Annotated in this window: 57 protein-coding genes, 2 tRNA genes and 1 other annotated feature (1 of these 60 cut by a window edge); of the genes, 18 read left to right on the plus strand and 41 right to left on the minus strand. The window is 62.6% G+C overall.

The window, feature by feature from the left end; translation table 11 throughout:
• Positions 1-778: the 3' portion of an isocitrate dehydrogenase gene (locus OKC30_RS00255; RefSeq protein WP_010673380.1), read on the plus strand. 230 nt of this gene lie to the left of the window's left edge; only the last 778 of its 1008 coding nucleotides appear in the window; its start codon lies off the left edge, out of view; the stop codon is at positions 776-778.
• 119 nt (positions 779-897) lie between these two features.
• Positions 898-1341, plus strand: coding sequence for a hypothetical protein (locus OKC30_RS00260; protein ID WP_010673379.1), 444 nt, complete (start codon positions 898-900; stop codon positions 1339-1341).
• Between the two features lie 66 nt (positions 1342-1407).
• Here the strand turns inward: OKC30_RS00260 and rlmM are convergent, their stop codons facing one another.
• The 6 genes from rlmM to dinB form a co-directional block, all read right to left on the minus strand.
• Positions 1408-2502 (minus strand): 23S rRNA (cytidine(2498)-2'-O)-methyltransferase RlmM, encoded by a 1095-nt coding sequence (gene rlmM, locus OKC30_RS00265; protein ID WP_203764446.1) that lies wholly within the window; start codon positions 2500-2502, stop codon positions 1408-1410.
• Entirely contained in the window at positions 2495-2881 is a 387-nt protein-coding gene (locus OKC30_RS00270) for a DUF423 domain-containing protein (protein ID WP_010673377.1), read from the minus strand. The genes rlmM and OKC30_RS00270 overlap by 8 nt, the downstream gene beginning before the upstream one ends.
• A gap of 43 nt (positions 2882-2924) precedes the next feature.
• On the minus strand, positions 2925-3560 hold the full coding sequence (locus OKC30_RS00275) for an alpha/beta fold hydrolase (RefSeq protein WP_069785574.1): 636 nt from the start codon (positions 3558-3560) through the stop codon (positions 2925-2927).
• Positions 3561-3572: 12 nt separating this feature from the next.
• A complete protein-coding gene (locus OKC30_RS00280) occupies positions 3573-4493 on the minus strand; it encodes a transcriptional regulator GcvA (protein WP_029313926.1) in 921 nt (306 codons plus the stop codon).
• A gap of 286 nt (positions 4494-4779) precedes the next feature.
• Positions 4780-6915 (minus strand): methyl-accepting chemotaxis protein, encoded by a 2136-nt coding sequence (locus OKC30_RS00285; RefSeq protein ID WP_223933251.1) that lies wholly within the window; start codon positions 6913-6915, stop codon positions 4780-4782.
• Positions 6916-6982: 67 nt separating this feature from the next.
• Entirely contained in the window at positions 6983-8035 is a 1053-nt protein-coding gene (dinB, locus tag OKC30_RS00290; protein WP_119197399.1) for a DNA polymerase IV, read from the minus strand.
• A 218-nt stretch (positions 8036-8253) separates the two neighbouring features.
• Here dinB and OKC30_RS00295 point away from each other — a divergent pair, with 218 nt between their 5' ends.
• Complete coding sequence (locus OKC30_RS00295; RefSeq protein ID WP_039040708.1) at positions 8254-8466, plus strand: hypothetical protein; 213 nt, start codon at positions 8254-8256, stop codon at positions 8464-8466.
• Between the two features lie 81 nt (positions 8467-8547).
• Here OKC30_RS00295 and nqrM read toward each other — a convergent pair whose 3' ends face one another.
• From nqrM to OKC30_RS00340, 9 genes are all read right to left on the minus strand, one after another.
• On the minus strand, positions 8548-8772 hold the full coding sequence (gene nqrM, locus OKC30_RS00300) for a (Na+)-NQR maturation NqrM (protein ID WP_010673371.1): 225 nt from the start codon (positions 8770-8772) through the stop codon (positions 8548-8550).
• Positions 8773-8783: 11 nt separating this feature from the next.
• Positions 8784-9821, minus strand: coding sequence for an FAD:protein FMN transferase (locus OKC30_RS00305; RefSeq protein WP_109112121.1), 1038 nt, complete (start codon positions 9819-9821; stop codon positions 8784-8786).
• A 3-nt stretch (positions 9822-9824) separates the two neighbouring features.
• Entirely contained in the window at positions 9825-11048 is a 1224-nt protein-coding gene (gene nqrF, locus OKC30_RS00310; RefSeq protein ID WP_010673369.1) for an NADH:ubiquinone reductase (Na(+)-transporting) subunit F, read from the minus strand.
• 17 nt (positions 11049-11065) lie between these two features.
• Positions 11066-11662 (minus strand): NADH:ubiquinone reductase (Na(+)-transporting) subunit E, encoded by a 597-nt coding sequence (nqrE, locus tag OKC30_RS00315; RefSeq protein ID WP_005303538.1) that lies wholly within the window; start codon positions 11660-11662, stop codon positions 11066-11068.
• A 3-nt stretch (positions 11663-11665) separates the two neighbouring features.
• On the minus strand, positions 11666-12298 hold the full coding sequence (locus OKC30_RS00320) for an NADH:ubiquinone reductase (Na(+)-transporting) subunit D (protein WP_005303545.1): 633 nt from the start codon (positions 12296-12298) through the stop codon (positions 11666-11668).
• On the minus strand, positions 12291-13079 hold the full coding sequence (locus OKC30_RS00325; RefSeq protein ID WP_223933253.1) for a Na(+)-translocating NADH-quinone reductase subunit C: 789 nt from the start codon (positions 13077-13079) through the stop codon (positions 12291-12293). Before OKC30_RS00325 ends, OKC30_RS00320 begins: the two co-directional genes overlap by 8 nt.
• Positions 13069-14298, minus strand: coding sequence for an NADH:ubiquinone reductase (Na(+)-transporting) subunit B (locus OKC30_RS00330; protein ID WP_010673367.1), 1230 nt, complete (start codon positions 14296-14298; stop codon positions 13069-13071). The genes OKC30_RS00325 and OKC30_RS00330 overlap by 11 nt, the downstream gene beginning before the upstream one ends.
• A gap of 3 nt (positions 14299-14301) precedes the next feature.
• On the minus strand, positions 14302-15645 hold the full coding sequence (locus OKC30_RS00335; protein WP_041211275.1) for a Na(+)-translocating NADH-quinone reductase subunit A: 1344 nt from the start codon (positions 15643-15645) through the stop codon (positions 14302-14304).
• A 419-nt stretch (positions 15646-16064) separates the two neighbouring features.
• Complete coding sequence (locus OKC30_RS00340) at positions 16065-16373, minus strand: BolA family protein (protein WP_010673364.1); 309 nt, start codon at positions 16371-16373, stop codon at positions 16065-16067.
• A gap of 207 nt (positions 16374-16580) precedes the next feature.
• On the opposite strand from OKC30_RS00340, the gene OKC30_RS00345 reads away from it, so the two are divergent.
• From OKC30_RS00345 to OKC30_RS00370, 6 genes are all read left to right on the plus strand, one after another.
• Positions 16581-17714, plus strand: a complete 1134-nt coding sequence (locus tag OKC30_RS00345; protein ID WP_111896964.1) for a methyltransferase — start codon at positions 16581-16583, stop codon at positions 17712-17714.
• Positions 17715-17738: 24 nt separating this feature from the next.
• The gene (locus OKC30_RS00350; RefSeq protein ID WP_010673362.1) at positions 17739-18311 is read left to right on the plus strand and encodes a YajG family lipoprotein; all 573 of its coding nucleotides are present in this window, start codon (positions 17739-17741) and stop codon (positions 18309-18311) included.
• A gap of 14 nt (positions 18312-18325) precedes the next feature.
• On the plus strand, positions 18326-18877 hold the full coding sequence (locus OKC30_RS00355) for a peptidylprolyl isomerase (RefSeq protein WP_010673361.1): 552 nt from the start codon (positions 18326-18328) through the stop codon (positions 18875-18877).
• 114 nt (positions 18878-18991) lie between these two features.
• Positions 18992-19321 carry a hypothetical protein gene (locus OKC30_RS00360; protein ID WP_042864276.1) on the plus strand — a complete coding sequence of 110 codons (330 nt, stop codon included), beginning with the start codon at positions 18992-18994 and terminating at the stop codon, positions 19319-19321.
• An 85-nt stretch (positions 19322-19406) separates the two neighbouring features.
• Positions 19407-20810: an AmpG family muropeptide MFS transporter gene (locus OKC30_RS00365; protein WP_048208191.1), complete on the plus strand. Its 1404-nt coding sequence runs from the start codon at positions 19407-19409 to the stop codon at positions 20808-20810.
• Between the two features lie 156 nt (positions 20811-20966).
• A complete protein-coding gene (locus OKC30_RS00370; RefSeq protein ID WP_111896963.1) occupies positions 20967-21809 on the plus strand; it encodes a nucleoside-specific channel-forming Tsx family protein in 843 nt (280 codons plus the stop codon).
• Between the two features lie 104 nt (positions 21810-21913).
• On the opposite strand, the gene OKC30_RS00375 is transcribed toward OKC30_RS00370, so the two are convergent.
• Entirely contained in the window at positions 21914-22396 is a 483-nt protein-coding gene (locus tag OKC30_RS00375; protein ID WP_010673357.1) for a YajQ family cyclic di-GMP-binding protein, read from the minus strand.
• A 358-nt stretch (positions 22397-22754) separates the two neighbouring features.
• On the opposite strand from OKC30_RS00375, the gene OKC30_RS00380 reads away from it, so the two are divergent.
• From OKC30_RS00380 to OKC30_RS00390, 3 genes are all read left to right on the plus strand, one after another.
• Positions 22755-23702, plus strand: coding sequence for a ketopantoate reductase family protein (locus OKC30_RS00380; RefSeq protein ID WP_111896962.1), 948 nt, complete (start codon positions 22755-22757; stop codon positions 23700-23702).
• 27 nt (positions 23703-23729) lie between these two features.
• The gene (locus tag OKC30_RS00385; protein ID WP_111896961.1) at positions 23730-24305 is read left to right on the plus strand and encodes a DJ-1 family glyoxalase III; all 576 of its coding nucleotides are present in this window, start codon (positions 23730-23732) and stop codon (positions 24303-24305) included.
• A gap of 319 nt (positions 24306-24624) precedes the next feature.
• Complete coding sequence (locus OKC30_RS00390; protein ID WP_111896960.1) at positions 24625-26115, plus strand: SulP family inorganic anion transporter; 1491 nt, start codon at positions 24625-24627, stop codon at positions 26113-26115.
• A 146-nt stretch (positions 26116-26261) separates the two neighbouring features.
• Here OKC30_RS00390 and OKC30_RS00395 read toward each other — a convergent pair whose 3' ends face one another.
• Positions 26262-27341, minus strand: coding sequence for an ATP-binding protein (locus tag OKC30_RS00395; RefSeq protein WP_111896696.1), 1080 nt, complete (start codon positions 27339-27341; stop codon positions 26262-26264).
• Complete coding sequence (locus OKC30_RS00400) at positions 27338-28066, minus strand: response regulator (RefSeq protein ID WP_042864283.1); 729 nt, start codon at positions 28064-28066, stop codon at positions 27338-27340. Before OKC30_RS00400 ends, OKC30_RS00395 begins: the two co-directional genes overlap by 4 nt.
• A 155-nt stretch (positions 28067-28221) precedes the next feature.
• Between OKC30_RS00400 and OKC30_RS00405 the strand changes: the two genes are divergently transcribed.
• The gene (locus OKC30_RS00405) at positions 28222-29379 is read left to right on the plus strand and encodes an efflux RND transporter periplasmic adaptor subunit (RefSeq protein WP_270661297.1); all 1158 of its coding nucleotides are present in this window, start codon (positions 28222-28224) and stop codon (positions 29377-29379) included.
• A 14-nt stretch (positions 29380-29393) separates the two neighbouring features.
• Positions 29394-32522, plus strand: coding sequence for a multidrug efflux RND transporter permease subunit (locus tag OKC30_RS00410; RefSeq protein WP_270661295.1), 3129 nt, complete (start codon positions 29394-29396; stop codon positions 32520-32522).
• A 424-nt stretch (positions 32523-32946) separates the two neighbouring features.
• On the opposite strand, the gene OKC30_RS00415 is transcribed toward OKC30_RS00410, so the two are convergent.
• A tRNA-Ser gene (locus tag OKC30_RS00415) sits at positions 32947-33034 on the minus strand.
• 198 nt (positions 33035-33232) lie between these two features.
• On the opposite strand from OKC30_RS00415, the gene OKC30_RS00420 reads away from it, so the two are divergent.
• Positions 33233-33982, plus strand: coding sequence for a DsbA family protein (locus OKC30_RS00420; RefSeq protein ID WP_039041345.1), 750 nt, complete (start codon positions 33233-33235; stop codon positions 33980-33982).
• A gap of 130 nt (positions 33983-34112) precedes the next feature.
• Here the strand turns inward: OKC30_RS00420 and galE are convergent, their stop codons facing one another.
• The 20 genes from galE to OKC30_RS00520 all read right to left on the minus strand — a co-directional run bounded on the left by galE (position 34113) and on the right by OKC30_RS00520 (position 51495).
• Positions 34113-35138 (minus strand): UDP-glucose 4-epimerase GalE, encoded by a 1026-nt coding sequence (galE, locus tag OKC30_RS00425; protein ID WP_052816338.1) that lies wholly within the window; start codon positions 35136-35138, stop codon positions 34113-34115.
• Between the two features lie 85 nt (positions 35139-35223).
• Positions 35224-36243, minus strand: coding sequence for a hybrid-cluster NAD(P)-dependent oxidoreductase (locus OKC30_RS00430; RefSeq protein WP_182957401.1), 1020 nt, complete (start codon positions 36241-36243; stop codon positions 35224-35226).
• 100 nt (positions 36244-36343) lie between these two features.
• Positions 36344-37993 carry a hydroxylamine reductase gene (hcp, locus tag OKC30_RS00435; RefSeq protein ID WP_049637030.1) on the minus strand — a complete coding sequence of 550 codons (1650 nt, stop codon included), beginning with the start codon at positions 37991-37993 and terminating at the stop codon, positions 36344-36346.
• 236 nt (positions 37994-38229) lie between these two features.
• Complete coding sequence (locus tag OKC30_RS00440) at positions 38230-38697, minus strand: Dps family protein (RefSeq protein ID WP_010673329.1); 468 nt, start codon at positions 38695-38697, stop codon at positions 38230-38232.
• Between the two features lie 131 nt (positions 38698-38828).
• Positions 38829-39371 carry a DUF3833 domain-containing protein gene (locus OKC30_RS00445; protein WP_080944204.1) on the minus strand — a complete coding sequence of 181 codons (543 nt, stop codon included), beginning with the start codon at positions 39369-39371 and terminating at the stop codon, positions 38829-38831.
• Positions 39372-39382: 11 nt separating this feature from the next.
• Positions 39383-39925 carry a chalcone isomerase family protein gene (locus OKC30_RS00450; RefSeq protein WP_270661282.1) on the minus strand — a complete coding sequence of 181 codons (543 nt, stop codon included), beginning with the start codon at positions 39923-39925 and terminating at the stop codon, positions 39383-39385.
• On the minus strand, positions 39882-40100 hold the full coding sequence (locus OKC30_RS00455; protein ID WP_042074816.1) for a TIGR02450 family Trp-rich protein: 219 nt from the start codon (positions 40098-40100) through the stop codon (positions 39882-39884). The genes OKC30_RS00450 and OKC30_RS00455 overlap by 44 nt, the downstream gene beginning before the upstream one ends.
• The gene (locus OKC30_RS00460; protein WP_202211571.1) at positions 40097-40576 is read right to left on the minus strand and encodes a DUF2878 domain-containing protein; all 480 of its coding nucleotides are present in this window, start codon (positions 40574-40576) and stop codon (positions 40097-40099) included. The genes OKC30_RS00455 and OKC30_RS00460 overlap by 4 nt, the downstream gene beginning before the upstream one ends.
• Before the next feature lie 2 nt (positions 40577-40578).
• The gene (locus OKC30_RS00465; RefSeq protein ID WP_270809509.1) at positions 40579-41835 is read right to left on the minus strand and encodes an SAM-dependent methyltransferase; all 1257 of its coding nucleotides are present in this window, start codon (positions 41833-41835) and stop codon (positions 40579-40581) included.
• Complete coding sequence (locus tag OKC30_RS00470) at positions 41835-42572, minus strand: DUF1365 domain-containing protein (RefSeq protein ID WP_270661275.1); 738 nt, start codon at positions 42570-42572, stop codon at positions 41835-41837. Before OKC30_RS00470 ends, OKC30_RS00465 begins: the two co-directional genes overlap by 1 nt.
• On the minus strand, positions 42569-43828 hold the full coding sequence (locus tag OKC30_RS00475) for an NAD(P)/FAD-dependent oxidoreductase (RefSeq protein ID WP_270661272.1): 1260 nt from the start codon (positions 43826-43828) through the stop codon (positions 42569-42571). Before OKC30_RS00475 ends, OKC30_RS00470 begins: the two co-directional genes overlap by 4 nt.
• Positions 43825-44559, minus strand: a complete 735-nt coding sequence (locus OKC30_RS00480; protein ID WP_270661270.1) for an SDR family NAD(P)-dependent oxidoreductase — start codon at positions 44557-44559, stop codon at positions 43825-43827. Before OKC30_RS00480 ends, OKC30_RS00475 begins: the two co-directional genes overlap by 4 nt.
• On the minus strand, positions 44556-44984 hold the full coding sequence (locus tag OKC30_RS00485) for a nuclear transport factor 2 family protein (protein WP_042074822.1): 429 nt from the start codon (positions 44982-44984) through the stop codon (positions 44556-44558). Before OKC30_RS00485 ends, OKC30_RS00480 begins: the two co-directional genes overlap by 4 nt.
• Before the next feature lies 1 nt (position 44985).
• Complete coding sequence (gene phrB, locus OKC30_RS00490; protein ID WP_270809510.1) at positions 44986-46407, minus strand: deoxyribodipyrimidine photo-lyase; 1422 nt, start codon at positions 46405-46407, stop codon at positions 44986-44988.
• Entirely contained in the window at positions 46404-47285 is an 882-nt protein-coding gene (locus OKC30_RS00495; RefSeq protein WP_270661267.1) for a MerR family transcriptional regulator, read from the minus strand. Before OKC30_RS00495 ends, phrB begins: the two co-directional genes overlap by 4 nt.
• Positions 47286-47348: 63 nt before the next feature.
• A complete protein-coding gene (locus OKC30_RS00500) occupies positions 47349-48293 on the minus strand; it encodes a YbgA family protein (RefSeq protein WP_200164032.1) in 945 nt (314 codons plus the stop codon).
• A 173-nt stretch (positions 48294-48466) separates the two neighbouring features.
• Complete coding sequence (locus OKC30_RS00505; RefSeq protein ID WP_039041374.1) at positions 48467-49096, minus strand: outer membrane beta-barrel protein; 630 nt, start codon at positions 49094-49096, stop codon at positions 48467-48469.
• A gap of 178 nt (positions 49097-49274) precedes the next feature.
• The gene (locus OKC30_RS00510) at positions 49275-49829 is read right to left on the minus strand and encodes a DUF3157 family protein (RefSeq protein WP_049637018.1); all 555 of its coding nucleotides are present in this window, start codon (positions 49827-49829) and stop codon (positions 49275-49277) included.
• A gap of 88 nt (positions 49830-49917) precedes the next feature.
• A complete protein-coding gene (locus tag OKC30_RS00515; protein WP_143237946.1) occupies positions 49918-50748 on the minus strand; it encodes a hypothetical protein in 831 nt (276 codons plus the stop codon).
• A 147-nt stretch (positions 50749-50895) separates the two neighbouring features.
• Entirely contained in the window at positions 50896-51495 is a 600-nt protein-coding gene (locus OKC30_RS00520) for an HAD family hydrolase (RefSeq protein ID WP_143238388.1), read from the minus strand.
• Positions 51496-51686: 191 nt separating this feature from the next.
• Positions 51687-51820, plus strand: a sequence feature (Phe leader region).
• 38 nt (positions 51821-51858) lie between these two features.
• Here OKC30_RS00520 and pheA point away from each other — a divergent pair.
• Positions 51859-53031 carry a prephenate dehydratase gene (gene pheA, locus OKC30_RS00525; RefSeq protein ID WP_270661247.1) on the plus strand — a complete coding sequence of 391 codons (1173 nt, stop codon included), beginning with the start codon at positions 51859-51861 and terminating at the stop codon, positions 53029-53031.
• Between the two features lie 502 nt (positions 53032-53533).
• Here the strand turns inward: pheA and OKC30_RS00530 are convergent.
• Together OKC30_RS00530 and OKC30_RS00535 are read right to left on the minus strand one after the other, a co-directional pair.
• Positions 53534-53959: an LPP20 family lipoprotein gene (locus tag OKC30_RS00530; RefSeq protein WP_010673311.1), complete on the minus strand. Its 426-nt coding sequence runs from the start codon at positions 53957-53959 to the stop codon at positions 53534-53536.
• An 88-nt stretch (positions 53960-54047) separates the two neighbouring features.
• On the minus strand, positions 54048-54668 hold the full coding sequence (locus tag OKC30_RS00535) for a FlgO family outer membrane protein (RefSeq protein ID WP_270661226.1): 621 nt from the start codon (positions 54666-54668) through the stop codon (positions 54048-54050).
• 265 nt (positions 54669-54933) lie between these two features.
• Here OKC30_RS00535 and OKC30_RS00540 point away from each other — a divergent pair, with 265 nt between their 5' ends.
• Both OKC30_RS00540 and OKC30_RS00545 read left to right on the plus strand, forming a co-directional pair.
• A complete protein-coding gene (locus tag OKC30_RS00540) occupies positions 54934-56085 on the plus strand; it encodes a flagellar assembly protein FlgT (RefSeq protein WP_270809511.1) in 1152 nt (383 codons plus the stop codon).
• A gap of 50 nt (positions 56086-56135) precedes the next feature.
• Positions 56136-56212, plus strand: a tRNA-Arg gene (locus OKC30_RS00545).
• The last annotated feature ends 57 nt before the right edge of the window (positions 56213-56269 follow it).

Consider the following 56269-nt stretch of genomic DNA (forward strand, 5'->3'; position numbering starts at 1 on the left):
CGGCTTCACCTCCATCAACGTCTCTCTGCGCAAGAAGTTCAATCTCTACGCCAACGTGCGCCCCGTCCTCTCCTTCAAGGGCACCAAGAGCCGTTACGACAACATCGACATCATCACGGTGCGCGAAAACACCGAAGGCATGTACTCCGGTGCCGGCCAGAAGCGCAGCGATGACAACCAGAGCGCCGAGGCGATGAGCATCATCACCCGGGAAGGGGCCGAGCGCATCGTCACCTTCGCCTTCGAGCTGGCGCGCCAGGAAGGACGCAAGAAGGTCACCATCATCCACAAGGCCAACATCCTCAAGTCCACCTCCGGCCTGTTCCTGGAAGTGGCCCGTCAGGTCGCGGCCCGCTACCCGGACATCCAGAACGAGGAGATGATCGTCGACGCCGCCTGCATGAACCTGGTGATGTACCCGGAGCGCTTCGATGTGATGGTCACCACCAACCTGTTCGGCGACATTCTCTCGGATCTCTGTGCCGGTCTGGTGGGGGGGCTGGGCATGGCGCCAGGCGCCAACATCGGTGAAGGGGCCGCCATCTTCGAAGCGGTACACGGCTCTGCGCCGGACATCGCCGGCAAGAACATCGCCAACCCCACCTCGGTGATCCTCGCCTCCATCCAGATGCTGGAATATCTCGGCATGCAGGACAAGGCGGAGCGCATTCGCGAGGCCGTGCGGGCGACCATCGAGTCCGGTGATCGGGTGACCCGTGACCTGGGGGGCACTGCGTCCACCAGCGAATTCACCCAGGCCATCATCGACCGTCTATAAATAGAGTCCAACCATATGATTTTAAAAGGGAGCTCGGCTCCCTTTGTTTTATGCCAACGCCTCCCTACCTCCCTCGCCAGATGAATACTATGTTGATATGAGGGATAAGGAGATCCACCATGCGTGCTACTTTCATCTTGCTGATCGTCAGCAGCAGTGCCACGGCATTAGACAGGCCAGTCGACAATGCCTGGTTGACGCCGCCTCCCCAGCACGAGGCGCCAGCCAAGCAGACCTGGCAATCCACCCTGGATACCAACGATCTGCTCAAACAGCCCAAGCCGCTCTCTCTGGGGGTGGATATCACCACCGACAGCAACGGTAATCGGCAGATCACCCCCTATCAGAAACTGAACCTCACGGCAGAGAAGAGCGTCAGCCTCTCCTTCGAAAAGCAAAAGCCCAGGATCAAGTTCAACGCTGGCGGCATCAACACCTCGGTCAAGCTTCGCGGAGATGGCGTCAAGATGCAGTTCAACCCCAGTGACAAGACCATTCCCCTGCAAATTGAGCTGAAGATCACCGACGACGAGTCCATGATGCGTCTGGACTACCGCTTCTGATGACCCAGACACAAAAAAACCGGACGTCACCGTCCGGTTTTTTCATGCCCTGTTCCCGATGCTGCTTCAGGACTTGGGTGCCAGCTTGGAGACCCAGAACTTGTTGTAGACGTGCACCGTGATCTCTTCGCGATCGTGATAGAGCTGTTTGGCCTGAATGATGAAACCGCCGTCGATGTCGGCCAGCAGTCCGCGCAGCACCTCGATGTTGTGCACCGCCTCGGCATAGCGCTTCTTCATCGGCAGCTTGAGGTTGAACATGGCTTCCTGACAGTCGTTCTCCCTAAACCAGTCGGCCACCATGTGGGTCACCCGAGCCGGCTTGTCCACCATGTCGCACACCAGCCAGTAGGTATTCTTCTTGCTCGGCCGCCACACGAAACCATCGTCACGGATGTGCTTCACCTGACCTGTGTCCATCAGGGATTGGGCCATCATGCCGTTGTCCACCGCCGTCACCATCATGCCGCGACGCACCAGCTGATAGGTCCAGCCACCCGGGCAGGCGCCGAGATCCACCGCCTTCAGGCCGGAGCACAGGCGCAAGTCCCACTCTTCCTTCGGCACGAAGACGTAGAACGCCTCTTCCAGCTTGAGGCTGGAGCGGCTCGGGGCATCGGCCGGGAATCGCAGGCGCGGGATCCCCATGTGGAAGGCGGAGTTGTTGAAGGAGTAGGAGTACCCCAGCATCAGGTGGTCATTGGCCAGGAAGAAGGCGTGGAACACGGGACGGTTCGGGGTCTCCTTCTTGGTCAGGATCTCGTTGCTGCGCAGCGCCTGGCGAAGCGGCACGGTGAACTTGCGGCAAAAGGCGGAGAGCTCCTTCGCCTCGTTGGTGTCGGCCGTCTCCACCCGCAGATCCCCGCAGATGGCGTAGCCACTCGCCGCCTCCAGGATGGGAGAGATCCGATCGCTTATTTCCAGATCTTTCAGCTCGTGGGTCACCACCAGCATCTGGCGAATGAAGATGAGCTCGCGGAACGGCAGCTTGCGCGCCAGCAGATCGGCCTGCTCCTCGTCATACAACTCGAAGATCACATAGCCGCTGTCGTCCTTGACCCGGGCAAAGCCGTAGCACTGCATGTTGCCGGCACGCTCGGTGATCTCTGCCGCCGCCTCTTTCTCAAAACCCGGGCGGCAATAAAGCAGCAGATTATTCATTCTTTCCTCCAAGACGACAGCCGGCCCACATCAGAGCCGCCCATCCCAACATAAAACAGAGGCCACCGGCCGGGGTGATGAGCCCCAGCCCCTTGCTGCCAAGCAGCACCATGGCGTAAATACTGCCGGAGAATCCCAGGATCCCCAGCACAAAGACGGCGCCCGCGAAGGTGATCACCTTGCCGCGCACGCCGCACAACCCCAGCACCAGCAGGGCCAGGGCGTGGAAAAACTGGTATTGCACGGCGGTGTTGAACGCCGCCAGCAACGAAGGAGCAATGCCGGTCGCCGCCAGCCCGTGAGCGCCGTAGGCCCCGAGCATGGTGGCCGTCAGGCCGAAGAAGCCCGCCAGCACCAGCCAATGTCGTTGGATCTGCATCTTCTCTCCTTGCACGCTTCTTCTCTCGACCCGCTCGAGATGGTCAGGAGCGGCCCACCGCCGCGATAAAACCCTTGATCCGCTCCGCGGCCAGTCGCAGGTTCTCCTGCTCGCTCATGCCGCTCGCCTTTCTCGGTTTGAAACCATGATCCCCGTCGGTCAGCCAGTGGACCGATACGGCGGGTGAGAAGGGGAAATCGGCCAGCTCGGCGCGAGAACCGAAGGTATCACGCTCCCCCTGCAGCAGCAGCGTGGGCGTCGTGATCAGCTTGAGCACCTCGCCCCGCCATGCGTCGGGCTTGGCCGGGGGGTGGAAAGGATACCCGAGAACGATCAATCCTGCAGCATCCATCTCGTCGTCCCCCTCGCAAAACAGCTCGGCCGCCATCCTCCCCCCCATGGACTTGCCCGCCAGAAACAGCCGGGGATGGGCAAACTGACGCACCATCTCGCGCCAGTGAGCCAGCAGCACGGGTTGTCTGTCCGGCGGCCTGCGTTTGCCGTCCTGAGCCCGTTTGATCATATAGGGGAAGTTGAAGCGCACCACCTCGATATCCGGCCCCGCCAGCAGTCGCGACAACTCGGCCAGGAAGCCGTGCTCCATGCCCGCCCCCGCGCCGTGGGCCAGCAGAATGCGAACGGGGGCGTCACTCGCCCCCTCTCTTGTCAGGTCAGTCACCAAGTCAACTCCTCAGGCATCGGCAAGGCGGGCACGCCTGCGGGCCTCTTCCTGCTCCACCAGTTCCAGCATCCAGTCGCGAAAAGCCACTATCTTGCCCTGATCGGACTGCTGCTCCTGACACACCAGATAGAAAGCGTTCTTGCTCACCAGCACCTGTTCGAACGGGCAGATGAGACGACCCGCCTCGATCTCCGGCTGGGCCAGAACGCTGTGGCCGAGCGCCACCCCCTGACCGTGGATCGCCGCCTGGATCACCATGGTGGAGTGGCTGAAGATGGGCCCCTGATTGACATTGGGGGCGTCGATGTCGAGCTGGCGGAACCAGGCCTTCCAGTCGCGCCGGGAGGTGTCGTGCAGCAGGGTGTGACGGGTCAGATCGTCCGGGGTGCGCAGGGGCTTGGGGCCGGTCAGCAACAGGGGCGAGCAGACCGGGATCAGGTACTCGGTGTGCAGTTTGTCCGAACGAAGACCCGGCCAGTTGCCGCGGCCGTAGTAGATGGCCACGTCCACGTCGTCGGTCAGCGACCCCTCGTCCATGTCCACCGCCTTGATCCGCACATCGATGTCCGGGTGGCGTTCGCTGAACTTGACCAGGCGGGGCACCAGCCACTGGATGGCGAAGCTCGGCTGCAGGGAGACGGTGAGCGCCCCCTTGGCGCTGCGGGCCAGCAGCTTGTCGGTCGCCTCGGAGATGGAGGCGAAGATGTCCTTGATGTCGAGGAAGTAGCTCTGCCCCTCCTCGGTCAGCAGCAGGGAGCGATTCTTGCGGCGAAACAGCTTGATGCCGAGATACTCCTCCAGCGCCTTGATCTGGTGGCTGATGGCTGCCTGGGTCACGAACAGCTCTTCTGCTGCGCGGGTAAAGCTCAAGTGACGAGCCGCGGCTTCAAACGCTTTCAGTGCATTGAGCGGAGGTAAACGACGAGACATGGAATCGGCCGACGATGAATTTTTCTAATGGGGCGCATTATAAATTGTCGGTTGCGGGTCGACCAGTGAATAAACATAATTCGCCACGCAATTCGTTGTCATATGGCTCACACCTTCTCTTCCATGTTGGTTTACATGTGGTTTTTGTGAGTGAGTCGACAGTGATTGTGGTGTTGTGTTTCTTCCTCTGCGGGAAGAAGGGCTAAATCAGGTCGATTTAACCCAGTCTGTCATCTGAATGTGTTTGGCGCCTCCGGTTGGATGGCGCCTTTTTTCTTATCCTCCCCTACACCCGGAACTGGCCCACCAGTTGCTGCTGCTTGTCCGCCAGTTGCGACAGCTCGCGCCCGTTGTCAGCGGAGGTCGCCGCTTCCGCCCGAATGGTATGGCTCACATCGCGAATGTTGCTGACGTTGCGATTGATCTCGTCCGCCACGCCGCTCTGCTCCTGCGCGGCCCTCGCGATCTGCTCATTCATCTGGTGGATGGTGCCGACCGCCTGGATGATCTGCTCCAGCACGCTGACCGACTGCTCCACCTTGGTGAGGGTCAGATCCGCCTGGTGATGACTGGTCAGGATCGCCTTCACCACCGCCTCCGTCCCCGACTGCAACTGGCCGATGAGGTTCTGGATCTCGACGATGGCGTTCTGGGTTCGGCCCGCCAGGTTGCGCACCTCGTCGGCGACCACCGCAAAACCGCGCCCCTGCTCACCGGCTCGGGCCGCCTCGATGGCCGCGTTCAGAGCCAGCAGGTTGGTCTGCTCGGCAATCCCCTGGATCACCACCAGGATGTCGTTGATGTTGTCGCTGTTGGCAGAGAGGTGCTCCACCACTGGTTTGGCATCGCTTATCACCGTCATCAGTCTGGACATGGCCTCCTGGGTCTGCGCCACCACGGACTTGCCCTCCTGGGCCGCCGTGTCGGCCTCATCGGCCGCCGCCACCGCCGCATTGGCATTGCCAGCGACCTGCAGGGCGGTAGCGCTCAACTCTTCAAACGCGGTCGCCACCAGATCCACCTCCTGATACTGGGACTGCATGCCGGCGCTGGTACGGGCTGCCCCTTGCGCCGCCAGGGCCGCACTGGCCCGAGTGCCCGCAACGGTGTCGATCACCTCGCTGATGGTGGACTGCAGCTTGTCCAGAAACTTGTTGAACCACTTGGCCAGCTCGCCTATCTCGTCATCCCTGCGCAGATCGATGCGCTGGGTGAGATCCCCCTCCCCGCTGGCGATGTCCTTGAGGCGTGCCACCACGGCGCGGATGGGCGCCACGATGCGCTGGGCCATCAGCCAGATGCAGAGCAGGGCGAGCGCCGAAATCCCGCCACCTATGGTGAGCTGGGTGGCCACGCTGCGCTGGGCCTGATCCTCAAGCTCCCCTTGCAGTTGCAGGGCTGAGGCGAGCACCACGGCGCGGGGCAGCTCGATATAGGTGCCCCACTTGCGATCCGTACCGCGCATGCTGACCGGCACGAAGGTCTGCAACAGTGCGCCATCCGGGCTCCAGCGCGTCACCACATCTCCCTTGGTCAGCCACCCCTTGAGATCCTGCGCCAGCCCTTGCTGCTCCAGCAGATTGCCAAGGGCGACGGGGAACCCTTCCACGCCGGCCACCCGCCCTTCACTGCTGAGCAGAAGCACCTTGCCCTGCCCCTTGTAGAGGGTCCGGCCCATCTCTTCCACCAGGCTCTGCAGGGTCCCCAGGGAGATGTCGACCCCCACCATGCCAAGCAGGGAGCCCTGGTCCAGCAGCGGCACGGTTACCGAGGTCATCAACACCTGCTGGGTCCCCACCTCGTCCACATTGGGTTCGAGCAGACAGAGCGCCTTGCTGCGGATGCTGCAACTGTACCAGTCGTTCTCAAGGCCGCCGTGTCCGGAGGGCTTGTCGTTGGCCAGTATCGCCTCGTCCATCACCTCCAGGGTCACCTTGCCATCGACCCTGGCCCAATAGCTGGAGAAACGCCCCTTGTCGTTGGCCCCGAGCGCCGTCGACCCCTGATAGTTGTCATCCTCCCCGTCGAGCTGGTTGGGTTCGAATACCGCATAGACACCGAGCAGGTTCGCTGACGACTCCGCCGCATCCTGCAACTGCTGGTTGACGGCATTGCGCAGCGCCTCGGAGTGAACGAAGTTGTCGGCCGCGTTCTTGCGCTGGAACAAGATACCCTCGGCAAGCAGGGTCGCCCTGAAGTAAGCCTCATCGAGGTAGCTGGTCACCCGGGCTGCCTGGGTCGCTCCCATGGCCTGCATCCAGTTTTCTGCCGCGTGCTGCCCCTCCAGGGTGGTGGAGGTGAGCACCTGCTCCTGCATGCGGGCCGCGTTGAAAAGAGAAGAAGCCACCAGCGCGACGGCACTGGCCAGCAGACAGCAACCGGCGATCAGGGTGATCCGTCCCTGAACAGAAAGAGAACTCATGCCACTATTTCCTAACGTCTACAGATGTGAACACTGTATCGGTTTTGGATACAAAAACTTAACTAAATCAGCAGAAATCCAGGCTTAATTGATTGATTTCACCCGCTCCGGGCAAACCAACGACCAGACCGAGCAGGCGAATGGGCTTTCCTTGAGCCCGTTGCAGTCCCTCGTGCAGCAGATCGTGGAAGCGGGCCGCCTGATAACTCCCCTTGCGATAAACGGTGGTCTGGTGAAAATCGGCAAACTTCAGCTTGATCCCCTGCCCCATCAGCATCTCCGCAGGGCAGGCCTTGGCAAAACGCTGCTCCAGCTCGGGAATGAGCCGGCTAAGCACCTGCCAGCAGGCGTCCTCGTCCAGCACGTCGCTGGCGAGCGTCGTCTCCACACCGATGCTCTTGCGCACCCGCCTGGCCTGCACCGGCTGATCGTCATGCCCCCAGATGCGGCCGGCCAGCATCTCCCCGAGCTTGCCGAAACGGGCGATCAGCTCCTCGTTGCCGAGCTGGCGGGCATCTTCGCACGAATACAGCCCGAGGGACTCCAGCCGCTCTGCCGTCTTGCGGCCGATGCCGGGCAACTTGCCAAGAGGGAGCTGACGCACGAACTCGTCCACCTCCTGGGGGCGGATGACGAACAGGCCGTCAGGCTTGCGCTGCTCCGAGGCGAGCTTGGCCAGAAACTTGTTCGGCGCCACACCGGCCGAGGCAGTCAACCCAAGCTCGGCGCTGATGGCGGCGCGGATCTCCGCCGCCATCATGGTGGCGCTGCCACCGCAGCGGGGACTCTGGGTCACGTCGAGATAGGCTTCATCGAGGGAGAGCGGCTCCACCTGCTCGGTGTAGCGCAGGAAGATGGCGCGCAACTGGCGCGAAGTTTCTTTGTAGACGGCCATCCGCCCGGGGATCAGCACCAATGGCGGACAAAGCTTTCTGGCCAGGGCGCTCGGCATGGCGGAGCGCACCCCGAAGCGGCGCGCCACGTAGTTGCAGGTGGAGATGACCCCGCGTCGGTCGGCGGCGCCACCAATGGCGAGCGGCACCTCCCTGAGGGCCGGGTTGTCCCGCATCTCCACCGCGGCGAAGAAGCAGTCCATGTCGATGTGAATGATCTTGCGCATGGCCGTGTCTGTTGCTGTGTCGACAGCCTCCCGAACAGATCATAGGGATAGACCCTGGGCATCCGGCGAGGAGACATGTCGAACGCCAAAAATACTGTATGGATAACCAGTTGGACGTTCCATGCTACCCCAAGCCTGTCATTTCTGCCAGTCTGCGCGCGGGCGCGGCGGCATAGACTCTCAAGGCCACATCCACACGAGACTCAAGGAGGAGAAGCATGAGCATCATCCGGGCGGGGCTCTGCCTGCTGCTGTTGCCGCTAGCGACCATGGCCAAGGATCACCCGACAGCCGAATGCAGCTGGCTGTACAAGCGCATCGAGATACTGGAAACCGCCATCAGGCAGGGAGATGAACTGGGCACCAGGGAAGAGCTGGCAAAGCGAAAGAAAGAGTTCAAGGCAAAGGCATGCAGCCAATATGACTACTGACCCCATGCCACATATAAAAACGAGCCGACCCAGGGGTCGGCTCGTTTCGTTGCAAGGCTGCCTTCAGAGCGATATCCACCGTTAGATGATGCGGTTGTCCACCAGCATCTTGCGACGGGCCTCTTCCTTGGCCATCTTCTTCTTGCGGTTGTCACAAGGCTCGGGGCAGTCGCACTCCTTCTCGATCCCGATGGAACCCAGGCCGCCACAGGAGCCGGAGATGGACTTGCGCTGGAAAATGTAGCCGATGGCCATGGCCACCACAACCATCAGAAACACCCCGAAGGTGATCAGAAAGATCTGCATGTAGTTACCCCTTACTTCTTGACCAGATATGGTTTGAAGGCATCCGAATAGGCCTCTTCGAACCCGTCATCCGTCTTGGTGATGGTGAAGATGGCCAGCCCCCGTTCCTTGGCATAGGCCAGGCTCTTCTCCGGCCCCATGACCATGAACACGGTCGCCAACCCGTCTGCAGTCATGCAGGAGGGGTGGATGACGGTCACCGACACCAGGCGGTGCTGGATGGGCTTGCCCGTCAGCGGATCCATGGTGTGGGAGAAGCGCTTGCCGTCCAGCTCGTAATAGTTGCGGTACTCGCCCGAGGTGGCCACCCCGTTGTCACCGGGCAGGATCACCTCCTGTACTGAACCGGCATTGACGGTCGGCTTCTCGATGGCGACACGCCAGGGATGCCCCTTGCCGTTGACACCGTTGATCCGCAGCTCGCCGCCGATCTCCACCAGATAGTTGCGCGCCCCCTGGGACTCCAGGTACTCGGCCACCTTGTCCACGCCAAACCCCTTGGCAATGGCGGAGAGATCCACGTAGAGGTCCGGGATGTCCTTTTGCAGGGTATCGGCATCGGCAGAGGTTATCACATGCAGATTGCCAAGGCCCGTCTTCTGCCGGGTCTGGGCGATCAGCTCGTCGGACGGCACCTTGGTCGGTCTGGCATCCGGCCCAAAGCCCCACAGATTGACCAGAGGACCGACGGTGACGTCCAGCGCCCCGCGGCTCTCGCGGCCAATGTGAATGGCCTCGGTCACCACCCGCGCGGTATCGCGGGAAACCACCACAGGGGTATTGCTCTTGTGCTGGTTGAAGCGTGACAGCTCGGAATCCGGGCGATAGGTCGACATCTGATCGTTGACCCGCTCCAGCAAGACATCGACCTCGGCTTGCAGCCTGGCGGCATCCTGAACGGCGCTATCCGCCACCTTGATGGAGTAGTAGGTACCCATGGTGCTGCCGGTGATGTGGATCTCCGGCTTCGATTGGACCGTTTCCTGACCGCACCCAGTCAAGAAAAAGGCTAGCCCGAAGGCTAGCCAGGTCTTTACAACGCTGCGCATGGATTAACCACCGAAGTCATCCAGCAGGATGTTCTCGTCTTCAACACCGAGGTTCTTCAGCATGTTGATGACGGCGGCGTTCATCACGGGAGGCCCGCACATGTAGAACTCGCAATCCTCAGGCGCCTCGTGGTTCTTGAGGTAGTTCTCGAACAACACGTTGTGGATGAAGCCGGTGTAGCCATCCCAGTTGTCTTCCGGTTGCGGATCGGACAGGGCGACGTGCCACTGGAAGTTGTCGTTCTCGGCCTGCAGCATGTCGAAGTCTTCGACATAGAACATCTCGCGCTTGGAACGGGCACCGTACCAGAAGCTCATCTTGCGCTTGGTCTTCAGACGGCGCAGCTGGTCGAAGATGTGGGAGCGCATCGGCGCCATACCCGCACCACCACCGACGAACACCATTTCGGCGTCGGTGTCCTTGGCGAAGAACTCGCCGAACGGACCGGAGATGGTCACCTTGTCACCGGCCTTCAGGCTGAAGATGTAGGAAGACATCTGGCCGGGAGGGGCAGTCCAGTTGCTGGGAGGCGGGGTTGCGATCCGCACGTTCAGCATGATGATGCCGAACTCTTCCGGATAGTTCGCCATGGAGTAGGCACGGATGATCGGCTCGTTGACCTTGGACTCCAGCTCGAAGATCTTGAAGCGATCCCAGTCGCCACGATACTCCTCGGGAATATCGAAGTTCTTGTACTGCACGTGGTGGGCAGGCGCTTCGATCTGGATATAACCACCGGCGCGGAACGGCACGCTCTCGCCATCCGGGATCTGCAGCTTGAGCTCCTTGATGAAGGTGGCCTTGTTGTCATTGGAGATGACGGTACAGTCCCACTTCTTCACGCCGAAGATCTCTTCCGGCAGCTCGATGTCCATGTCGGAACGCACGGTGACCTGGCAGGCCAGACGCTCCCCATGACGGGCTTCGCCCTTGCTGATGTGATCCAGCTCGGTCGGCAGGATGTCGCCGCCGCCGGATTTCACACGCACCTTGCACTGACCACAAGAGCCGCCGCCGCCACAGGCGGAGGAGACGAAGATACCACTGCCGGCGAGCACGCCAAGCAGCTTGCCACCCGCCGGGCTGGTCACAGCCTTGGCCGGGTCGCCGTTGATGCTGATTGTCACGTCACCGGCGGTCACCAGCTTGGACTTGGCGAACAGAATGACTGCCACCAAGGCCAGCAGGATCACGGTGAACATGACCACACCCAGAATAATTTCCATCTATATTTCCTTTCCGATTACAGGGAAATACCAGAGAAGGACATGAAGCCCAGCGCCATCAGACCCGCGGTGATGAAGGTGATGCCAAGGCCACGCAGGCCTTCCGGAACATCGGAATATTTCATCTTCTCGCGGATCCCTGCCATCGCGACGATAGCCAGCATCCAGCCTGCACCCGAACCCACGCCATAGACCACGGACTCAACGAAGTTGTAGTCACGCTGCACCATGAAGGAGACGCCGCCGAAGATGGCGCAGTTCACGGTGATGAGCGGCAGGAAGATACCGAGGGCGTTGTAGAGGGCCGGGAAGTACTTGTCCAGCGCCATCTCCAGGATCTGCACCAGGGCCGCGATCACCCCGATGAAGGTGATGAAGCTCAGGAAGCTCAGATCCAGACCGGATACCAAGGCACCGTCTTTGAGCACGTAGTTGTAGATCAGGTTGTTGGCCGGGACGGCAACGGTCTGAACCACGATAACGGCAATCCCCAGACCCATGGCGGTCTTGACCTTCTTGGACACCGCCAGGAAGGTACACATCCCCAGGAAGAAGGAGAGCGCCAGGTTCTCGATGAAGATCGAGCGAATCAACAGACTGATATAGTGTTCCATACCTTAATCCTTCGCCTCCACCTGCTTGGGATCCTTGGTGCGCACGCCCCAGATGATCAGACCAATGATGAAGAACGCACTCGGCGGCAGCAGCAGCAGGCCGTTGGGCACATACCAGCCACCATTGTTCACCAGCGGCAGCAGCTCGATGCCGAACCAGGTGCCGGAACCCAGGATCTCGCGCACGGTGGCCACGGTCAGCAGCACGGCGCCATAACCCAGACCGTTGCCGATACCGTCCAGGAAGGAGGGCAGCGGGGCACTCTTCATGGCGTAGGCTTCGGCACGACCCATCACGATACAGTTGGTGATGATGAGGCCGACAAACACCGACAGTTGCTTGGAGATGTCATAGGCATACGCCTTGAGCACCTGGTCAACCACGATAACCAGCGAGGCAATCACCGCCATCTGGGCGATGATCCGCACGCTGTTCGGGATCTGGTTGCGGATCAGGGAGATGAACAGGTTGGAGAAGGCGGTGACCGCGGTAACGGCCAGCGTCATCACGAACGCCGTCTTCATCTGGCTGGTAACGGCCAGCGCGGAACAGACACCCAGCACCTGCAGTGCGATGGGGTTGTTGCCGAGCACAGGCGTCAACAGCAACTTTTTCATTTCGCTCTTGTCAGCCATTGTTGATTTCTCCTGCACGTACCTTGGCCAGGAAGGGACCGAAGCCCTTGGGGCCCATCCAGAAGTCGAAGGTGTGCTGTACACCATTACCGGTCAGGGTTGCACCAGACAGGCCGTCGATTTCATGCTCGGAACCAGCCGGAGCATGGCCCTTGATCACCCGCAGCGCAGGCTGACCGTTCTGGTCGAACAGCTTCTTGCCGACGAACAGCTCGCGCCAGGCCGGGTTCTCGATCTCGCCACCCAGACCCGGGGTTTCACCGTGGTCATAGTAGGTGATGCCCTTGATGGTCTGACCGTCGGCCGCGACCGCTACGAAGGCATACATGGTGGACCACAGACCCTGGCCGTAGATCGGCAGGATGATGTTGTCGACCTTGCCTTCGGAATCTTTCGCGAAGAACACGGGAACCAGCTTGGAGATCTGACGCAGGCCGGCCTTGTCGTCGGCCGGGGCCAGACGGATGCTCTTGGCCGGATCCTTGGCGGCAACCTTGGTGTCGAAGTTGTCGGCGTCGCCGTCAACGAACTCACCAGTGGTCAGATCCACCAGACGCGCTTCAATCTTGTCGCCATAGAGCTGGGCCAGATCACGCTTGGCCACGGCGCTGATGTCGACGCCGGCGACGGACAGGATGTTGCTTTGCTTGTCCAGTGCCTTGTTTTCCAGCTGGGCCGGACGCAGACCCACGGCAGCCACGGAGACCACGATGGAGCAGACCAGACACAGACCGGTCACTACGGCGAGGGTGCCGGTAGTAGAGTCTTTATTAAACGCCACGTGCGATCCTCCGCTTGATGTTCGCCTGCGCCACGAAATGGTCAAACAAGGGGGCAAACAGGTTGGCGAACAGAATGGCCAGCATCATGCCTTCCGGGAATGCGGGGTTCACTACCCGGATCAGCACCACCATCACGCCGATCAGGGCGCCATACCACCACTTGCCCTTGTTGGTGAAGGCAGCGGAAACGGGGTCGGTCGCCATGAAGGCCATGCCGAACGCGAAGCCACCCAGCACCAGGTGCCAGTGCCACGGCATGCTGAACATGGGGTTGGTATCGGAACCGATGACGTTGAACAGCAGGGAGGTCGCGACCATGCCGACCATGACGCCAGCGATGATGCGCCAGGAGGCTATGCGCATGTAGACGATCATGGCTGCGCCGATGAGGATCATCAGGGTGGAAACTTCACCGATGGAACCGGGCAGGTTGCCAAGGAAGGCATCCATCCAGCTGATGGCTTCACCGGTGGCACCGTTGATCAGCGCCATCTGGCCGCCCTGGGCCCACTGGCTCAGTGCGGTTGCGCCGGAGAAGCCGTCAACGGCAACCCAGACCGCATCACCGGAGATTTGACCCGGGTAGGCGAAGAACAGGAAGGCACGACCCGCCAGCGCCGGGTTCAGGAAGTTTTTGCCGGTACCACCGAACACTTCCTTGGCCAGCACCACACCGAAGGTGATACCCAGGGCAGCTTGCCACAGGGGCAGCTCGGGCGGCACGATCAGGGCGAACAGGATGGAGGTCACGAAGAAGCCTTCGTTGATCTCGTGCTTGCGCACCATGGCGAACAACACTTCCCAGAAACCACCGACGATGAAGACGGTGATGTAAATCGGGAAGAAGTGCGCCGCACCGATCAGCATCTTGCTGCCGATGCCGGCGACGGCCGGATCCAGCGAGGCACCGAACAGGGTGGCCAGGGCGTATTGCCAGGAATCGGCACCGGCCGCGCTGCCCATGTGGGCGATGGCGGCGATGGACTGGTTGCCGACGTTGTACATGCCCCAGAACATGGCCGGGAACACAGCCAGCCACACCATGATCATCATGCGCTTCAGATCGATCGCATCACGGACGTGGGCGGCATTGCGGGTCACGGAACCCGGGGTATAAAACAGGGTGTACGCCGCTTCGAACAGGGCATAGTACTTGGCGTACTTGCCACCCGGCTCGAAGTGATGTTCCATATTTTCAAGAAGTTGCTTGAAACTCATCGCTTAACCTTCCAGTTCGATCTTGGTCAGGCACTCACGCAAGACGGGGCCGTACTCTGTCTTGCCGGGGCAGACGAAGGTACAGAGCGCCAAATCTTCCTCATCCAGCTCCAGGCAGCCGAGCGCCTGCGCGCTGTCGGTGTCACCGGAGATCAGATCCCGCAGCAGCAGGGTCGGCAGGATGTCGAGCGGCATCACACGCTCATAGTTGCCGATAGGCACCATGGAGCGATCACTACCGTTGGTGGTGGTAGTGAAGTTGATGAGTTTGCCCTTCATCAGGTGAGAGAGGGTGGTACGGGTGATGGAGAACTTGTTGGCACTGGGTTTGACCCAGCCCATGAACTCTTTCTCACGGCCTTCGCCCAGCACGCTCACCTGGTTGTGGAAGCGACCCAGATAGTCATGGACCCCTTCGGCCTTGGCACCGCTCAGCAGGGAACCGGAGATGATGCGGTTTTCGTCCGCACGCAGCTCGTTGTTGGTCAGCTGGCTGAGGCTGGCACCCAGACGGGTACGCAGCAGACGCGGCTTGATGACGTTCGGGCCAGCCAGGGAGATCACCTTGTCGGTGAAGATCTGGCCAGTGGTGAACAGCTTGCCGTAAGCGATCACGTCCTGATAGTTGATGTGCCACTGCACCTTGTTGGCACCGACCGGATCCAGGAAGTGGATGTGGGTGCCCGGCAGACCGGCGGGATGCGGACCGACGAACACGGCTTCCTTGACCTGGGCCAGGGAGGAGTGCGGCAGGCTGGCTTCGCCCTTGCAGACGTGGACAGTACCATCGGTCAGGCGGGTCAGCACGGCCAGACCGTCGAGGAAGGCCTGGGCCTGTTCCTTGATGATCAGCTCCGCACTGGCGGCCAGCGGGTTGGTGTCCATGGCGGTGACGAAGATGGCGCGCGGGGTGGAACCCACGGCAGGCACCTTGCTGAACGGGCGGGTACGCAGCGCGGTCCATTGGCCTGATGCGACCAGGATCTCCTGCACCTTGCTACGCTCGAGCTGTGGCAGCTCGGCGGAGGCAAAATGCTCAAAGGTCACCTGCTCGTCGGACCCATCGATGTCGATGACAACGGACTGGAGAACACGCTTGGCACCACGGTTGATCTCAGAAACCACACCGGTGGCAGGGGCCGTGAATTTAACGCCGGGATTCTTCTTATCTTCGAAGAGCTCCTGACCTTTAATGACGCGATCACCTACTTTGACAAACATAGTAGGACGCATCCCCACGAACTCTTCGCCGAGTGTAGCAACACGGGTGATGGCCGGGCCATCGTAGATTACTTGCTCCGGAGCACCCAGCACGGGGATGTCCAGTCCTCTTTTAATTGTAATCATACTCACTTGCACTACCGTTAAGGGAAGACAGGTTGGTTAGCGCCGAGAAATACATCACGACGAGTTGTTGAATGAGCCCGTCAACATCGCGGAAAGCTGTCGAAGAAATAAACAAATCAGCAACATACAGGATCATTCAAAAGCGCCTGAGTTTACCACCTTAGGCGAGTTAGCCGCCACGCCAAATGGGGAAAATCCCCGCCCTATCACAAAATTAACCTTCACTGAATATTTCGCGCACGTCCTTGCAAACCGTGGTTTTAAAGGACTTTTCGCAAAACTAACCATATAGAGGTATTTTCCAGGCGCAAGGAAAAGGATTAGAAAAAATAATGCCATCCCCCTCATCCCTGGCTGCACACCATTCGTGATAGCGCTGTTAATGGCCCGAGGAAGGCGCCATCAGGAGGTCCAACGGCTCACGCAAAGGGGGATTTGCTGACGCAACCCGGCGTCTTTGGCGCCTGCTCCCTGGCCTGCCACTCGGATTCGGTATAGGTATGCAACGCCAATGCATGAATGGCTCCCGCCAACTCGTCGGCCAGCACCCCGTTCACCTGACGATGGCGCCCCAGCAAACGCTGTCCCTCAAACGCCTGGCTCACCACGACTACCTTGAAGTGGCTTTCGGAGCCCGGTGCCACCCTGTGCATGTAGCTTTCATTGATCACTTCCAGGTGGCTCGGGGAGAGCGCGGCGGCCAGCTTGGCCTCTATCTGTTGTTGCATGCTCACGGTAAGGACTCCTCGTTGAATATCCGGCCATTGTAGCCAGGGTTGTGCGCCCGATGCATCAGGTACGAAGGATCCGCTCGCTCTCGCCGCACCGGACTGGTGAATTTCTCCGCCGCCGCTAGAATAGCGCCACTTTCACCGCTGCCGGGCAACACGGGGCAGACGGTCGCCATTCATCAATCACACGTTGGACTCTTGCCTATGCAAACCCTGCTCGACACGGCCCACTGCCGCCTGACCCTGTATCGTTACCCGCGGCAGAGCCAGGACCCCCTGCAGGCCTGGGATGCGGCGGACGAGTATCTGATAAGCCACCTTGCCGAATCGCAGCAGGCACCTGACGGCCCCGTCATCATCATGAACGACGGCTTCGGCGCCCTGGCAGGCTACCTGCATGCCCACGACCCCGTCTGCGTGACCGACTCCCACATCAGCGAGCGGGCCACCCTGGCCAATCTGGCGGAAAACGGGCTGGATCCCCACGCCATCACCCTGCAGGATGCCCTGGCCCCCCTGCCCGATGCCCCCGCCCTGGTGGTGATCAAGGTCTCCAAGTATCAGGCGCTGCTGGAGCAGCAACTGCTTGCCCTGCGCGGGGTCGTGACCCCCGCGACCCGCATCATTGCTGCCGGCAAGGCCAAGGACATCCACACATCCACCCTCAAGCTGTTCGAGAAGTATCTGGGAGAGACCCGCACCTCGCTCGCCTGGAAGAAGGCGCGCCTCATTCATTGCACCCCGGCCGCCGAGCGCCCGTCCCTGACCAGTCCCTTCCCGACCGTCTGGCCGCTGGAAGGCACCGACATGCTCATCCACAACCATGCCAACGTCTTCTCGCGCACCAGCCTGGATATCGGCGCCCGCTTCATGCTGGACAACCTGCCCATCCACAGTGCCCGTAGAGTGATCGATCTGGGATGTGGCAACGGCGTGCTCGGGCTCTCCCTGCTCGCGCGGGACAGCGAGGTGGAGGTGACCTTCATCGACGAATCCCGGATGGCGGTGGCGTCCGCACGGCTCAACGTCGAGCACAACCTGCCCGATGCCCTGCCCCGTGCCCACTTCATGGTCAACAACTGTCTCGATGACGTTCCCGTCGGGGCAGCGGACAGGATCCTCTGCAATCCCCCCTTCCATCAGTTGCAGGCGATCACCGATCACATCGCCTGGCAGATGTTCAGCGACGCCCACCGGGTGTTGCCTCAGGGGGGCGAACTCTGGATAGTAGGCAACCGTCATCTGGACTATCACAACAAACTCAAGCGCCTGTTTGGCAACGCACAAGTCGTTGCGTCGAACAGCAAATTCGTTATTTTGAAAGCCATCAAACGCTAAAGATAAAGCTAAAGGAAACCCATGATGAAAAAGTCACTCTTGCTGCTGGCCGCTCTGGTATTGGGCGGTTGTGCTACTCACTGGCCCGAGAGCGCCCTGCTCAACCCGCAAGTCATCCCCTCCAACCAGCAGTACTACTCCGGCAACCGCATCACCATGGAAGGGGTGGACAAGCGTGAAGCCGCCTATGTCTTCTCCATCAAGAAGAAAGAGAAGGCGCCTGTGCTGGTGAACAGCAGTCAGCCTCTCAACAGCCTGCTGGCTGAAAAACTGGCGGAAGGGCTGCGCAGCCAGGGCCTGGAAGTGGGCAACAGCGGCACCACCAACCTGACGCTGGCCATCTCCACTGCCGCCGTCACCGTGGAAGAGAAGACCTTCACCTATGTCACCAAGTCCCGCGTCAGCCTGCAGGTGATTGCCGACTTCCAGGGCAGCAAGCTGACCAAGCAGTTCAACATGTCCTCCAGCAAAGAGAGCCCGGGCGAGCCGAGCATGGCCGATCTGGAATCCACCCTGAACCAGCAGCTGGGCAGCGTGCTGCAGCAGATCATGGCCGACGAGGCGCTGCGCGGTTATCTCAAGGGCCAGCCGAGCTGAGCGAGGACATATAAATGAAGAAACTCTGGTTACTGGTCACCCTGATCGCCCCCCTGGCTTTTGCCGGTCAAAAAGTCCAGATGGAGACCAACCATGGCACCATCGTCGTGGAGCTGGCCCCCAAACAGGCACCCCAGACCGTGAAGAACTTCCTGCGCTATGTGGCAGACGGCAGCTATGACGGCAGCCTGTTCCACCGGGTGATCCAGAACTTCGTGGTGCAGGGTGGGGGCTACAACCAGCAGTTCCAGCCCCTGCCGACCTTCGATCCCGTGGTCAACGAGTCCAGAGGCGGCCTGCCCAACAAGCGCGGTACCATCGCCATGGCCCGCACCCAGGCGGTCGACAGCGCCACTCGCCAGTTCTATTTCAATCTGGTGGACAACGACAACCTCAACGCCAATGCCGGCGCCGGTTACACCGTGTTCGGCCAGGTCGTGAAGGGGATGGAGGTGCTGGACAAACTGGCCCAGGTCCAGACCGGCTACAGCTCCATCCTGCGTGCCAACGACGTCCCCACCAGCCCCATCATCCTGAAGAAAGTGGTGCTGCTCGCGGACAAATAACGCGGCCCGGATCACATTCCACCGCGTCCCTGAACGGGTCACCGGTCTCTTTTTCTATACTCTGCTCCCCGATGTGTGCCACGCATCGGGGAGCAGAACCAGAAGGAGGAGCCGGTGACCTGTCATGATTACATAACCCAACACGCCGGCCCGCTGGCCCAGGCGGTTCGCCATTTTCTGGCACGCAAGATTCCCTACCAGCAGCTGGAAGACTTGAGCTGGCAGCTCCTCTCCCATTGGCAGGCGCTCTGCGTGATCCCCATGGACAAAACCCCCGCCAACGCACAGGAAGGTGTGTTCTGGCATCTGCTTCACAGCCTGCACCTGTGGGATGAGCAGCGCCTCCTCTGTGATGACGCGCTGCGCCTGCAACTCATGGCCTGCGCCAATTTTCTCGCCGACGAGGGCCCCTGCCCGCACCACTGCATCGGCTCACGTCCCTGAAACCTGCCGCCCGCCACTCGGCTTGCCTTGGCTACTCCTGCCGAACCTGACAAAATGACCCCCTTTTCCCAGAGGAGTCAGGCTGTTGAACAATCTCCGCCCGCCCAGTCACACACCGGGCCGCGCCACCCGCTGGCGAGATGCCCTCGCCGTCTATCTGGAAGCGCGGGTACTCATCCTGTTCGCCATGGGATTCTCCTCCGGCCTGCCCTTGCTGCTGGTCTTTGGCACCCTCTCGTTCTGGCTGCGCGAGGCGGATGTCAGCCTGACCGACATCGGTTACATGAGCTGGGTTGCACTGGCCTACGGTTTCAAGTGGCTGTGGTCGCCCCTGGTGGATCGGCTGCCCCTGCCCCTGCTGTCACGGCTGCTTGGGCGACGACGCAGTTGGATGCTGTTCTCCCAGGTGCTGATCGCCCTCTCCCTGGTGGGGATGGCCTATTGCGATCCCAAGACCCAGCTCGCCCAACTGGCCCTCTTCGCCCTGCTGGTGGCTTTCTCCTCTGCCACCCAGGACATCGTCATCGATGCCTATCGCATCGAATCCGCTCCCGAGCGGCTGCAGGCGGCCATGGCCGCTTCTTATATGACGGGGTATCGACTCGCCATGATCATGGCGGGAGCGGGGGCGCTGGCGCTGGCGGCCTGGCTCGGCAGCAACAGCGGCTATGACTATCGCGGCTGGCAGCTCACCTATCTGCTGATGGGAGGGCTGATGTCTCTTGGCATCCTCACCACCCTGATGAGTCACGAGCCGCAGATCGATCTCAAGAGTCAGGACGAGCAGCAGATGGCGCGCAAGGCCACCCTGCTGGCACGGGGTTGGTCACCCACGCTGGCCGGGCTGGGGGCGTGGACCTACGAGGCCATCTGGTGTCCCTTCGCCGACTTCTTCCGCCGCTACGGCTCCTCGGCCCTGCTGATCCTCGGGCTTATCGCCTGCTATCGCATCTCGGACGTGGTGATGGGGGTGATGTCCAACAGCTTCTATGTGGATCTGCAGTTCAGCAAGACGGAAGTGGCCACCATCACCAAGGTCTATGGCGTCATCATGACGCTGGTGGGAGCCGCGCTCGGGGGCGTGCTGGTGATGCGCTTTGGTACCCTGCGCATCCTGTTCCTCGGCGCCGTGCTGACCGCCAGCACCAACCTGCTGTTCGCTCTCCTCAACGAAGTGGGCCACAACCTGGAGCTGCTGACTCTGATCATCTCGCTGGACAACCTCAGCGCCGGCATAGCGACGGCTGCGTTTGTGACCTATCTCTCGAGCCTCACCAACGTCGCCTTCTCCGCCACCCAGTACGCCCTGTTCAGCTCCATCATGCTGTTGCTGCCCAAGTTGCTGGCGGGGTTTTCTGGTCGCGTGGTGGAGCAGATCGGCTACAGCCACTTCTTCATCGGCACCAGTCTGCTCGGCATCCCGGTGATGATCCTGATCATCATGGTTGCCAAACGAGGCAGCACCTTGTCACCACAAACGCACAAATAGCAAGCGTTTGCGCATTTTAGGGGGTGATTAGATTCACAAATCCTGACAAAGTTCCCTGGTGCTTGTTTATCCGCTGAATTTATTTGGCTAGAATCCCTTCCGCTCCTTGTGGGCAGGCTACGGAAAACCTCAACTAACGCACAAGAGACCAATAAAATGGCCAAATTTACCAAGACTCTGATCGCTGCCGGTCTGCTGGCTGCCTCCGCCACTCCGGCCCTTGCTGCCGATTACAGCGGCGACATCCACAAGAACGACTACAAGTGGATGCAGTTCAACGTGATGCACACCATCGACCAACGTCCTTTCACCACTGGTGCTGAAGATTACAACGACACCTACTTCGAAATGGAGTTTGGTGGCCGCTCCGGTCTGTTCGACCTGTACGGTTACGTCGATGTATTCGATATCTTCGATTCCCGTCACAGCAACAAGCACCGCGATCAGAACCTGTTCATGAAGTTTGCGCCGCGTATGTCTCTGGATGCGCTGACTGGTAAAGATCTCTCCTTCGGCCCGGTGCAAGAGGTTTACATCGCCTCCCTGAATAACATCGGTGACCACCAGATGGAGAACATGATCGGTCTGGGTGCTGATGTGCAAGTGCCTTGGTTCGGCAAGGTTGGCATGAACCTGTATGCCCGCCACTCCACCGAAAACCAGTTCTTCGTTGAAGAAGAAGGTGACTGGAACGGTTACTGGTTCGCTATGAACTGGTTCAAGCCTTTCTACACCTTCGGCAACGGCAGCTTCGTCTCCTACCAAGGCTATCTGGACTACGCGTTCGACCTGGATACCCACGACCGTGCCGACCGCACCAGCGACAACCTGGCTACCTTCCACGGTATCTACTGGCACTCCGACCGCTATGCAGTGGGTTACGGCCTGAAGTACTTCATGGATGCCTACGGCACCAAAGACGGCTCCACCGCCTACGACGGTACCCCCTGGAAGAGCTCTGGCTTCAGCCACTACTTCTCCGTGACCTACAAGTTCTAATCGAACTCGTCACACGGACACAAAAAAACCGGAGCAGCTGCTCCGGTTTTTTTATGCCCTCATGCTGGCAGTGGGGGGGAAAGCCGCGCCCTCCCCGTTCGCCATCAATCGCGGAAGTTCTGGAACTGCATCGGCTGGCCCAGTTCGGCGCCACGCACCAGAGCCATGGTCTCTTGCAGATCGTCGCGCTTCTTGCCGGTGACCCGCACCTCGTCGCCCTGGATGGCGGCCTGCACCTTGATCTTGGAATCCTTGATGAGCTTCACCAGCTTCTTGGCCACTTCCTTGTCGATCCCCTGCTTGAACTTCACGGTCAGGTGGAAACGCTTGCCGGAGTGGACGCTGTCACCCACATCCATGGAACTGTTCTCGATCTGGCGCTTGAGCAGGGCGCCGCGCAGGATCTCGACCATCTGCTTGAGCTGGAAATCGGCGTCGGCTTCCAGCTTTACTTCTTCCTTGTTCAATTCGAAGCTGGCTTCCACACCACGAAAATCGAAACGGGTCGCCAGTTCACGGTTGGCGTTATCAACGGCGTTCAACACCTCGTTCATTTTGACTTCAGAGACAATATCGAATGACGGCATAGCCGGGCTCCTCATGCTGTACTTCAGGTTGTGCTGACAGGTGAGCAAATCTACCAGAAAACGGGCAAATTTGCTGATTTCGATGGGATTGCTCTGCTAGAATCCCCTGCGCACAGGAATGGTGAGACCCGTTAGAACCCGTTCAGGAGCGGTCGCGAGAGGTCCGACACTCGGTGAAGTGCAGCCCAGGAACCCGCATGTTCATGCATACATGAGGCTACCTGGCTGCGCATGAACCTTGAGCACGACCCGGCAACCAGCTCATGCACCGGTTCCAGGTATTCACCAAGCGACATCTTCCCTTATCCCGGGTTGGCGGTTGACAGGATGGCAGCCCTTCCCATGATCGAGCCTCTTCATGCCAAGCGGATTACGCGACAACAACCTGAAAACACGCCGTCACCCTGTCTCTCCCGAGTGGACCTTGCTGGGCTGCGGCGCCCTGGGCGGCGTCTTCGCCTCCCTGTTGACCCAAAGCGGCCAAGCAACCCGCCTCCTGCTGCGCGAGCGCCATCGTGCCACCTTGCACCCCGGCGTCGACTTTACCTCCCTTGAGGGGCATACCCAGCTCCTGGCCATCGAACGCGCCTTCATCGACAAGCCGGGCAGCATCAAACGCCTGCTGGTGATGACTAAGGCGGGGCAGGTGATATCGGCCCTCACTCCCCTGGTCGGGCAACTGGCGGCAGGGGTGCCCATCGTGCTGCTGCACAACGGCATGGGGATCGCCGATCAGGTGGTCGCACTCTTCCCCGACAATCCGGTGATCGCCGGCGTCACCAGCCATGGCGCCATGCAGAGCGGCCACTTCGTGTTCCGCCACACCGGCAAGGGGGAGACCTGGCTGGGCCCTGTCAACGAAGCGGCCCGTGCCCATGCCCACCTCGCCGACGAGCTGGCCAGCGCCCTGGGTCAGGCCGGTTGGGATGAGCAGATCCTGACACGCCAGTGGCAGAAACTCGCCGTCAACTGCGCCATCAATCCCCTCACCGCGCTCTACAAGCTCAAGAACGGCGAATTGGCCGGTCCGCGTTTTGCCGATGCCCTGCAGCAAATCTGCGTGGAAGTGGCTGACGTCATGCGGGCCGAAGGTCAGCCTACCGGCAGCGAAGAGCTGCTACGCCGTGTCATGATGGTGGTGGAGCTCACCGCCGACAATTACTCTTCCATGTATCAAGACATGGAACAGGGCCGCGAGACCGAGATCGAAGCCATCACCGGCTTCCTGCTGGGCAAGGCCGCCCTTCACGGTATCGCGGTGCCGGTCAATCAGGGCCTCTATCAGGCCGTCAAAGAGAAGCACTGAGCAGAGCTGGCAAGCAAGGAGTGCAGGATGAGCGTACTGGTACTGGTGGCCCCCGGGTCGGAAGAGATAGAGACGGTTGCCATCGTCGATACCCTGGTTCGGGGTGGCATCGATGTGGTGCTGGCCTCCTGCTGCCCCACTGGAGCGCGCCAGATCCGAGCCTCTCGCGGGGTGCAACTGGTGGCGGATTGCCATCTCGACGAGCTGACCACTCGTGACTTCGATGCCATGGTCGTGCCGGGCGGTATGCCCGGCAGCGAAGTGATCCGCGACACCCCCCTCGCCATCGACCTGCTACGGGAGCAGGCAGGCCTCGGCCGCTGGCGCGCCGCCATCTGCGCCGCACCCGCCGTGGTACTGCACCATCACGGCTTGCTGGGAGATGCGAGCATCACCTGCCACCCGGGCTTTCAGGCCCGTCTGCCCGCGACACAATTGAGCACGGCAAGGGTAGTGACCGATGAAGCCCATCGCCTGATCACCAGCCAGGGCCCGGGTACCGCCATCGAGTTCGCCCTAGAGATAGTGCGGGTGCTGCGCGGCGACGAAGCCGCCCGCGCGGTCGCAGGCCCCATGGTGCTGCCCCCCTCGCTATCGCCATAACCACATCGGGCACTCCTATGAAAGCGGCAGAGCCCCCTTGTTTGGTCTATGTTGGCTGCTCTTGTGCTAGATAAAACAATCCGGGCTTCCCCGGCCTGGCACCGGCTGTTAACATGCGCCCCTTATGCCTGTTATGTGCTCTGGGGTGGCCGTCACGCCGCCCTGACCCTGCCCTGTGCGGCCTCTGCCGCCTGACTCCGGTTATGCCGACCGGCCGGTTTACCCGACCATCAACAGCCAATCCAACCCTGTGATCCCCGCCATTCCCCCTGATTTGCGGGCCTGTGGCCATGGATCCTCAACGAGCGAGAAAATCTCCATGCTGGAACGTGCAAGACAAGAGTGGTTCTCCAACATACGGGGCGATCTGCTGTCGGGCATCGTCGTCGCCCTGGCGCTGATCCCGGAGGCCATCGCCTTCTCCATCATTGCGGGCGTCGACCCCAAGGTCGGCCTCTATGCCTCCTTCTGCATCGCCGTGGTCATCGCCTTCGTCGGCGGTCGTCCCGGCATGATTTCCGCCGCCACCGGCGCCATGGCGCTCCTGATGGTGACCCTGGTCAAGGAACATGGCCTGCAGTATCTGCTGGCGGCCACCCTGCTCACCGGCCTCTTCCAGATAGCGGCGGGCTACCTCAGGCTCGGCAGCCTGATGCGATTCGTCTCCCGCTCCGTGGTGACCGGCTTCGTCAACGCCCTGGCCATCCTTATCTTCATGGCCCAGCTGCCCGAGCTCACCAACGTCACCTGGCAGGTCTACGCCATGACCGCAGCCGGGCTTGGCATCATCTATCTGTTCCCGCTCGTTCCCGTGGTGGGCAAACTGCTCCCCTCCCCCCTGCTGTGCATCGTCATCCTGACGGCGGTGGCCATCACCCTGGGCATCGACATCCGTACCGTGGGCGACATGGGCGAGCTGCCCGATACCCTGCCGCTCTTCCTCTGGCCCGACGTTCCCCTTAATCTGGAGACCCTGGCCATCATCTTCCCCTACTCAGCGGGGCTGGCGGTGGTGGGACTGCTCGAGTCCATGATGACGGCAGCCATCGTCGACGAGATGACCGACACCCCAAGCGATCACAACCGCGAGTGCAAGGGTCAGGGGATCGCCAACATCGGCGCTGGTCTGCTGGGAGGCATGGCGGGGTGCGCCATGATTGGCCAGTCCGTCATCAACATCAAATCCGGTGGCCGCGGCCGCCTCTCCACCTTCGTGGCGGGGACCCTGCTCATCCTGATGGTGGTCTTCATGGATGAGTGGATCCGTCAGATCCCCATGGCAGCCCTGGTGGCCGTGATGATCATGGTCTCCATCGGCACGTTTTCCTGGGAGTCGGTACGCAACCTGAAGAGCCATCCCCTCTCCACCAACCTGGTGATGGTGACCACCGTCGCCGTGGTGGTCGCGACCCACAACCTGGCACTCGGGGTATTCGTGGGGGTGCTGCTCGCCTCCCTCTTCTTCGCCCACAAGGTTGCCCGCGTCATGCTGGTCAAGAGCGACAGCGAGCGCAGCGGCGCCGTGCGTACCTATCTGGTGCGGGGCCAGGTCTTCTTTGCCAGCGCCGAGCAGTTCCTGGCCGGTTTCGATTTCAGGGAGGAAGTGGAGAAGGTGGTCATCGACCTGACGCACGCCCACTTCTGGGACATCACCGCCATCACGGCCCTCGACAAGGTGGTCATCAAGTTCCGCCGTGAGGGGAAAGAGGTGGCGGTCATCGGCCTGAACGACGCCAGTGCCACCCTGGTCGATCGCTTTGCCATCCACGACAAACACCAGGAGGGAGAGCCCCTGCTGGCCGAGCATTGATCCCGGCGCGCCCCAAGAGGGCGCTGCCTGCAAGCCATAAAAAAAGCCCGTCTCTCCCCATGAGATGGGCTTTTTTTGGGCTGTTGGATCACAGTCAACACACGCGCCTCGGCTTGCCCATCCTCAACCGATGCGGCAATGCGGGGTCATGACCTGCCGTCAGGGTGCAAGAGGGGCCAGGAAAGCAGGAACAGGGTGCCGCCCCGCCCGCCGGATTGGCAGACCGCACTGCCGCCGTGGGCCTCGGCAATCGCCTTGACCACGGCCAGCCCGAGCCCGCTGCCGCCACTCTTGCGCGAGCGTGACGGATCCCCCCGGCGAAACGCCTCGAAGATATGGGCGGCGACCTCCTCGCTGATGCCGGGCCCTTCGTCTTCCACGCTCAGGATGCACTGGGCGCCCGAACGATGCAGGCGCACGGTCAGCATGCCCGGCACCGCGTGCTTCTGGGCATTTTCCAGCAGCGCCATCAGGGCCTGACGGATGCGAAGTGCATCGCAACAGACCCAGAGCTCGGCATCGAGCTCCCGTTTGAGGGTGAAACCGCTCGCGGCCAGAGGGGTGGCAAACGCCTCAAGCACCACGGCAAGCTCGTCGGACAGCCTGATCTCCTCTCGTTGCAACTCCAGGTGGCCGCTGTCGTTGAGACTGAGTACCCGCAAGTCTTCGATCAGGTGGGTCAATCCCTCCACCTGACGCAGCAAGCCTTCAAAGAGCGCACGCTCTGGCGGAAATACCCCTTCGGCCAGCCCCTGCAAGCGGCCACGCAAGATGGTCACCGGGGTGCGCAATTCGTGGGCGATGGCGGCATTCCAGAACTCCCGCTCACGGGTCATGCTCTGCAGCCGTTCGGCCATGGTGTTGAAGTCCCGCACCAGTTGCGCCGTCTCCCCGATCGCCTGTTCATCCAGCGGCACGCGCGCATCGAGTTTGCCCTCTGCCACCTCTCGCAGGCTGTTCGCCACCGAATTGAGCGGGGTCAGGATGCGCCGAGAGAGGCGCACCGCCACGTACAGCGCCATCCCCAATGCAATGAGAATGGTCGAGCCAATCCAGATCATCTCGACCCTGGAGGGCATCCAGCTCTCGGAGATGCTGCCAGGCACATAGGTCACGGCAATGGCGTAGAACACATAGGTGCCGATCACCGCGAGGCAGATGATGCCGAGCGCCATCAGCCCCAGGGAGCGGATGATCTGCCTGCGCAGGCCGGGTGCCGATGTCACGCATCGCCCCCGAAGCGATAGCCGACGCCCCAGACACTGGCGGGCACCCCCTGGATGCCCTGTGCCTCCAGCTTCTTGCGCAGCTTGCTGATGTGGCTGTCCACCGTGCGCTCCTGGGTATCCCCCTCCGGCAGGCAGTGGGTCAGCAGTTCGGCGCGGCTGAACACCCGCTTGGGTGCCCGCATCAGGGAGGCGAGCAACTTGAATTCGGTCAGGGTCAGATCCAGCACCTGCTGCCCTTCATCGCGGCAAATGCTGGCCTCGTGGCTCTCCAGATCGATCTGGAAGGGGCCGACCCGCAGTACCCGGGCCGTGGTCTGTTTCGCAGCCTGGCTGCGTCTGAGCACCGCCTGTACCCGGGCCACCACTTCGGCCGGGTTGAAGGGTTTGACCACATAGTCATCCGCCCCCATGCGAAGCCCCATCAGCTTGTCGAGGTCCTGATCCAGGGCGGTCAGCATGATCACCGGCGTGTCGCCACGGGCCCGGATCTCGCTGAGCACCTGCCAGCCATCGAGCTGCGGCATCTGCACATCCAGCAACAGGAGATCGGGTTTGCATGTCTGGTGCATGGCCAGGGCTTCGCGGCCATCGGCGGCATGCAGGGTGCGCAATCCGTGGCGTTGCAGGTAAGCGGCAAGGATGTCGGCAATCTCGGCTTCATCCTCTGCAATCAGTACCAGTGACTGGGCCGCCGGGTTGGCGGAAGCAGGAAGATACGACATGGTCGGACTCGAAAATGGTGGGCTTGAACTTTATCACCGCCTCCATGGATTCTCCACAAAGCCTCGAATCATTCGCAATAGCCCCTCTCCATAATGCCCGCTCGATGTGCTCTCGCGGCAACACCATGCCGGGGAGACGGTTTAACGAGGTGAGTATGATGTTTGTCAAACAGCGGTATGCGGGCGCCCTGCTCGCCGTCATTGCCGTATTCGGGTTGGCAGGTTGCGATGGGGCGTCGCAAGCGCAAGATGCGCCGGTCCTTCCTCAGGTGTCGGTGATGACGCTGGCAGGTCAGGACCTGGTCATCAGCGAGGATCTGCCCGCCCGGGTGGCGGCGGTGCGCAGCGCCGAGATTCGCGCCCAGATCAGCGGCATCGTGCAGCGCCGCCTGTTCGAGCAGGGCGCCGAAATCGGCGCAGGCACAGTGCTGTTCCAGATAAATCCGGCCCCCTTCAAGGCGGATGTCGACAGCGCCGCCGCCGCATTGCAGCGCGCGGAGGCCGTGCTGGCCCGCGCCCGTATCCAGATTGACCGTCTGGTGCCACTGCTGCGCACCGAGGCCATCAGCCGCCAGACCTATGACGATGCCGTCTCCCAGCGGGATCAGGCGGCCGCCGACGTGGCTCAGGCCAGGGCGACTCTGGCCCGGCACCAGCTGAACCTGCAATTTGCCAGCGTGGAAGCCCCCATCACCGGGCGCATCGATCAGGCTCTGGTGAGTGAAGGGGCCCTGGTGTCCCCCACCGACGCCACCCCCATGGCCAGGATCCAGCAGATCGATCAGGTCTACGTCGATGTGCGTCAACCGGCCTCTGTGCTGGACACCCTGCGCCAACAGGCTGGCTCGACGGCACCGGAACTGGCGGTGGACATCCTCGGCAGCGACGGCAAGCCGCTCGGCATGCAGGGGCACATCCTCTTCTCCGGCATCGAGGTGGATGCCGGGACCGGTGACGTACTGCTGCGGGTACTGGTGGACAACCCGGAGCGGCGCCTGTTGCCCGGCCTCTACGTACAGGCGCGCATTCCCCGTGCCCGCTATGCCAACGCCCTGAGCGTGCCTCAGCAGGCGGTGGTGCGCACATCGGGCCAGACCAGCGTGTGGGTGGTGGATGGCCAGGGGCAGGCACAACTGGTTCCGGTCAACACCGCTGAGCTGATGAATAGCCAGTACCGCATCACGTCCGGGCTCAACGCCGGACAGCGGGTGGTGATCGAGGGGATCGACCGCCTGACCCCGGGGACGCAAGTCATTGCCCATCCCTGGCAATCCCCCGCCGTCAGCCAGCAGGCTGACGCCGGTAACCGTTGAATCGGAGACATTTCATGCCGCAGTTTTTCATTCATCGCCCGGTGTTTGCCTGGGTGATCGCCCTCTTCATCGTGCTGGCGGGGGTCATCGCCATCCCCAAGCTGCCCATCTCCCGCTATCCCTCGGTGGCGCCGGTGTCGGTGACCCTCTATGCCACCTATCCGGGCGCCACGCCGCAGACCCTGAACGATGCGGTGGTGAGCCTGATCGAGCGCGAGCTGTCGGGGGTCAAGAACCTGCTCTACTTCGAGTCATCGGTAGATGCCTCCGGCAGCGCGCAGATCACCGCCACCTTCAAGCCGGGCACCGATCCGGAGCTGGCCCAGATGGACGTGCAAAACCGCATCAAGGCGGTCGAGCCTCGCTTGCCACAGACGGTGCGGCAAACCGGCCTGCAGGTGGAATCCGCCTCGTCCGGCTTTCTGATGATGGTCGGCATGACTTCACCGGATGGCCGCTTCGATGAGGTCGCGCTGAACGACTACATGGCGCGCAATATCGTGCAGGAGCTGCGCCGCATCGACGGCGTGGGGCGAGTGCAGCTGTTCGGCGCCGAGCAGGCCATGCGCATCTGGGTGGATCCGGGCAAGCTCGCCGCCTACGGGTTGACCATCAGCGAGGTGGCGCAGGCCATCGAGCAGCAGAACGTGCAGATTGCACCGGGGCGCCTCGGCGACGAACCCGCCCTGCCTGGTCAGCGACTGACGGTTCCCCTCACGGTACAGGGGCAGCTGACCACTCCCGAGGCGTTCGCCGCCATCGTGCTGCGGGCCGGTAGTGATGGCGCCAAGCTGGTGCTGGGTGACGTGGCCCGGGTCGAGCTGGGGGCGCAATCCTACGCCTTTTCCAACCGCGAGAACGGGGTGGCTGCCACCAGCGCCGCCATCCAGCTCTCCCCCGGCGCCAACGCCGTGCGCACCGCCGATGCGGTGCGCACTCGTCTTGCCCAGCTTGCCCCCACTCTGCCGGCGGGCATGGCCTATTCGATCCCCTTTGACTCGGCCCCCTTCGTCAAGGTCTCCATCGACAAGGTGATCCACACCCTGCTGGAAGCCATGGTGCTGGTGTTCCTGGTGATGTTTCTCTTCCTGCAGAACCTGCGCTACACCCTGATCCCGGCCATCGTCGCCCCCATCGCCCTGCTCGGCACCTTCGCGGTGATGCTGCTGGCCGGCTTTTCCATCAACTCCCTGACCATGTTCGGCATGGTGCTGGCCATCGGTATCATCGTCGACGACGCCATCGTGGTGGTGGAGAACGTCGAACGCCTGATGGCCACCCAGGGGCTATCGCCCAGGGAGGCGACATCGCGGGCCATGAAGGAGATCACCGGGGCGGTGATCGGCATCACCCTGGTGCTCACGGCGGTGTTCATCCCCATGGCGTTCGGCAGCGGCTCCGTGGGGGTCATCTATCAGCAGTTCACCCTGTCGATGGCGGTGTCGATCCTGATTTCCGCCTTCCTCGCCCTGACCCTGACACCCGCACTCTGCGCCACCTTGCTGCGTCCGGTCAGCCCGGATCACCATGAGAAGCGCGGTTTCTTCGGCGCCTTCAACCGGGGCGTAGAGCGGCTCACCACAGGCTACAGCGTTCGGGTCACCCGGCTAGTCGGGCGCAGCGGACGCATGATGGTCACCTTCGCCGCCCTCTGCGCCGTGCTGGCCATTGCGGCCACCCAGCTGCCCTCCTCCTTTCTGCCGGACGAGGATCAGGGCTACTTCATGACCTCCATCCAGTTGCCGACCGGTGCCACCAGCGAGCGCACCCTGGCCGTCATCAAGGAGTTCGAGGCCCATGTGGCCTCTCGCGAGGCGCTCGACACCAATCTGGTGGTGCAAGGCTTCAGCTTCTCCGGCGCCGGCCCCAATGCGGCCATGGCCTTCACCATGCTCAAAGAGTGGGACCTGCGCCATGGTGCCACGGCTGCCGAAGAGGCTGAGCTGGCACAGGCCGCCATGGCCAACAGCAAGGAAGGCACCGTGATGAGCCTGCTGCCGCCCGCCATCGACGAACTGGGCACCTCTTCGGGTTTCACGCTCTTCCTGCAAGACAGGGCCAACCAGGGGGAGGCCGCGCTGCTGGCCGCCCAGGCGCAACTGCTGGCACTGGCGGCCCAAAGCGAAGTGGTGAGCGATGTCTATCCCGACAGCCTGCCCCCCGGCGAGAGCATTCACCTCGAGATCAACCGGCAGAAGGCCGAGGCCATGGGACTCTCGTTCACCAGCGTGAGCAGCACCCTGTCGGCGGCGATGGGGTCGCTCTACATCAACGATTTCCCCAACGGCGGGCACATGCAGCAGGTCATCCTGCAGGCCGACGCGTCGGCGCGCATGCAGCTCGATGACGTACTCGGCCTGCGGGTGCGCAATGCCAGCGGCGGCATGGTGCCCCTGCGGGAGGTGGTGACGCCGACCTGGCGCCAGTCGCCGCAACAGATGATGCGCTTCGAGGGCTTCCCCGCCGTGCGTCTCTCCGGGAGTGCCGCCCCCGGGGTGTCCAGTGGCGCCGCGATGGCGGAAATGGATCGCCTGGTGGCGCAATTGCCGCCAGGCTTCGCCCTGGCCTGGACGGGACAGTCGCTGCAGGAGCGCCAGTCGGCGGCCGAGGCCCCCCTGCTGATGCTGCTGTCGGGGCTGGTGGTCTTCCTGGTGTTGGCCGCGCTCTACGAGAGCTGGTCCATTCCGCTCTCCGTGATGCTGGTGGTCCCCCTGGGCCTGCTCGGCGCCGTGGCGGCGGTGATGCTGCGCGGCATGCCCAACGACGTCTTCTTCAAGGTGGGCATGATCACCATCATCGGTCTGTCGGCCAAGAACGCCATCCTCATCGTGGAGTTTGCCCGCCAGTTGCACGGCGAAGGACGCTCGCTGCTTGACGCTGCGGTGACCGCCGCACGCCTGCGTCTGCGCCCCATCCTGATGACATCGCTCGCCTTCACCCTTGGCGTGGTGCCGCTGATGCTCGCCAGCGGTGCCAGCGCGGAGACCCAGCATGCCATCGGCACCGGCGTGTTCGGCGGCATGATCAGCGGCACCCTGCTGGCCATCTTCTTCGTGCCGGTCTTTTTTGTCTTCGTCATCGGCACCCAGACGCGCATTCAGGCCTGGAGGGCCAGACGAGCCACGCAGCGGAGAGCGTCATGATGTTGCCCCCTGATGTCTGGCGCTCGGCAATGCCGGCAGGGGGCTGCAGGGAGTGGCTCTCAGCCCTCACTTCCAGTGTCATCACGGGCGCTGTGGTGGCAGCCAAGGTGAGAAGGCATGGGCTGGCAGGAGAGCACGGGAGGCGGGATTATCGTCACTGGCGGCAGCAATCTAACGGCCCAGACAATGACAGCGTTCAGACAACAGAGGCCATCGAGACCGTGAAAGAGACAGGCTCGGCGTTCGAGCCAGACATCCACCGGACTGACGGGCAGCCTGGCCGTGCTCGTCCGCATCTTGTTGGCCACCATTGAAGGAACTGACGGGTGGGAGAGCCCCGCTCAGGTTGTCACTCAATGGCACCTGCATGTAGGTGCGCGAATACGAAAAAGCCCAACTGAATAAATCAGTTGGGCTATATAGATGGCGGAGGAGGTGGGATTTGAACCCACGGATGGTCGCCCATCGCCGGTTTTCAAGACCGGTGCATTCAGCCGCTCTGCCACCCCTCCGCAGCAGTGCGACGCATATTACCCATGCCCCCAGCCCTTGTAAATCCCCACTCCGTTTGTTTGCCCATTTATTGGGCTATCTGGCGCACAAAACCGGCAAAACCGCTGCAAACCGTGCTTTTTCAAGCGGATGGCTTGACTTGAAAACAGACTCACCCACTATAGGGGCCACTACCACATCCCCAGCAAGATGGACTTATGAGAATCAAACATGCCCTGTTCGCCGCCCTGACCGGCGCGACCCTGCTTGCGGCGCCCGTGCAGGCGAGCGAGCTGACCAAGAGCGATGTCGAGCAGATCGTGCGCGACTATCTGGTCAAGAATCCGGAGATCCTGGTCGAGATGTCCAACGCCCTGCGTGCCAAGCAGGAGAGCCAGCAGGCCGAGAACGACAAGACGCTGATAGAAGCCCATGCCAAGCAGCTCTTCGCCAACCAGGATCCCGAGAGCGGCAATCCCAAGGGCAGCCTGACGGTGGTGGAGTTCTTCGACTACAACTGCGGCTACTGCAAGCGCGCTCATCCCCTCATTCAGCAACTGCTCTCTGAGGACAAGGAGATCCGCTACATCTACAAGCAGTTCCCCATCCTGAGCGAAACTTCCTACTACGCCGCCCGCGCGGCGCTGGCGGTGAAGCTCGGCCAGCCCGACAAATACCAGGCCTTCCACGACAAGCTGTACGCCCATCAGGGACCCCTTTCCGACGAAGCCCAGGTGAAAGACGTCGCCAGGGCCGCCGGCGTGGACTGGAGCAAGGTCGAGGCGAAGATCAAGGACGGCAGCATCGATCAGAATCTGGGTACCAACCGGGCGCTGGCCGAAGCCATGGCCATTTCCGGTACCCCGGCCTTTATCATCGGCGATCAGATCCTGCGCGGCGCACCGCGGGATCTGGCCAGCCTCAAGGCTATCATCAAGGATGTCCGCGCCGGCAAGAGCATTCAGTAACCCGCGCGTTGTGCATGAAAAAACGCCCCGGCATGCCGGGGCGTTTTGCTATTCAGGCTGCAAACCATCAGGCCTGATGGGTCGTCGCGAGAAGCTGTCAGCAAGGCGAAGAGCAGCGCATGACCCTTGATCACGGCTTCGCAGCAGGGCCATAACCGTTCGGGTTCTGGCTTTGCCAGCGCCAGGTATCGATCATCATCTGCTCCAGCCCCCGCTCGGCCTGCCAGCCCAGCTCGTCACGGGCCAGGGCCGGTTCAGCCCAGCACTCGGCAATGTCGCCGGGGCGACGGGGCTTGATCTGGTAGGGAATGGCACGGCCACTGGCTGCCTCGAACGCCTTGACCATCTCCAGCACGGAATAGCCCTGACCGGTGCCAAGGTTATAGGTGAAGACGCCGGTATCACTCTTGATGCGGGCCAATGCTTTGAGGTGACCGATGGCGAGATCCACCACGTGGATATAGTCGCGCACCCCGGTGCCGTCCGGGGTCGGATAGTCGTTGCCAAAGACCCCCAGCTCCTTGAGCTTGCCCACGCCGACCTGACTGATGTAAGGCAGCAGGTTGTTGGGGATGCCGTTGGGATCTTCACCGATGAGGCCGCTCTCGTGAGCACCCACCGGGTTGAAGTAGCGCAGCAGCACGATGGCCCAGCGGGGATCTGATTTGGAGAGGTCACGCAGGATCTCTTCGACCATCAGCTTGGAGCGGCCATAGGGGTTGGTGGCGCTGGTGGGGAAATCTTCCCGCAGGGGTACCGAGGCCGGATCCCCATAAACGGTGGCCGAGGAGCTGAACACCAGCCGGAACACGCCGGCCCTGGCCATCTCTTCGCACAGCACCAGGGTGCCGGTCACGTTGTTCTGATAGTAGGTGAGCGGGATCTGGCCGGATTCCCCCACCGCCTTGAGGCCGGCGAAGTGGATCACGGATACTATCCTGTGCTCGGCAAACAGCCGCTGCAGGCAGGCTCTGTCCAGAATGTCCCCTTCCACGAAGGTGACCGGCTTGCCGGTGATCCGCTCGACCCGTTTGAGCGATTCGGGGGAAGCGTTGGAGAGGTTGTCCAGTACTACGACCTGCTGCCCGGTACCAAGCAGCTCGACCAGGGTGTGGGAACCGATGTAACCGGCTCCCCCCGTCACCAGAATTGTCATTTTTTATCCCGTACTTTGCTGAAACTGGGGTTGAGTCTACCCGCACGACCCGCCCGAGAAAAGCTCGGGATACCAATGACGCCCGTCAGTACTCCAGACTCACATCCCCTCTGGCGGTGCAGGAACAGGCCAGCGCCACCCCGTTCTCGAGGTCCTGCGCGCTCAGGGTCATCACGCTCTGGCGCTCGATTTCGCCTTCCGTGGTGCAGCGACAGGCGCCGCACACCCCGGCGCGGCAAGCGGCCATCATGGTCTCCCCCGCCCCCTCCAGTGCCGCCAGCAGGGTCTGACCCGGCAGGATCTTCACCTTCTTGTCGCTCTTTTTGAGGGTCAGCCAGAAGTGGTCGCTGCCGGCCGCAACTGGCGCCGCACTCGATGTTCCAGCAGGCAGGCCGAACGACTCCTGGTGCAACTGCGCTGCCGGCAGTCCCAGCTCCGCCAGCATGGTGCAGACTGCGGTCATGTAGGGGGCAGGCCCGCACAGATAGACGTGGCGCGCCAGCAGGTCTGGCGCCAGTTCCCTCAACATGTCCGGTGTGAGCCGGCCAACCCAGGGATGAGCCGTTGGCGCCTCTTCCCCTACTTTCTCCAGCACTAAAGCATGGCGCACACCGGCATGAGCCTCGGCCAGCGAAGCCAGTTCCCTTGCGAAGATCACATCCCCGGGGGTTCTGGCGCTGTGAATAAAGCGAATGTCTGCATCCGGCCGTTTGGCCAGCTCGTCCCGCAGCATGGCCCACATGGGGGTGATGCCGGAACCGGCGCTGAGCAGCAGCGGCCGCTCGCAGGGCAAAGCGGTCAGGTGGAAATCGCCGAAGGGGCCGTCTACCCGGATCTCGTCCCCCACTTGCAGGCTCTGGTGCAGATGGTGAGAGACCAGCCCCACATCCTTGATGGTGACCTGCCAGAAAGGATCCTGCGGGCTGGAGGAGAGGGTGTAGGCGCGGCAGTGAGGCTGGCCGTCAATCATCGTGTGCAGGGTGACGCACTGGCCGGCCAGCACGGAGGGCAGGTCGCCAGCCAGGGGTTCAAATTGCCAGCTCGCCACGTCGTGGGTCTCTGCCCGGCGGGCTATACAGCGCAGGCTCAAAGAGGTGGAGGTCATCGCAAGGCTCCTCTTGCTCGGAAATAGCGTTGAAAAAAGGCGAGCCATCAGGCTCGCCAAAGGCTTACAACATGCTGAGCGTGTAAGGCTGTGTCTTTGCTCAGGCCGCCAGGATCTCGGCGAGATCCGCGTCTGCCGTGGTGGTGCCTTTCAGGCCAAACTGCTCCTCCAGCACCTTGAGCAGGGCCGGGGTGAGGAAGGCCGGGGCGGTCGGGCCGGTGCGGATGTCCTTCACGCCGAGCGCCAGCAGGGTGAGCAAAATGACGATGGCTTTTTGCTCGAACCAGGAGAGCACCAGGGTCAGCGGCAGATCGTTGACGCCGCACTCGAACGCGTCGGCGAGCGCCAGGGCCAGCTGGATGGCGGAGTAGGCATCATTGCACTGACCCACGTCCAGCAGGCGCGGAATGCCGCCGATGTCGCCGAAATCGAGCTTGTTGAACTTGTACTTGCCGCAGCCCAGGGTCAGCAGCAGGCTGTCCTGCGGGATCGCCTTGGCAAACTCGGTGTAGTAGGCGCGCTCGGCACGGTCGCCGTCACATCCCCCCACCAGGAAGAAGTGGCTGATTTCGCCAGCCTTGACCTTGTCGATCACTGCGGGAGCGGCCTGCATCAGGGCGTTGCGGGCAAAACCGATGGTGATGAAGTGCTCGAGCTCAACGTGCTTGAAGCCTTCCAGCGCTTGTGCCTTGGCGATAACGGCGGAGAAATCTTCCCCTTCCAGGTGGGTCACACCGGGCCAGCCGACGATGGAGCGGGTGAAGATGCGATCGCTGTAGTTGCCCACGTTCGGGTCGATGATGCAGTTGGAGGTCATCACCACGGCGCCCGGGAAGTTGGCAAACTCCTTCTGCTGGTTCTGCCAGGCGGAGCCGTAGTTGCCCACCAGGTGCGGGTACTGCTTGAAGAAGGGGTAGGCCAGGGCCGGCAGCATCTCGCCATGGGTGTAGACGTTGATGCCAGTGCCCCTGGTCTGCTCCAGGATGAGCTTGAGATCCACCATGTCGTGACCGGAGACCAGAATGCACTTGCCCGGTACCGGAGTGACGCGTACCTGGGTCGGCTCGGGGTGGCCGAAGGCGGTGGTTTCACCGAGATCCAGCATCTCCATGATCTTGAAGTTCAGCAGGCCAATATCCATGGCGCACTTGAACAGGGGATCCAGATCGCAGGGATCCGTGCCGAGCCAACTCATGATGCGATGGAATTCGGCGGCGACCCCGGCATCCTGCTGATCCAGCACCCGGGCGTGTTCCATGTAGGCGGCGGCCCCCTTGAGGCCGTAGAGGCAGAGCAGGCGCAGCCCCATGATGTCTTCGTTGACGTCGTTCTTGCCCCGGTTGACCGCGGTCTGCGGCGCCTGGGCAAGCTGGGCCAGCAGATCGGCACCCGGCTCGAAGCTGGCCGCGGCGGGCAGTGTGTCGGCCTGCACCGCCAGCGGTGCCAGCTTGGCGGCCAGTTGCTGGCGATAGGCCAGCGCCTGGTTGACGTAGGCGACGATGCGAGCGGAGTCGAAGTTGACGTTGGTGAGGGTGGCAAAGAACGCCTTGGGCACGAAAGCGTCTATTTCGCTGTCGACGATGCCGTGCTCGCGGGCCGCCAGGGCCCAGGCGCTGAGCCCTTGCAGGGTATAGATCAGCACATCCTGCAGATCAGAAGTTTCAGCCGTCTTGCCGCACATGCCTTGTGCATAGGCGCAGCCGTTGCCTGCCGGGGTACGAATAGTCTGTTCACATTGCACACAAAACATCATGTCTCTCCTAATTGGACATTTCAGTTATCTGTTTTGTGGCGATTCTATTCCCCTCCTGGAAAACTTAATAGGCATTCAATTTACCAATTAACATTTCATTGATGCAGATCAAATAGAAAAAAGCCGCCCAAATCGGGCGGCAAGCGGGTGGAAAATCAAGGAGAGACAACTCGGGTTTGCAACAACAGGGGCAATGATACGGGCCGGAGCATGGGCAGCCGGCCCCAGGTTCATCAGGCCAGATAGGCGCGCAGCATCCAGACCAGTTTTTCCTGCTGCTGCACATAGTCGGAGAGGATGGACGCAGTCCCTTCATCACCGGCATCGGCGGCCTGACCCAGGATGCGGCGCTGGGCAACCAGCAGTTCGCGGAAGCTCGCCAGCAGGGATTCCACGCAGGCACGACCGTCATGCAACCCCTTCTGCTCGGGGATGGCGGACACCTGGATGTAGTCGCTGAAGCTGTGCAGGGGCACCCCATCCAGGGTCAGAATGCGTTCGGCCAGGGCATCGACTTTCAGCAGCAGGTCGTTGTAGATCTCTTCGAATTTCAGGTGCAGCTCGAAGAACTGGTTGCCGCGGATGTTCCAGTGGAAGCCACGGACGTTCATGTAGAGGATCTGGTAGCTGGCCAGCAGCTTGTTGAGCTCGGCGGCCAGGGCTTGTGATTGAACGGTATCAAGACCAATGGGGCTCTTCATGATTCACCTCCAGGTGGTAAGCATTATCGGGAACGGAGTCAGCTTATCCAGAAGCAGACTCAAAAGACAATCGCCCGTACCTTGCCGATCAATAGCCAATGGCTATCGTCGGCAAAAAAATGCACCGGCTTTCATTGCTCAAGCCGTTCGATATAGAGGATCACCTCGCCGAGATGAATGCCGAACTTGCTGATCTTCGCGCGGTTGATCAGGCGGTCGTCGTCCAGCAGATACATCCAGTCATCAAAGCTCACCCTCACCACGCTCTCATCCGGCAGAGCCAGATCGAGTTGATAACGCCAGTTGAGGGCAAAGCCCTCTGTCTTGCCTACCGCCTCCCCCACCACGTCTGAAGCCGTGCCGCGCCAGTGGCCATCCGCCCCCTTGCTCAAAAACCAGGTGCGGGTCTGCCGACGGCCATCATCGAAGTAGAACTGCTCGAACAGCTCTCCCTTGCCCTCTCGCCAGTTCCCCTGCATCTCGACCCGAAAGCGACTGGTCACTTCGCCGCTGCGGTCCGTCACCAGGCCGTGGGCCACCAGCTTGCCATTGAAGAAACGGGCGAGATCCCAACCCGGCCGGGAGCCGCGATAATCGTCAAGACCCGCGCCGCAACCAGAGAGCCACAGCAGGGGCAGCAACCAGGCAAGACGCCACCAGGAAGAGAATTTCATGGAATACTCCATCAGGATTGGCCGCGCAGGCGGCGGGTCAGAGCGGGATCCCGGCTGTCGTCAGTCAGCCAGATAGCAAGAAACGCGGGGGCGAAGGCGGGATCATCGAGAGAGCCAAGGAGGCGATCTCGCAACCAGAAGTGGCCCGTGCCTTGCTTGTCCACATAAAAAACCAGCTTGTCGCCGGGGGCGACATCCGGCCAGAGCGTGGCCAGTCGAGCCAGCCAGCGTTGGCGCTCACTCTCGCTGCCAAGGCCGAGCCGCTGCCACTCGGCGGCGGTCGCCTCCAGCAAATCCTGGCGCTCGATGGCCCTCGCGTAGGTAATGCTGAGGGCCTGCGGGTAGCGCCCCGGCTGATAGCGGCCGCTCTCGCTGTAGAGGGTGGCGTCATAGAGCTTGAACCAGAGCCAGCGCATCTCCCCCTGCCCCACGGTGCGCAGTCCCTGCCAGGGTGTGGCTAAGGTCTGGGCGGTCACAGACAGCGGCAGGCTCAAGGCCGCCAGCAGCAGGCTAGTTCCACCCCATGTGCCAACGGGCGGGATCCTCCAGTTCATGCCAGTCCATCTCCTGTTCCTGCAGGGTATTGATATCCTGCATCACCACGCTCGCCAGGTGGCCCTGGGCGTCCCGCTGGCAGGCCACCACCAGATAGAAACGCTCGGCCAGCTCGCACTGGCCATCCCTGGTCCACTTGGAAAACAACAAGGCGTCGGTCGAAAAGGTGTTCATCTCGCATCACCCTCCAGCTTGACCGTTACCCACAGGAGTACGGGTAACCACCACATCCAGATCACCGCCAGCAGTGCCGTGCTGATCCAGATGCCCCAGGGTAAGTTTACTGCCCCCATGGCAGCCCCCGCCACATAGGAGGAGGCGCCCCCCAGCATGCCGAACAACCCCTGCTGCCAGCGCGGCAGGGGCCGCAGCCAGCGCAGGCCGTGGGAGAGGGTCAGGGCAAAACCGCACCAGAGCAGCACCAGCCAGAGCGGAAAAACGGACGAAAAGTGAAACAGGCCGAGCCACCAGAGCAGGCCGTCGAGCAGGCAGCCAGCCAGGGCGACGGGAATGAGCCGCCAGTCCTGCCGGCGGCGGGGGGAGAAGAGAAAATGGAGCAGCAACAGCGCCAGCAGCGGGCCCGGTTGCTGCCATTTCACCGCCAGCACCCAGTAGAGGTTGAATCCCAGCAGGTGGGCCCACTGCCACATGGTCAGTGACCGCTTACCGGCAGGTCTCCCGCCCAGCCATGGGGGCCCGGCTTGGCCGCCTCCAGCTGCACCAGGCTGATGGCCCGCTCCCAGAAGCCCCCTTCGCAATAGGCGAAGTAGAAGTGCCACAGCCGGATGAAATCCTGGCTGTAGCCGAGCCTCGGCAGCTCGGGGGCCAACGCCAGGAAGCGCTCGCACCAGTGGGCCAGGGTACGGGCATAGTGATGGCCGTGATCGTGCAGCCGCACCAGCTGCATGTCGGTCTCCCGCGCCAGCAGCCCCGCCATCTGGGAGACGCAGGGCAGGCAGCCACCCGGGAAGATGTAGCGCTGGATGAAGTCCACCCCGCGCAGATACTGGGGGTGGCGCTGATCGGCGATGGTGATGGCCTGGATCAGCAGACGACCGCCGGGCTTGAGCAGGCGTGACAGCTGGCGGAAATAATCGGGCAGAAAGGCGTGCCCCACCGCCTCGATCATCTCGATGGAGACCAGCTTGTCGTAGGTGCCCTCCAGCTTGCGGTAATCCTCCAGCAGCAAGGTGATGCGATCCTCCAGCCCCTCCCGCTCGATCCACGCCTTGGCGTAGTCGTGCTGGGCCCGGGAGATGGTGGTGGTGGTGACCCGGCAGCCATGGTGACGGGCGGCATAGACGACGAGGCCACCCCAGCCGGTGCCTATCTCCAGCAGATGATCGTCAGGCCCGAGCGCCAGCCGTTCGCAGATGGTGCGCAGCTTGGCCTGCTGCCCCTCCTCGAGACTGGCATCGGCACTCGGGTAGATGGCGCTCGAATACTGCATGTGGCTGTCGAGAAAGCCCTGATAGAGGGCGTTGCCGAGATCGTAGTGGGCGGCGATGTTGGATCTCGACCCGGTCAGGGTATTGCGATTGAGCCAGTGACGCACCTTGTTGAACGGGAAGCTGAGCCAGCCGAGGCGCCGCTCCAGGCTGTCGAGCAGCGCCAGGTTCCTGGCCAGCAACCGCACCAGGGCCACCGGATCCGGGCTGGTCCAGAGCCCTTCCACCCAGGTTTCCCCGGCGGCGATGCTGCCCCCCTGCAGCAGGCGGCGATAGAAGGCCGGATCCAGCACCACCAGCTCGGCGTGCAGGTCGCTGCCCGCGGCGCCGAAGCTGTGACGCTCGCCGCCATCGCGCAGCAGCAGCTGGCCATGTTCGAGGCGCCCCAGCAGCCTGAGCAGCAATTGTCTGACCCCCTTGTCGATGAAAGAGGCAGAGAGAGTTGATTGAGCAAGTTCCATTAGCGGCTCTCCGGGTGGGTGAAGATGGGCGTTCGTTTGATAAAAAGGCGCAAGGCCTGCCAGTAGATCCCGAGCAGCACCCTCATGGTCATCCAGGGCCAGCGGGCCAGCAGCGCCGCCAGCCCCCTGCGCGACAGCGGTGCCCGGCGCAGGGCCAGGGTGGCGTCGAACAGCTTGGCCTCACCGGATACGGGATGGCTCTCGATGTGGATCAATGCCTCCTCCTTCGGCGGCCGGATGCGCCAGTGGTAGCGCATGGCCAGCCCCATGAAGGGGGAGACGTGAAAATCCTTGTCGTGGGGGGCGAGCGCCGCCAGATCCAGCAGGTAGTAGTGGCGCTGGTTCCAGGGGGTGTTCGACACCTCGGCCAGCAGGTAGCGGGCTTCCCCCTGCCGCTCGCAGAAGTAGAAGTTGACCGGGCTGAAGTAGAAGCTGAGGCAGCGCACGTTGCCGAGCAGCAGTACCCGCCCCCCGGGTTCGGCATCGCCACCCAGTTCGGCCACCTTGTCCCACACCGCCTGCTTGAGGGGCCCCTCGCTGCCTCTCAGGTAGTCGTCGCGGCGAAAGGCGAGCAGCCCCGCCCGCTCCACGGCGAACCAGCGCCCCTGCTCAAGCCCGGGCAGTTCGTCCAGATCCAGCCCCAGCATGAAGAGGCTGTAGGAGAAGGCGTGGGGACGCGGCGCGAAGCGGCGGTGGCGCACCGAGCCCTGCCAGATGGCGCTGATGGCGGCGTTCACAGGCGGGCCCCGAAGCGGCTGGCCACGTCCAGGGCGCTGCGCACCCCGTCCTCGTGAAAGCCGTTGTACCAGTAGGCACCGCAGAAGTGGGTATGCTGCCGGCCGCAGATCTCGGCGCGTCGGCCCTGGGCGGCGATGGAGCCCTGATTGAATACGGGGTGGTGATAGACGAAGCGGCGCAGCACCTTGCGCTCATCCACCCGCCCCTCTGGATTGAGGCTGACGCAGAAGGGCTGCGGCGAGCTCAGCCCCTGCAGTATGTTCATGTTGTAAGTCACCAGGGGGCGCGCCCCGTCATCCTCGCCGAGCCGATAGTTCCAGCTGGCCCAGGCCTTGCGGCGCACGGGCAGGCAGCCCGCATCCGTGTGCAGCCAGACGTCGTTGGCCTGGTAGGGCATGGCGCCGAGGATGGCCCGCTCTCCTTCGCTCGCATCCGTCAGCAGGGCCAGCGCCTGATCGCTGTGGCAGGCGAGGATCACCTCGTCGAACCGCTCCTCGCCATAACTGCTCTGGAGCAGGACCCCGTCCGCCCCCCGGCGGATCCCCAGCACCGGGCAGGCGAGGCGGATCCGCGGCAGCCAGCCCGCCGTGAGCGGCCCTATGTATTCCCGCGAGCCGCCGGGAATGACGTACCACTGGGGCCGGTTGGCCACCTCCAGCAAGCCGTGGTTGGCGAAGAAGCGCAGGAAGAAGCCGAGGGGGAAGGCCCGCATGTCCGCCAGCGTCGATGACCAGATGGCCGCCCCCATGGGCAGGATGTAGTGGCGGGCGAAGTAGTCGCTGAAACCGCCCGCCTGCAGGAAGGCCCCCAGAGTCAGTCCGGGCTCCGCCTCCTGCTGCCGGTGCTGTGCAAGCCAGGCCCGAGCCTCCCGGTTGAAGCGCAGGATCTCGGCGACGAAGCGGTAGAAGCGCGGGCTCAACAGGTTGCTGCGCTGGGCGAACAGGGTGTCGAGGTTGTGGCCGTTGTACTCCAGCCCCTCGGGGCTTCTGACCGAGAAGCTCATCTCGGCCGGTTGCCGCCCGACCCCGATCCGCTCAAGCAATTTCAGGAAGTGGGGGTAGGTGCGGTCATTGAAGACGATGAAGCCTGTGTCGATGGCATGGCTGCGCCCGCCCAGCTCCACGTCGACGGTGGCGGTGTGACCCCCCAGGGTCGGCGCCGCCTCGAACAGGGTAATGTCATGGAGTTTGTGGAGCAGGAAGCCGGCGGTGAGCCCCGAGATACCTGAGCCGACGATGGCGATCTTTTTCTTCATGAAGGGCGTCCTTTCGAAACGAGTGTGCGGCCGAGGCGCAGCCAGAGCCCCGTCGGCAGAGCCCCCAGCAGGCGCAGCAGCCAGGTGAAGCGGCGGGGGAAGTGGATCTGGTGGCGACCGGCGGCGAGCCCCGTCATGATGGCGCGGGCAGCCTGCTCCACCGTCACCAGGCAGGGCATGGGAAAATCATTCTTGTCGGTGAGCGGCGTCTGCACGAAGCCGGGGCGGATCAGGGTCACCCCTATCCTCTTGCCCGCCAGTTCGAGGCGCAGGGTATCGGCCAGGTAGTCGAGGGCCGCCTTGGAGGCGCCATAGGCCTCGGCCCTGGGCAGCGGCAGCCAGCTCACCGAGGAGCTGACGATGGCAAGGCGCGCCCCTGGCCCCAGCAGCGGCAAGAAGGCGGCCAGCGCATGACCCGTGGCGATGAGGTTGGTCTCGATGACCCGGGCAAAGAGGGCGCCGTCAAAGCCCTCTGTCAGGTCCATGTATTCGCAGTTGCCGGCGTTGAGGATCAGCAGATCCAGCGTGGGCAAACCGGCGGCGACCTCGGCCATGGCGGCGCTGTCCCGGGCATCGAACCGCAGGGGGATGATCCCCGCGTCCGCCAAAGCCTGCAGGCGCGCCTCGTCCCGGCCGCAGCCCCACACCTGCCAGCCAGCGCGCCGGTAATCCAGCGCCAGCTGGCGGCCGATGCCGGAGGTGGCGCCGGTGATCAGCACCCGGCCGCTCATGCGCCTAGCCTCCCCTTGAGGGTGCGCACCACGGCGCCCAGCAGCGGCAGCTGCTCGTAGAGCATGGCCCCGAGATCGAAGTAGTCCCGGTGCAGGCACACCTTGCCTTCCTCGTCGAATGCGAGGCGGGTGGCCCCCTCCACCGTCACAGGCGCACCGCCGCGCAACCTTGGGTGGGAGAAGGTCATCGTCCAGCCGAGCCAGGCCTGGCGCCCCTGCAGCAGCTGGCTGGTGATGTCGAAGCGGCAGTAGGCAAGGCGCCGATAGAGGACGGCAAAATAGTCGGTGAGCGCCGCCAGCCCCTCGATGCGGTGGGCCGGGTCGATGAAGATCACCTCTTTCCCATAGACCTCGGGCAGACGGTGCAGCTCTGCGCTGCTCAGCTGCTGATAGAGGGCGACAAAGCGGGCCAGCGACTCATCCATGTTATTTCTCCAGTTCGCGGAACATCTCGATGGCTTTCACCCGGGCAACGGCATGGTCCACCATGGGCGCCGGGTAATCCCGCCGCCCCTTGAGCCGCAACCAGTCGTGGGGCTCGTGCACATAGGCGGCAGGCACATCGGCCAGCTCACTGACCCAGATACGAATGAACTCCCCTTGCGGATCAAATCGTTGCCCCTGGGTGGTGGGGTTGAAGACCCTGAAATAGGGTGCCGCATCGGCCCCGGTGCCCGCCGCCCACTGCCAGCCGCCGTTGTTGGCCGCCAGATCCCCGTCGATGAGCCGGCTCATGAAGTAGTCCTCCCCGAGCCGCCAGTGGATGTGCAGATCCTTGGTGAGGAAGCTCGCCACTATCATTCGCAGCCGGTTGTGCATCCAGCCGGTGGCGTTGAGGCAGCGCATGGCCGCATCGACCACGGGGTAGCCGGTGCGCCCCTCGCACCAGGCGGCGAAGGCCTCCGGATCCCAGCTCCAGGGCAGGGCCGCCGTCTCTGGCTTGAAGGGGCGGTTCATGGAGAGGGTCGGGATCAGCACCAGCAGGTGGCGGTAGAACTCGCGCCAGATGAGCTCGTTGAGCCAGACAAAACCGGGCTGCGACTTCGACTGGGGCCGGTAGCCGAGGCGCTGCTGCAGCGCCCCCACGCACTGGCGCGGGCTGATGATGCCCGCCGCCAGATAGGGGGAGAGCACGGACGTGCCGGCCTGCGCCGGAAAGTCCCGGGTCTCGCCGTAGTCCAGCACCGCCTGATCCAGAAAAGCGTACAACCGGCGGTTCGCCTCGGCCTCCCCCACCGGCCAGCGGACGTCCGCCGTTAGCTCCCCCAGCGCGGCATCGACAAATGGCCGCTCGGCCAGCGGTAACCAGGGGATAGGCGCACCGCGCGGCGCCGGGGCCCGGTGAATGACGAAGCCATCCTCCTCGAGGGCCTTGAGCCAGGCGCGGCTGAAGGGAGTGAACACCTTGAACATCTCCCCCGACCCGGTCAGCACCCGCCCAGGCGGCAGCACGCAGCAGCCGTTGAACCAGTGGCTGGTCATGCCCTGCTCCCCCAGCGCGGCGGTGACCGCCTGGTCGCGGCGCAGCTCGTCTATCTCGATGGCCTGGTTGGCATAGAGCTCGCTCACCCCGAGCTCGCGGCTTAAGTCAGCCAGCACCGCCGGCACCTCGGCAAAGGTCTCGACCCGCAGCAGATGAAGCGGGATGCCGAGGGCCGCCAGCTCGCGGCCCAGCGCATCGAGCTGCGCCAGGATGAAGCGCTGGCGGACCGGGGCCAGCTTGTGCTGCCGCCACTGGGTCGGCGAGAGGATGAAGAGCGCCGCGACCGGCTCTTCCCCGGCGCAGGCGTGCCGCAGGGCCGGGTTGTCGGCCAGGCGCAGATCGTTTCGAAACCAGACCAGCCTCATGATGGTTTTCTCCCGCCCTTGCCCCTCGTCTTGGTGGTGCGATGAGTCGCACTGACCTCTGACAGGGTGGCGTGCCAGTCCCGGGCTTGCCGCCACTCCTCGTCGTAGAGGCGTCCCAGCTCGCCAAAGAAGCGGGTGCCGGCAGGCCACTCGGCGGCCAGATCCTGCTTGCCGAGCCCGGCTCCCAGCAGGATCAGCCAGGGGGGAGTGGCGCGTCCCTCCAGCAGGGAGGCATGGCGCGGCTCCACCGCCCCCAGCAGCTGCACCTCATAACCCTGACCGATGAGCTCATAAGCGGCCCAGACCAGATCGAGGGGCCCCACCTGCCCCCAGCTTGCCAGGGTGACGGGGATGCCCTTCTCCTGCTCGATGAGGTGGCGGGCGAAGCGGGTATGCAGCCAGCCGAGCCACACCTGGTGCAGCAGCTCGCCATCCGGTCGCTCGCGCCAGAGCCCCAGCAGCCGCTCCACCAGGGGCTGCAGCACCCGGCTGCGCACCAGCTCGAACGGATAGCTCGCCAGCAGGTCGTTCAGCTCGGCCTCGGCCTTGCGCTGATTGAAGGCGAGCAGCGCCTGACCAAACTGCTCCAGGGTCTGCTGCCAGTGATCGCTCACCGGCGCGATCTGGGGTTCGCTCAGGAGCCCCTTGACCTGGCCTATGCTCACCCCCCGCTCCAGCCAGCTCAGGATCTCGCCGATCTGGCGGATGTCCTGCTCGCTGTAGAGGCGGTGCCCCTTCTCGGTACGGGCCGGCTGCACCAGCCCGTAGCGGCGCTGCCAGGCGCGCAGGGTGACGGCGTTGACCCCGGTGAGGCGGGAGACCTCGCGGATGGGGTAGATCCCCTCCTCCGGCGAAGGGGCATGGGGTAAATCAGACATAACGACTTCCATCAAGGGTTGGGGGAGAGACCCCGGCTATCCGCCGGGGCCTGCACAGGGTGTTCAGAGCCCGTAACGCAGTTTCAGCGTATCGGGATGGGGATTGAGATAGACCTGATCCGAGAGATAGGGATTGGGGTGCTCGCGCAGGTAGTGGCGGATCAGAGTGAGCGGCACCAGCAGCGGGAAGACGCCGGTACGGTACTTGTCGATGGCCTCGCACAGCTCCTGTTTCTGGGCCGGGGTCAGCATCCGCTTGAAGTAACCCTGCAGGTGCATCAGCACATTGGTGTGGCTGCGGCGGTTGGCGCGGATCGTCAGCGCCGCCATCAGCCCCTGGATGTAGCTGTCGGCCACCTCCTGCAGGTTGGCCTTGCCGAGGTTGCCGAGCAGCCGACCCAGGGCGCGGTAGTGGCTGGTGGCATGGGAGAGCACCAGGTACTTGTAGCGCGAATGGAAGCGGATGAGGGCGGAGGCGGTGATTCCCCGGGCGCAGAGCTGCTGCCAGTCGTGATAGGCAAAGACCCTCAGCACGAAGTTCTCCCGCAATATGGGGTCGCACAGTCGGCCGTCCTCCTCCACCGGCAGCAGGGGGTTGGCTTCCATCAGCGCCCTGGCGAACAGGCCGACCCCCTCCTTGGCGCTGCCCTCGTTGTTGGCGCCATAGATGCGCACCCGCTCCATGCCGCAGCTGGGGGACTTGGCACAGAGGATATAACCGGAGATGAAGTCGAGCTGGCGCGCCTTCTGTTCACTAAAAGCGATGAGCTTGTCGGTGACGTCGAAGCTGCCGTTGCTCGCCTCGGCGCGGATCTCGCCGTGGCGCTTCACCAGCCGGATGGCGGCACGGGGGGCGCCGAGGCCGATGGCCATCTCCGGGCAGACGGGGTGATAGTCGAAATGGGCGCCGAGATCCCGCTCGCAGAAGCTGGAGCGCTTGTGTCCACCGTCGAAGCGCACTTCCTGGCCGAGCAGACAGGCACTGATACCGACCTTGATCTTGTACATGATGAAGCCCCTTGTATAAGCCTTGAGTAAGTTATAGCAGTTATACAAAAAATTGGAAGCTGTATAACTATTGCGAACTGATACGGCCAGGGGGCGGCGGGCGGATCAGCCCCCATAAAAAAAACCCATGACCGAAGTCATGGGTAAAGGTGAAGACCCTGCAGGAAGGATGATCAGAAGCTGTATTTCACACCCAGGCTGGAGATGGAGCCTTTTTGCAGATCCCAGTTGCGATAGGTGTAGTCGGCGGTGAGGGCCAGGTTCTGGGTCAGCTTGTAGGCCGCCCCCGCCTTGAAGTCGTGCATGTCGTCGGTCATGTTGGCGTAGCGATAGCCGGTGGAGAGCTCGACGGCGCCGATGTCGTAGCGCAGGCCCACTTCTCCGTAGAGGCTGCCGCTCTTCTTGCGGGCTAGGGTATCCCAACCGGAGTGGTTCACGTCGGAGGCCAGCTCCCGTTCCAGGCTGTAGCCCATCAGGCCGGTTTCACCGTAGAGGTTCAGGCCGGTGCTGAGGGGGGTGTAGACACCCATCCCCAGGCTGGAGATGGCCATGCTGTCGTTGCCGCTGCTGCGGGAGGTGTATTCGCTGCCGATCCGGCCATAGACATTGCTGGTGAAGCTCTTGGAGAGATCCAGGCTCAGGCCGCCGAAGTCGCGGTTCTCCCCATCCTTGCCACCGATGTAGTCAGACTTGGTGTGGGCCCAGGTGGCAGATCCCTTGGCATAGCTGAAGGCATCTTGCGCCAGGACGGAGGTGGAAGAGAGACCGGCCAGAACCAGAACAGACAGTGCGATCTTTTGCATTTTGTTGACTCCATGGGTTGAGTTAGGCGGACCTAACTGGAATGGAGCCATTGTGACGGGCAAAGGGGGCAACGCCGAGGAGCAAGCTGTTGCCAAACCATGTCAGATGTAAGCGGATATTGCTGGTGGTTACCGGTGCAACACTCTGCGGGGGAGCGAGGGCTCCCCCGCCGTCATCCTAGCGGAACTCCACCTCGTCGATCTGCACCCGCACCAGCGGCTTGCCGGTGAGGCCAGCGGGTCGTGCCAGCTCGATGGCCCGGGAGGCGCGAGCCTCCCCCTTGCGCAGGTAGGAGTCAGGCAGGCGGTTCTCCCCGACCCAGAAGCGCACGGGCTCGCTCGAGAGCTGCACCCCGTCGGCGCTGAACAGGGTCAGGCTGCCGTTGACGCGCACCACGTTGCGACTGCCGGTGTTGCTCACCACGAACTGCAGGCTGAGGGGATCGTCCCCCGCCACCTGGTCCAGCTTCACCGTGATGCCGTCCCGGGTCGCCTGGGAGAGCAAGTCGGGATGGGCCATGGCCTGCTCGGTCAGCACCGGGGCCACGACACTCGCCGTCACTGCCTGACCGGCTACCGTGGCTGCCGGCTTGACCAGCAGGTATTCCCAGGTGAAATCGTCATTGAGTTGCACCTGGCGACCATCCGGCAAGGTGATCTGGTGCAGGGGAGCCGCCTCGGCCAGCAGAGGGCACAGACAGAGGGCGACCAGCAGTCGGGAGAGGGGTTTCATGGGCAGGCACTCGATAAAGGATGCGAAGGGGGCAGTATAAAGAGTCGCGCCCTCCTTGCCTATGACCCCCCTCACGTTACGCCCCGGCTCAGATGACCAAGGGGTGGGGATCCTCCAGCGTGGCCAGATCCAGAGTCACCAGATCGAACTGGGCACTCCTGAGGGCCTTCTGGATGGTGGGCTGCATGTCGAACACCAGGGCCCGCAGCCGTTCGGGCACCCGGATCCTCGCAAGGGTGGTGACCCTGTCACCCAGGGTATGGAAGAAGACCTGGGCTCCCCCCAGCCCCATGTCCACCAGCATCTGCTCGGCCATGTCGACCATCCGCAGGTGCCGCCTGTCCAGGGAGGCCATATCGACAAACCGCCGGCTCAGGCAGGCCTCCCCCACGTCTCCCCAGAGCGCCAGTTGCCGCTGGTGAAAGCCGTAGCGAAAATCCCGGTTGGTCATCCCCTGCTCGGCAAAGATCCAGAGGGTGTTGGCGGGCAGGCTGTGGAATCGGCGCAGGTATTCCCGTTTCTCCTCCACCGAGGCCGACATCAGCAGCGGCGGGCCCTCTTCATGTTCGAGCTGCTGGCAGAGGTAGCGCACCGGGTCGGTCACCTCGGCGAGGTGGCCCAGATGGGCGCTGAAGATCATCTCGTCGGTCTTGAGCACCTGATGGGGGATGCCGTAGTGCCGGCAGTAGCGCTGTGCCCTGGCCACCGACTGGCGGCTGAGGGTGGGGTTGTCCAGGGTGATGGCGCGAAATCGCACCCCGCTGGCCCGGCACAGATCCATGCTGTAGCAAGATTCCAGTCGGCCGGAGAAGGAGACAAGCAGTTCGCTGTAACCGGCCAGGGTGTTGATGAGCCTCTGTTCCCTGGCTTGAAAGGTCTGATCGTATCCCCGATGCAGCGCAACGACATTGGCATCCATAACAACAACTCCGGATGATGAACTGGATACCATTTTGCCCGCACCAAGCTGAATATACACTTAAAGAGCATGGATAAAGCTGTACGTTATTTGCCCTCAATCAAGGTTTTGCCCACTTTTTTCGCTGCGAAGCGAAACTGGCTCTCCTCAGGCAGGCAACAACCCCTGAGCGATCAGATGCGCCCGGCACCGGGCCGGATCGGTGAAGATCAGCCCCCGCAGACCGAGCGCCTCGGCCGCCGCCACGTTGGCCGGGCTGTCGTCGATAAAGAGGCACTCCCCAGCCTTGAGGTCGAACGACACTAGCAGATAGCGGTAGATGTCGGGCTCAGGTTTGAGCATCCGCACCCGGGCCGACACCACCTTGCCGCTGAAGAAGCGCCAGAAGGACTGATGCTGCTCCAGCCAGTCGATGCTGGCGTGCCCCATGTTGGAGAGGGCATAGAGGGTGTGGCCTGCACCGTGCAATTCTTCGATGAGCGCCACCATGGCAGGATCCGGCACAAGGGAGGACGGCACCGCCTGCAAGATGGCCAGATTCTCCGCCATCGACAGGCCGGTGCGCCCCTGCGCCTGACGGGCCATGGTGTGCAGGGAGAGGGTCCCCCTGTCCACCTCCAGCCAGTCCGGGTGGTTGAACAGCTGCTCCGCGATCCCAGTCGCCCCCTCGGGTCCGCGCACCCCACTCACTATGGCCACCGGATCCCAGCGCACCACCACCCTGCCCAGATCGAAGATCACCGCCATCGTCTCGTCCCCTCTATGTGTTGTTGCCACGGATGTGGTCACGGCGGTTGCCACAAACAGGGACCAGAACGACGCTCACTCCCCCTCGGCAACCCGAGCCACCACCCTGCCCCGTTCAACGCCCCCGGGCAAGTTTTACTTGCATCGCACCGCCAAATCCCTTAATGGTTATGGCGTTACATTCAGGACACGCCCATGAACACACCATTCTTCTTTGTTTTCTCGTTTACCCGGCCCACATGAGGGAAGGCCCGTCGTCACGTGAACCATTCGCGTAAACAGAAACCAAAGACGAATCGAGCCTCCCCAGCGGAGGCTTTTTTTTGCACCACACACCACAGAATCACTGGATAGGGAACCACCATGGCAACGCTCGACGAGATCAGACACGACATCACCCAGTTGGATCAGGAGCTGCTCGCCCTGCTGGCCAAACGCAAGACCCTCAGCATCGAGGTCGCCCGCGCCAAGCAGGCCAATCCCCGTCCCATCCGTGACCACCAGCGCGAGCAGGACTTGCTGGTCGCCCTGATCCAGAAAGGGCGCGCCCTCGGACTGGATGCCCAGTACATCACCCGCATCTACCACACCATCATCGAAGACTCCGTGCTCTCCCAGCAGGCCTACCTGCAGAGCCTGCTCAACCCCCAGCAGCAGGAGCCCATGACCAGCGTTGCCTACCTGGGACCGCGCGGCTCCTACTCGAGCCTGGCCGCCCGCAAGTACCTAGCCCGCTACAAGGATCAGGTGTTCGAGGTGAACTGCCAGAACTTCCGCGAGGTGCTGGACACCGTGGAGTCGGGCCGCGCCGCCTTCGGGGTGCTGCCCATCGAGAACACCAGCTCGGGCTCCATCAACGAGGTGTACGACGTGATGCAGCACACCACCCTCTCCATCGTGGGTGAGCTCACCTATCCCATCGAGCACTGCATCCTCACCGCCGTGCCCACTGAGATCGAACGCATCAAGACCTTCTACGCCCATCCCCAGGTGTTCCAGCAGTGCTCCCATTACCTCAGCAAGCTGGAAGGAGCGCGCCACGAGATCTGCGACTCCTCCTCCAGCGCCATGATGAAGGTGAAGGAGCTGGCAAGCCCGGAAGCGGCGGCCATCGGCAGCGCCGCCGGCGGCGAGCTCTACGGCCTGGACGTGCTGGCCGAGCAGCTCGCCAACCAGAAGGAGAACTACAGCCGCTTCATCGTGGTGGCGCGCAAGCCCATTGACGTTGCGCCCCAGATCCCGGCCAAGACCACCCTCATCATGTCCACCTCCCAGAAGCCGGGCTCCCTGGTGGAGGCGCTGCTGGTGCTGCGCAGCCACGAGATCAACATGACCAAGCTGGAATCCCGTCCGGTGCAGGGCAACCCCTGGGAGGAGATGTTCTACCTGGATGTCTCCGCCAACCTGCAGACCCCGGCCATGCAGGCCGCCCTGCTGGAGCTGACCAAGATCACCCGCTACATCAAGGTGCTGGGCTGCTACCCGAGCGAAGACGTCAAGCCGACCGCCGTGCCGCCCGTCTTGATGGGAAGCTGATGGGGAGCGGATCCCGCCCTTCCCTTCCGGCGTTAAACCGCCCTCCACCCCCTTCCTCGTGGACCCGGGATCCTGGCGCTGCTGTCTTTCCACTCACCATCAGGCCATCTTCCTCCCGTTGCGGCCTCCTTTTGCCGCCTGCCGGGCCTTTCTATCGTTTGACTTTATTTAACGACATGGCAGCATCGTTAGATTTCCCTAAACAAAAAAGGCCGCCATTCCGGCGCCCGGGCACCTCTTGTGCGATCTCAGCCCCTTTTTTCCTCGCTACAGGCCGGATCCCGCCCGGCACCTCAACCCCGTTTCTCCTGCCGAAGACCAGCTCCTCCCAAGACGCCAACCCCGGTTATCCTCCCCAGGCCCTATCCCGTCCAACGCGGCAACCCCGGTTATTCCCCGCAGATCCGAGCCCCTTCCCGACCAAACAAAAAGGCGAGCCTGCGCTCGCCTTTGTCTGTGCCGTGATGATCGCCCGGCTCATCCGGCGCCCCCCGGACCCGCCCTAGAACTGGCCCGCCATCAGCTGGTTCAGGTGATAGAGGTTGCGGGTGTCGAGCTCCAGCTCGGTGGCATAAGTGTTGCCGCGGGGATAGGTCGCCACCACCCGGGCACCGCGCACCATGCCCGCCACCGACACATCCAGGGAGTTGGAGGTCTGGGTCAGGTCCTTGTAGCTGCTCTGGCCGCGCACCTGCTGGCCGTTGAGCTGCTCCGCCAGCTCCCGGTAGGCGTCCATCTTGGAGGCGCGGATCGCCTGCAACATCTTCTCGGACTGGGAGGGACCGGGCTGGATGTCGATCACCGCATAACCCACCGCCTTGAGCACCGGGAAGTCATCGGGCTTCTCGCCCACGTCATAGTTCACCACCCGGTTGCCACTGCACGCCGTCAGCAACATGGCCATCAGGCAACCCAACAAGATTTTCATCGCTGTTTCCCCGTTTTCCTGTTCACCACACCCGATGTGTCACGGCTCAATGTCAGCCAGCCCGCTTCACGCTTCATGACGCGCCACCTCAAGGGGTCAGGTTGACCAGATGGCCGGACGGGCTCTGGCCCCCCCGCATCAGGTAACCGCGATTGATGGAGGCCCGGCCAAAGGAGTTGCTGGCACCGGACAAATATTGTTTCGGGATCAGGCTCTGGGCCGTGGTCTCCACCATCTTGGTGCGCAGATCGATGATGCGGGCGTTGACCAGGATCCCCTGCTGATTGCGGCTGAAGGTGCCGGTCAGGATGCGGGAGATGGGCAGCCGGGACGAGAGATCCTTGTAGTTGCGGCTCATCACGAAGTCCCCCTGCGGGGTCACCTGGATGTTGCCCGTGGTCTTGAAGTCCACCACCACCTCACCGCGCCGGTTCAGCTCGTAGATGAAGCTCTCCTCGATCTGCTGCCCTATCCAGTTGGTGTCCTTCAGGGTGTCGAGATCGACAAAGGAGGCGACCGCAATGGGCTCGGTCAGGGTCGTGAGAGACTTGCGCTCCATCAGCTGATCCGTCATGCGGGCCACCAGCCAGTTGAGCTCCATCCCCTTCGCCGCCTGGCGAGGGTCTCCCAGCTCCCGATTGATGGGGTCGGCCGACCCGCAACCGACCAATGCCAGCGCCACCGCCAGCACCGTGATAACTCTCTTCATGGATACCTTTCCTGTATCTGCACCTGACCTGTTATCGGTCGCAACCGCCAACACTTGAGGCGGGAATGCGCGCAGGATCCTCGATGATCCCCGGGCAGAGGCGCGCACTGTGCCACCGGAGCCCACCGCGCGGGCTCCGGCCAGGGAAGAAGGCATGGTTCTTGCTTTTATTTGGTCACCCGCTCCGGTGCAGACCGGATCTGTGTCCAGGATCCCTGACCCGCCCCACCGGCGGCAGCGGGGTCGCCCACTCAAGGTGTTTGTTATGAAAGTTTCGCTGCTGTTCACCCTGCTGCTGGCCAGCCTGTCGGCCAGGGCCGAACTTATCGAGGCCCAGGGCAGTGCCGCCATTCTGGGGGGCGACGAGGTCTACGCCCGCGAGCAGGCGACCCGCGACGCCCTGCGCCAGGCGCTGCTGGCCAGCAGTGCCTCCGTCTCCAGCATCCAGCGCCTGGAAAACGGCAGCCTGCGCTCCGAGCAGATCCAGATCCGCTCCGGCGGCGACATCCGCCAGTACCGCCTCAAGCGCGAAGAGGTGCGCAACGGCCGCATGTACATCACCCTCGTGGCCGACATCCAGGCGGAGCGGCAGATCTGCCAGACCCAGCACTACGCCAAGGATTTGACGCTGGTGCGCCTGCGCATGCGCTACCCGGACCAGGCAAGCACCGGTGCCCTGGACGACATGCCCGCCGATCTCTCCCGCCGGCTGTTTGAAACCCTGGCGACGACGCCCCAGGTGGTCGCACGCCAGTGGCTGGACGAGAACCTGCGCATCGACCCTCTCCATCTGCAACAGGGGGATCGCAGCGCCCTCGAGGAGATCAAGGCCCTGAGCCTGCGCACCGACAGCCAGTATCTGGTGCTCGGCAGCATCGACGACCTCTCCCTCGAGCCCCAGGGCAACGCCCTCACCAGCTGGTATGAGGATCCCGTGCGCAACTTCTCCATGCAGCTCTACCTGTTCGACGGCATCAACGGCAGCCTGCTCGGCCGCAAGGAGTACAAGGGACGCGCCAACTGGACCTTCTCCAAGCGGGAGCAGGTGGGCAGCAGCGGCGGCCAGTTCTGGCAGTCGAGCTTTGGCCAGGAGGTGGGCTACCAGTTGAAGGAGGCGGCCCAGGACATCGCCGCCGAACTCGCCTGTGCCCCCGTCACCGCCCGGATCGTGGCCCAGCACGAGCGCGGCCCCCACATCAACCTGGGCCGTCGCAACGGGGTCAAACTCGGGGACCAGTTCCGGGTCCAGCACAGCGCCGACTTCGTCGACCCCTATGGCAAGTCCAGGGTGATGCGCAACCCCGCTGACGGTCTGTTCGAGGTGGTACAGGTGTTCGAGGATGGCGCCATCATCAGCAGTCAGAACAAATATTCGCCGTTCAATGTCCAAATCGGTGACCTGGCCGTATTGGAATAGGAATCAAGGGTTTAAAAGCACAATGCTTCTTGTATAATGCCCGCCACAAGGTTCCCGTAGCTCAGCAGGATAGAGCGGTCCCCTCCTAAGGGACAGGCCACTGGTTCGACTCCAGTCGGGAGCGCCATATAAAACAAGGGGTTGGCATCATCACGATGCCAACCCCTTGGTCGTTTTTGGCCTG

This window comes from Aeromonas sp. QDB18 (assembly GCF_027705325.1).
Taxonomy (GTDB): domain Bacteria; phylum Pseudomonadota; class Gammaproteobacteria; order Enterobacterales; family Aeromonadaceae; genus Aeromonas; species Aeromonas caviae.

Bases quoted from the DNA above. Each gene is read 5' to 3' on its own strand.
- OKC30_RS00280 (WP_029313926.1), bottom strand. From the start codon at position 4,493: ATGTCTCGTCGTTTACCTCCGCTCAATGCACTGAAAGCGTTTGAAGCC.
- nqrF (WP_010673369.1), bottom strand. From the start codon at position 11,048: ATGGAAATTATTCTGGGTGTGGTCATGTTCACCGTGATCCTGCTGGCC.
- OKC30_RS00455 (WP_042074816.1), bottom strand. From the start codon at position 40,100: ATGAACACCTTTTCGACCGACGCCTTGTTGTTTTCCAAGTGGACCAGG.
- OKC30_RS00340 (WP_010673364.1), bottom strand. From the start codon at position 16,373: ATGCAACAACAGATAGAGGCCAAGCTGGCCGCCGCGCTCTCCCCGAGC.
- OKC30_RS00540 (WP_270809511.1), top strand. From the start codon at position 54,934: ATGAAAGTTTCGCTGCTGTTCACCCTGCTGCTGGCCAGCCTGTCGGCC.
- OKC30_RS00515 (WP_143237946.1), bottom strand. From the start codon at position 50,748: ATGGATGCCAATGTCGTTGCGCTGCATCGGGGATACGATCAGACCTTT.
- OKC30_RS00350 (WP_010673362.1), top strand. From the start codon at position 17,739: ATGAAAAAGTCACTCTTGCTGCTGGCCGCTCTGGTATTGGGCGGTTGT.
- OKC30_RS00535 (WP_270661226.1), bottom strand. From the start codon at position 54,668: ATGAAGAGAGTTATCACGGTGCTGGCGGTGGCGCTGGCATTGGTCGGT.
- OKC30_RS00260 (WP_010673379.1), top strand. From the start codon at position 898: ATGCGTGCTACTTTCATCTTGCTGATCGTCAGCAGCAGTGCCACGGCA.
- OKC30_RS00330 (WP_010673367.1), bottom strand. From the start codon at position 14,298: ATGAGTTTCAAGCAACTTCTTGAAAATATGGAACATCACTTCGAGCCG.
- OKC30_RS00420 (WP_039041345.1), top strand. From the start codon at position 33,233: ATGAGAATCAAACATGCCCTGTTCGCCGCCCTGACCGGCGCGACCCTG.
- OKC30_RS00485 (WP_042074822.1), bottom strand. From the start codon at position 44,984: ATGGATGAGTCGCTGGCCCGCTTTGTCGCCCTCTATCAGCAGCTGAGC.
- OKC30_RS00500 (WP_200164032.1), bottom strand. From the start codon at position 48,293: ATGTACAAGATCAAGGTCGGTATCAGTGCCTGTCTGCTCGGCCAGGAA.
- OKC30_RS00270 (WP_010673377.1), bottom strand. From the start codon at position 2,881: ATGCAGATCCAACGACATTGGCTGGTGCTGGCGGGCTTCTTCGGCCTG.
- OKC30_RS00320 (WP_005303545.1), bottom strand. From the start codon at position 12,298: ATGGCTGACAAGAGCGAAATGAAAAAGTTGCTGTTGACGCCTGTGCTC.
- dinB (WP_119197399.1), bottom strand. From the start codon at position 8,035: ATGCGCAAGATCATTCACATCGACATGGACTGCTTCTTCGCCGCGGTG.
- OKC30_RS00440 (WP_010673329.1), bottom strand. From the start codon at position 38,697: ATGAAGAGCCCCATTGGTCTTGATACCGTTCAATCACAAGCCCTGGCC.
- OKC30_RS00385 (WP_111896961.1), top strand. From the start codon at position 23,730: ATGAGCGTACTGGTACTGGTGGCCCCCGGGTCGGAAGAGATAGAGACG.
- OKC30_RS00305 (WP_109112121.1), bottom strand. From the start codon at position 9,821: ATGCGCAGCGTTGTAAAGACCTGGCTAGCCTTCGGGCTAGCCTTTTTC.
- OKC30_RS00495 (WP_270661267.1), bottom strand. From the start codon at position 47,285: ATGTCTGATTTACCCCATGCCCCTTCGCCGGAGGAGGGGATCTACCCC.
- OKC30_RS00355 (WP_010673361.1), top strand. From the start codon at position 18,326: ATGAAGAAACTCTGGTTACTGGTCACCCTGATCGCCCCCCTGGCTTTT.
- OKC30_RS00480 (WP_270661270.1), bottom strand. From the start codon at position 44,559: ATGAGCGGCCGGGTGCTGATCACCGGCGCCACCTCCGGCATCGGCCGC.
- OKC30_RS00445 (WP_080944204.1), bottom strand. From the start codon at position 39,371: ATGAAATTCTCTTCCTGGTGGCGTCTTGCCTGGTTGCTGCCCCTGCTG.
- OKC30_RS00410 (WP_270661295.1), top strand. From the start codon at position 29,394: ATGCCGCAGTTTTTCATTCATCGCCCGGTGTTTGCCTGGGTGATCGCC.
- galE (WP_052816338.1), bottom strand. From the start codon at position 35,138: ATGACAATTCTGGTGACGGGGGGAGCCGGTTACATCGGTTCCCACACC.
- OKC30_RS00345 (WP_111896964.1), top strand. From the start codon at position 16,581: ATGCAAACCCTGCTCGACACGGCCCACTGCCGCCTGACCCTGTATCGT.
- pheA (WP_270661247.1), top strand. From the start codon at position 51,859: ATGGCAACGCTCGACGAGATCAGACACGACATCACCCAGTTGGATCAG.
- rlmM (WP_203764446.1), bottom strand. From the start codon at position 2,502: ATGAATAATCTGCTGCTTTATTGCCGCCCGGGTTTTGAGAAAGAGGCG.
- OKC30_RS00370 (WP_111896963.1), top strand. From the start codon at position 20,967: ATGGCCAAATTTACCAAGACTCTGATCGCTGCCGGTCTGCTGGCTGCC.
- hcp (WP_049637030.1), bottom strand. From the start codon at position 37,993: ATGTTTTGTGTGCAATGTGAACAGACTATTCGTACCCCGGCAGGCAAC.
- OKC30_RS00520 (WP_143238388.1), bottom strand. From the start codon at position 51,495: ATGGCGGTGATCTTCGATCTGGGCAGGGTGGTGGTGCGCTGGGATCCG.
- nqrE (WP_005303538.1), bottom strand. From the start codon at position 11,662: ATGGAACACTATATCAGTCTGTTGATTCGCTCGATCTTCATCGAGAAC.
- phrB (WP_270809510.1), bottom strand. From the start codon at position 46,407: ATGAGGCTGGTCTGGTTTCGAAACGATCTGCGCCTGGCCGACAACCCG.
- OKC30_RS00380 (WP_111896962.1), top strand. From the start codon at position 22,755: ATGCCAAGCGGATTACGCGACAACAACCTGAAAACACGCCGTCACCCT.
- OKC30_RS00450 (WP_270661282.1), bottom strand. From the start codon at position 39,925: ATGAACTGGAGGATCCCGCCCGTTGGCACATGGGGTGGAACTAGCCTG.
- OKC30_RS00285 (WP_223933251.1), bottom strand. From the start codon at position 6,915: ATGAGTTCTCTTTCTGTTCAGGGACGGATCACCCTGATCGCCGGTTGC.
- OKC30_RS00475 (WP_270661272.1), bottom strand. From the start codon at position 43,828: ATGAAGAAAAAGATCGCCATCGTCGGCTCAGGTATCTCGGGGCTCACC.
- OKC30_RS00375 (WP_010673357.1), bottom strand. From the start codon at position 22,396: ATGCCGTCATTCGATATTGTCTCTGAAGTCAAAATGAACGAGGTGTTG.
- OKC30_RS00390 (WP_111896960.1), top strand. From the start codon at position 24,625: ATGCTGGAACGTGCAAGACAAGAGTGGTTCTCCAACATACGGGGCGAT.
- OKC30_RS00295 (WP_039040708.1), top strand. From the start codon at position 8,254: ATGAGCATCATCCGGGCGGGGCTCTGCCTGCTGCTGTTGCCGCTAGCG.
- OKC30_RS00335 (WP_041211275.1), bottom strand. From the start codon at position 15,645: ATGATTACAATTAAAAGAGGACTGGACATCCCCGTGCTGGGTGCTCCG.
- OKC30_RS00460 (WP_202211571.1), bottom strand. From the start codon at position 40,576: ATGTGGCAGTGGGCCCACCTGCTGGGATTCAACCTCTACTGGGTGCTG.
- OKC30_RS00430 (WP_182957401.1), bottom strand. From the start codon at position 36,243: ATGACCTCCACCTCTTTGAGCCTGCGCTGTATAGCCCGCCGGGCAGAG.
- OKC30_RS00505 (WP_039041374.1), bottom strand. From the start codon at position 49,096: ATGCAAAAGATCGCACTGTCTGTTCTGGTTCTGGCCGGTCTCTCTTCC.
- OKC30_RS00530 (WP_010673311.1), bottom strand. From the start codon at position 53,959: ATGAAAATCTTGTTGGGTTGCCTGATGGCCATGTTGCTGACGGCGTGC.
- OKC30_RS00400 (WP_042864283.1), bottom strand. From the start codon at position 28,066: ATGTCGTATCTTCCTGCTTCCGCCAACCCGGCGGCCCAGTCACTGGTA.
- nqrM (WP_010673371.1), bottom strand. From the start codon at position 8,772: ATGCAGATCTTTCTGATCACCTTCGGGGTGTTTCTGATGGTTGTGGTG.
- OKC30_RS00465 (WP_270809509.1), bottom strand. From the start codon at position 41,835: ATGGAACTTGCTCAATCAACTCTCTCTGCCTCTTTCATCGACAAGGGG.
- OKC30_RS00510 (WP_049637018.1), bottom strand. From the start codon at position 49,829: ATGAAACCCCTCTCCCGACTGCTGGTCGCCCTCTGTCTGTGCCCTCTG.
- OKC30_RS00405 (WP_270661297.1), top strand. From the start codon at position 28,222: ATGATGTTTGTCAAACAGCGGTATGCGGGCGCCCTGCTCGCCGTCATT.